We start from the raw sequence: 57,671 nt of genomic DNA, 5'->3' as shown, positions 1-57,671 counted from the left end.
GCTCGTTTTGCAAAACGCTCGCACCGGGTTTGCGAACCGGTTACATCATTGCCCCGCAAAACCTGATAGAAGAAATCGGACGTTTCAGACGAATCGTTGACAGACAAAGCGATATGTTAATGGAACAAGCACTGGGCGAGTTATTAACGGAAGGAGAAATTCATAGACACCTAAAAAAAGCGATTAAAGTTTACGAACAGCGTTGTACCCATCTGTCTACCTTATTAAAGAATGAACTGAGTGATTACACCTCCTTCAAATCTCCACCGGGGGGATTAGCATTATGGTCTTTGTGGAAAAAAGAATTGAATCTGATGCGAATTAGCAAAAACTGTGCAAAATACGGCCTTCATTTGCCGCAAACCTTACTTTACCAAAATGAATTGACAACGGCTATGCGATTAGGCTTTGGAGACCTCAACACGAATGAGCTCACAGAAGCAGTTCACATACTAAAGCAGTCGGTGACGGAATCGCTATGATAACAAAAGTCTGTTCATTTGTTCAAGCAGTTCGTTAATTAGGGCTTCGCTCTTAACCATATGATGGTGACCGGTCCCATCATAGGCTTTATGTTTGATATCGCCATGTTTTTGCAGAAATCCCTGCATAAAGCTAAATGGTGAGATTTCGTCAAGACGATCGTAAAAAAGCAAGTGGTTTTCACAGGCGTAATTGTAAAGGTTATTCAGGTTGAAATAACTAACCTCAATATCAAACGACTTTTTAAAATCGCGGAAAAATTGTCGCTGCACATCAATTGGCACATTAGCTGTTGTCATTTGGGTGATAAAGTAGCTTTCGAGATCAATTAACGGAGCTAGGCTGACCAACAATGTTGGTTTTACGACGAAATCTTTGTAAGCGATGATATTGGCCATTGCACCTAGAGAGTGACCAATTAAAACGCTTGGGATACCAAAATGCCTGGTTATTTTTCGAATACTTTCAACATATAATAAGAGATTAGTCAACCTTCCTTGCGAAGAACCATTACCAGGAGCATCAAATGCGATTACTGTAAAGCGTGAACTGGACAAAAGACGTTCAATTAGATAATAGAAATCAGCTGCTTTAGAAGCCCAACCATGCGTTAGTAGTACAAGTTGATCACCATTTCCCCAAGCAAATGCATTAACCAAAAGCTCCTGATGATCAAAATAGGAATCGAAAACCGAAAACTCGATTTGTCTGGAACGTGCCAATAGCTCCTGCTGACTTGAACGTAAGGGAAATTTCGGAGAATAAAACAAGTAATCAAACATATATTGACAAACTGCATCAAATACTTGCTCTTTCACCAATGCTTGTATTTCCGAGGTCATCTGTTTAACCTTCCTCATAGTGTGTTTATTAAACAAAGATAAACTTTAACGGTTAGCGTATGTAATATCTGTGTCAAACAAAAGGCGCATTACAGCAGTAAGATATCAAAGGCATTTTATATCTTTATTTTCAGAATTCAGTAAAATCAATATATGAAAACATTAATTACGCAACTGGGCTTAGGCATCATTTCAGTAAGCATCTTTTTAACCGCATGTAACCAGGCACCTGAAGGAAAAAAACATGCTAATTGGGCCGACAGCAGTTTTCGGAGCGATACAACGGTTGTAGATACAAGTCATAGACCGACAGAACTATGTTTCTTCCGGTTAGAAGGGACATCCTCAAAAGACTCAACGTTTATCAATCTGTCCATTTTAGGTAATAGGGTAACCGGAAAATACAGTTGGATTCCTTTTGAAAAAGACAGTAGAACGGGCACCCTCACCGGTATAAAACGTGGAGACACCGTAGATGTGGTCTGGCACTTTGCACAAGAAGGAATAAAGGACACGCTGCGTACGGTGTTTCTTTTGCAGGGTGAACAACTTAAACAGAAGCCATTTAGTGTAAACCAGCAAACAGGAAGGCAATTCACCGACGACAAGTCTGCTTTTTCAATTTCTTATCAGAAAACCGATTGCTCCCTGCAACGATAAATGGTCCCGATATTACCCTTTTGAGCAAATTTTTCATTGCCTATGCGTGAATGACAAGCATTTTATCTATGTTTGCGTTTTGTTATAAACTTAGATAAGTTACATTTAGACACAATTATTCCGAAGAATAAATGAATCCTATCACTAAAGATATGACGGTTCCGGACTTGCTCAGAAATGTAGTGGAGCATATTCATCCCGACACACAGACTTTTCTAATTCATCATGAAGACAATCAGTGGAAAGAAATCTCTTATCGAGCAGCTCTTGATCATATTCAGGCGGTATCAGCATACTTACTCTCTATCGGTCTTAAAAAGGGCGATCGGGCGGCTCTCTTACTTGAAAATGGTCCTGACTATGTCTATTTTGATCAAGGATTACAACAAATTGGTGTTGTCAACGTATCGATATACCCCACGCTTCCCGAATCGGACACAGAATATATTTTGAATGACTCCGGCGCGCGTACGATTATTGTAAATACACCCTTTCTACTGAGAAAGATACTTAAGATTGCGAACAACTGTGAGGCATTAATTCGCATTATACCCACATTCGATGGCTACGAAAAGTATACCGAAAACCTGACGCTCCAAGCAGGCGTAGTGCCTTTCGCCAAGATCCTTCACGACGGAGCACTTTTACGTACAGCTTATGAAAAAGATATTGCGAGTGCAAGAGAAGGTATTTTAATGTCGGACATCTCCACCTTGATTTATACCAGCGGCACCACGGGCACACCTAAAGGTGTGATGCTCACCCACTCAAACCTAACTAATAACGTGAGGGCTTGTTTGGATCAAATTTTGGAAGTAGACCAACATGATACATTTCTTTCTTTTCTTCCTTTATCTCATGTCTTTGAACGTACAGCTACCTATCACGTGTGTCTAGCACTTGGAGCAAAAATAGCGTATGCCCAAAGCATTGATCTGTTGGCCAAAAACATGTATGAAGTAAAGCCGACAGTAATATGCGCCGTACCGAGGCTCTTGGAAAAAATACATGACAAAGCGATGAAAAATGGCACCCAAAGCGGAGGTGCTAAAGCAGCCATCTTTAAATGGGCATTGGGTACAGGTAAGCAATATCGAGAAAAAAAAGAGTTAGGCAAAAAACCCGGACCGATTTTAACCACACAATATAATTTGGCCGAGCGGCTTGTCTTTAACAAAATAAAAGAAAAAACAGGCGGAAGGCTAAAATTCATGATTTCCGGCGGAGGTGCATTGCCCCAGAATGTGGGCGAGTTCTTCGGAAACATAGGAATTAAGATTCTAGAGGGATATGGTCTTACCGAAACCTCGCCGGTGGTAGCCGTCACGGAATTCCACAGGCAAGTTTACGGAACAGTTGGACGGGTACTGCCCGGAATAGAAATCGCCATTCAGGACATTGAAAGCCTAAAGATACATACCGTACAAAGTCACGCTAGCTTTGATCCGAATCTTGAGACCGAAGAAGGCGAAATCATTATTCGTGGTCATTGCATTATGAAAGGTTATTGGAATAAACCGGAAGAAACCAAACATGTTATCGATAGCGACGGATGGTTCCATACAGGTGATATTGGAAAATTCTATAAAGGAAATTTAAAAATCACTGATAGGCTCAAGAATATGATTGTTAATGCCTACGGAAAAAATGTATATCCCACCCCGGTAGAGAATACGTACCTGAAAAGTAAACGAATCGAGCAAATCTTTCTTATTGGTGACAACAGGGAATATTTAACCGCACTCATTGTTCCCAATCAAGAGTTATTGAAAGAGACCTTTAATCTTCGCGAAAGTTTTTTTAATCAAGAGGATCCATTCATTGAAGATATTGCTATTATCGATTGGATAGAACAGGATATCAAAAGACTATCCAATGAACTGGCCAAATTTGAGCGTATTCGGTCATTTAAAGTAAAGAGAAAGCCTTTTAGTATTGATGCCGGTGAGCTTACACCAACACTGAAAGCTAAGCGAAAGGTCATTGAAAAAATATACGCAAAAAGTATTAATGAGCTGTATCAGACGAGCTAAGTTATTAATCGATACGAAAATTTTCACCCCATTTTTTGTTAGTATTGGCTTTTCATTTAAAAAAAAGTAGTAATAGGCACCTATTACTACTTTTTTTTAAATGAATCTTACGATAAGCTGTTAAACAGCCGCCTTTTCTTTGTCATAACTTTCGTTATGTACGCTTGACACCGCCCTACCCGATGGATCGTTCAAGTTTTGGAATGAGGCATCCCAAGCCAACGCCTCCGGCGTACTACAAGCTACCGACTTCACCGATGGCACGCATGCGGCCGCCGAATCGGAAGGAAAATGCTCACTGAAAATACTTCTATAAAAATATTCTTCTTTAGACATCGGTGGGTTTATTGGAAAACGATATTTAGCATTCGCTAATTCTTCGTCAGACACCGCATTCATTGCTTGTTCTTTCAACGTATCAATCCAGCTATATCCCACCCCATCAGAGAATTGCTCTTTTTGGCGCCATGCAATACTTTCCGGCAAATAATCCTCGAAAGCTTTTCGCAATATCCATTTCTCCATCTTGCCATTTCCTGCCATTTTATCCGCTGGATTTAGGCGCATAGCAATGTCCATAAACTCTTTGTCAAGGAAAGGTACACGTCCTTCAATTCCCCATGCCGCTAGTGATTTATTGGCGCGAAGGCAATCGTATAAATGAAGTTTACCTAACTTACGGACTGTTTCCTCGTGAAATTCTTTTGCATTCGGTGCTTTATGAAAATACAAATAACCTCCAAAAAGCTCGTCAGATCCCTCTCCACTTAACACCATTTTAATGCCCATTGACTTGATCACCCGTGCCAATAAGTACATGGGAGTAGACGCCCTGATCGTGGTTACATCATAAGTTTCCAGATGATAGATAACGTCTCTTATGGCATCCAAGCCTTCTTGTATAGTAAAATGAATTTCGTGATGAATTGTACCGATATGCTCAGCCGCTTTTTGTGCAGCCGCTAGATCCGGAGAACCTTTTAATCCCACCGCAAAGGAATGCAACGAAGGATACCAGGCATTCTCCTTGTCGTCCGACTCAATTCGCTTGGACGCAAATTTTTTAGTGATAGCCGCTATAATGGATGAATCTAAACCGCCAGACAATAAGACGCCATAAGGTACGTCGGACATCATCTGCCGATGAACGGCATCTTCCAATCCTTTTCGCAACGCGGCGATATCCGATTCATTATTTGCAACGCTTTCATAACTTTCCCAATCCCTTCTATACCAACGTTGTAATTCTTGTCCCTGCGCACTGTAAATATAATGACCAGGTTTAAACTCCTGTATGCGGTTACAAATACCTTCTAAGGCCTTCAGCTCGGAAGACACGTAGAAATTGCCGCTTTTATCCCAACCCATATAAAACGGGATGATACCGATATGATCTCGTGCTATCAAATAGACGTCTTTCTCTGTATCATACAAAGCAAAGGCAAAAATACCATTTAGATCTTCTAAGAAATCAACACCCTTTTCTTTATAAAGCGCTAAGATAACTTCACAGTCAGAATTTGTGGAAAAATTGTAATTTGGAAGCTGATCGCGAAGTAAACGGTGATTATAGATTTCACCATTAACGGCAAGAACAACTGTTCCGTCTTCACTATACAAAGGCTGCGTTCCTGATTTTGGATCTACGATGGCTAATCGCTCATGGGCTAATATCGCTTTGTCTGAGCTGAATATGCCTGACCAATCAGGCCCCCTATGGCGAATCTTCTTCGACATCTCCAACACTTGGGCACGCAAGTCCTGAGACTTTACTTTTAGGTCAAATGCACCAATAATTCCACACATAAATTTATTTTTTAATAGCTAAAATTAACAATTATAAATGTTTACAAATTAAAGAAAAATTATTCAATATTTGCAACATTTTATACTTTTTTCGATAATTTTATCAACATATATTACATTTCATTGAAAAAACACACAAACCAAGCTGAAAAAATCCAAAAACAAAAGATACAAACACCTGTCGCTCAGCAACTAATAAAATCGTTTTAAGTACATTTAATACGGATAAGTTAAGATTTTGCAGGTATAAAAGCGGTTAGGCCTGCGGTCTTTTCGGTTAATAACAAAAGTTTTACAAAAGTGGAAGACCCCTTTTGAAGGCTTCACTTTAACAGACAGATCAAAAAAAAAGCCGCAAGTATATTTTACCTGCGGCTTTGTATATTTTAAAGCTAAAAGCGCAATGGCTTAAGCTTCTGCTTTAACTTCAGCTGGAATTACCGATACGTAAGATTTGTTATTTGCTTTTTTGGTAAAAACAACTTTACCATCTACTAAAGCAAATAAAGTGTGATCTTTACCCATTCCTACGTTCTTATCCGGATGGTGTTTGGTTCCTCTTTGACGAACAATAATATTTCCTGCGATCGCAGCTTGACCGCCAAAAATCTTTACACCTAATCTTTTGCTATGTGATTCGCGACCGTTCTTCGAACTACCCGCACCTTTTTTATGAGCCATATCTTATCTTTATTTATGACGGCCAAGCCGTCTATTTAAAAATCAATTAAAGAGTAATATCTGTTATCTGGATTTTCGTAAATTGCTGACGGTGTCCGTTTTTCTTCTTGTATCCTTTACGGCGTTTCTTTTTGAAGACAATCACTTTATCTCCTTTTAAATGCGACAAAATCTTAGCCGAAACTTTAGCACCAGCTACACTTGGAGTTCCAATTGTAAACTTGCCACCGTCTTCTGCTAACAATACATTGTCAAATTCAATACTAGCGCCTTCATCCCCTTGTAAACGGTTTACAAAAAGATGCTGGTCTTTTGCAACCTTGAATTGCTGTCCGGCTATATTTACTATTGCGTACATTGTTAATTGTTTAGATATTAATATTTGTTTTAAATTTTGAAGCGCAAAGATATGCTTTATATTTCAAACTCGCAAGAGATTGTTGGTTATTAGTTATTAGTTATTAGTTATTAGTTGTTAGTTGCTAGTTGTTAGTTGTTGGTTATTGGTTGTTGGTTATTGGTTGTGGGTTGCGAGCCGTATCGAGTATGAAGTATCAAGACACCTGCCTACCGGCAGGCAGGCAAGTGTCAAAACCTATGTCTTATGTCCTATGTCTTATATCCTATGTTCAACACTTTAAGCTTCCTGTCAACTTTCCACGCACAAAAAAAAATTATTCATCGCTCATCACTCCTGCCTATCGGCGGGCAGGCAACATTCATCACTAAAACTCTATTCAACAACCCGACTACCTATCCCCTCTCCTCTTGCTTTTTATCATACAATATTGTATAATTGTATAAGTACTTATACAAATCAATTATGGACTTTTACCGAACCCCTGGCTATCTCATATTTGGCAGCCGCTTACGAAGATTGAGTGAATATTATATCAGCGAATTAAACAGCGTTTATCAGCAGCTGGGAATTCCTTTTGACACAAGCTGGTTTTCTTTCTTTTATATTCTTTCGAAAACGGAAGACATTTCGTTGGTTGACCTCTCCAATCGTCTACAGATTTCGCATTCATCCGTTAGTCAGATGATCCACAATCTTCGCCGGAAAAAGTTGGTAAAAAGCGTACGTGACAAACAGGATGGGCGGAAACAGGTTGTCACTTTAACCAAACTCGGCCGGAAAATGTTAGACGACATAAAACCGGTCTGGAAAAGCATCGAATCTGTTATGTCGGCATTTGAAGCCGAAGAGGAAAGTCTTACCGGCTTTCTTGAACGCCTAAGCAAATTGGAAAACGCGTTGAAAGCGAAACCGCTTGGTGAATGCATACTGGCTGACATGCAACTTGCACATTAAATTTTATGTTTATGGTATTTAAGTATGGAATTGATCGACTAACCGTTGCAAAAGCGTTAGCACTGGCTAATGGTGATCTAAAAGGTATTCTTACAAACGAGGCTATATTCAATATTACGCAAAGCTGCTCCTATGTAGACGAAATCGTAGATAAGAATAAAGTAGTGTATGGCATTAACACCGGTTTCGGTCCTTTGTGCGACACGTTAATATCAGCCTCAGACACGGCCAAACTGCAACACAATCTATTGATGAGCCACGCTGTAGGTGTTGGCGAGTTCGTATCTACCGAAATTTCAAAGATCATGCTTATCATTAAATTACATGCGCTTTGTTTAGGCTATTCCGGTATCAGGTTGTCGACCATCGAACGGATACATTGGTTCATCGAAAAAGATATACTCCCTTGCGTACCCGCTCAGGGTTCTGTTGGCGCTTCCGGTGATCTGGCGCCACTTTCTCATTTATTTTTACCACTTATTGGTTTAGGTAACGTTTACTACAAGGGACGCATGAGCGATACAGGCGATGTATTAAGGCAAGAAAACATCGAACCGCTCCAGTTGGGCCCAAAGGAAGGTTTGGCACTTATCAATGGCACTCAATTTATTGCAGCCCATGCGGTTCATGCCTTAGCGCGTTTTCACAATGCCTTAGATGCCGCTGATCTTATCGGTGCTATGTCTTTAGAAGGGTTGATGGGTTCTTCGAAACCATTCGATCCGCGTCTTCATGAGCTCAGGCCCTTTCCGGGTAACCGGTTTGTCGCAAGTAGAATATGGGCTTTATTAGCGGAATCGGAAATTATTCAATCACATGTCAATTGTGACCGAATACAGGACCCTTATTCGCTCCGTTGTATCCCTCAGGTGCATGGGGCATCGCGTACTGCTTGGCTTCACTTAAAACAATTAACAGAAATCGAATTAAATTCAGTTACAGACAATCCGGTAATTTTAGGTTCGTTGGATACAATAAGTGGTGGAAATTTTCACGGACAGCCATTAGCAATTCCCTTAGATTATGCTACTGTAGCAGCAGCGGAATTGGGGAACATCTCGGATAGGAGAAGTTACCTGATTATCGAAGGTCGTTATGGACTGCCGAAGTTATTGATAAAGAATGCCGGGCTGAACTCAGGCTTCATGATTCCACAGTACACAACCGCTGCCCTGGTTTCCGAAAATAAAGGCTTGTGCTTTCCCGCCAGTGCCGACAGTATTCCCACTTCTTTAGGACAGGAAGACCATGTTTCAATGGGATCCATTAGCGGCAGAAAACTAAATAAGGTTATCGAGAATTTAGAATACATCTTGGCCATCGAACTGTTATATGCTACCCAAGCTTTGGATTTTAGGCATCCTATTCGCTCAACCTCCGTGTTGGAAGCATGTCATAGCTTCGTGCGATCGCAGGTTGCTTATGCGGAGGAAGACCGGATCTTCTCAACGGATATACAACACTTAAAAAACTTAATTGCCAGTGGCAAGTTTGTTGCTCGAGCGAACGAAGTGGCATTAAAATACCAAATAAACTTAAATGATAAAGACTATGAACAGTTCCAGCTTTCTTGAAAAATATGCACAACATCCCTTTTACAAGGCCCCTGTTGGAAATCAGCTGCATGCCAAAAATTGGCAAGCCGAGGCGGCCTTACGCATGTTGTTAAATAATCTAGACGCGGAAGTAGCCGAAAACCCTGAAGAACTCGTGGTATATGGAGGCATTGGACAAGCTGCCAGAAATAAAGAATCACTTCGCCAAATAATTACCCTTCTATTAGAGCTGGATGAACATCACTCGCTGCTTATTCAATCAGGCAAACCTGTTGGGGTCGTACGTACACATCCCGAAGCACCAAGAGTTTTAATTGCTAATAGCAATTTAGTTCCTGCTTGGGCGACCTGGGACCATTTCAATGAACTTCGGAGCCGGGGACTAATGATGTATGGTCAAATGACGGCGGGTAGTTGGATTTATATAGGTACACAGGGCATTCTACAGGGCACTTACGAAACCTTTGTTTCCTGTGCTGCGCAATATTTCAATGCCAACCTATCGGGAAAATTATTAGTAAGCGCAGGACTTGGCGGTATGGGTGGAGCCCAACCTTTAGCAGCCACCATGGCGGGGGCTGTTTTCCTAGGAGCTGATGTAGATCCTTCTCGGATTAAGAAAAGGATCGAGACCGGGTATATAGACCGAATGACGGATTCTTTTGAGGAGGCGGTTCATTGGACCCGAGCGGCTCAATCATCCAAAACACCGTTATCTGTAGGCTTAGTGAGTGACGCGGGAGATCTACTCCAACAACTATTGGATCACGGAATAATACCGGACATATTAACCGATCAAACCTCTGCCCACGATCCCATCAATGGCTATATTCCTCACAGCCTTTCACTTTCAGAAGCACTTAAATTAAGAAAGGCTAACCCATCACATTACAAGGAGTTGTCAATTAAAAGTATGGTCAGACATGTAAGACTTATGCTGGCCTTGAAGGCAAAGGGGGCGATCACGTTCGATTATGGAAATAATTTACGTGAATTTGCTAGACAAGGCGGGCTCACCAATGCGTTCGACTTCCCAGGCTTCACACCTGCTTTTATACGTCCTTTATTCTGTGAAGGCAAAGGCCCTTTCAGGTGGGTTGCCCTATCGGGAGATCCGGAGGATATTTATACCACAGACGACGCCCTGATAAAAACGTTTCCTGCAAATAAAGGTTTACGTAATTGGTTGTTGAAAGCCCGTGAAAAAGTAAAGTTTCAAGGTCTGCCTGCTCGTATTTGTTGGCTGGGAATGGGTGAACGCGAGAAAGCGGGCTTGCTGTTTAACGACTTGGTACGTAGTGGTAAAGTAAAGGGGCCGATTGTTATTGGCCGGGACCATTTAGACTGTGGTTCAGTGGCGTCGCCAAATCGTGAGACAGAGGCAATGCTCGACGGATCGGACGCCGTGTCTGATTGGCCTTTATTAAACCTTATGAGCAACACCGCCAGTGGGGCTACCTGGGTTTCCTTTCATCATGGAGGAGGTGTGGGAATGGGCTACTCACAGCACGCCGGTATGGTTGTTTTGGCGGACGGTACGGATCGGGCTGACGCTTGTTTAAGACGGGTATTGTTCAACGATCCGGCAATGGGCATATTCAGGCACGTAGACGCAGGCTATGAGCGAGCTGAATTGTGCAATAGGAAGTTTAACTTGAAAAATTGGTGAGACAAAATATATTCATGAAAATCATAGGTCCTTTCGCACAAATCGTAACAATGGCAGGTCTTCCAATTAAGGGTAGCTTAAAGGATGAACAACTGCAAATTCTGGAACAAGGAGGCGTTCTAATTAAAGGCGAATACATCGTTGCTGTTGACACCTTCAACAACCTTCGCCGCGCTTATCCCGATGTAGTGATAGAAGAAACGGATTCAGTGCTAACGCTTATACCGGGGTTCGTCGATTGTCACACCCATATCTGCTATGCAGGCAACAGGGCTCGCGACTATGCCATGCGCGTTGCAGGGAAAAGCTACCTTGAGATAGCGCAGGCAGGAGGTGGTATATGGGAAAGCGTCCAACATTGTCGATCATCTACCGAGCAGGTGCTGGTTGACGGTATAGTACGGCGATCGACGGAAGCTTTAAGCCGTGGAACAACAACCATGGAAGTCAAAAGCGGATACGGCCTGAATAATGAAAACGAACTGAAGATGTTGAGGGCCATCAAGCAAGCAGATAAACTTATTCCGGTAGATTTAATACCAACCTGTTTGGCAGCACATACCCTCCCCCTTGATTTTGATGGCAGTCGGGACGAATATCTCAACAATATAGTAACGCAACTCCTTCCAATCATTGAGCAAGAGAAACTTAGTGCGCGCTTCGATATTTTTATTGAGCAATCTGCCTTTTCCCCTTTGGAAGCAAAAGAGTTCTTAAAGAAAGTAAAAGCTAAAGGTTTTGAGATTACGATTCATGCGGACCAATTCACCCCCGGGGGGGTACCGATAGCCGTTATGCTCGGGGCTCGATCAGCTGATCACTTGGAGCACAGTGGTGAAAAGGAAATAAGTTTGCTTGCTCAGTCGAACACTGTTGCCGTCTGTTTACCGGGAGCCTCGTTAGGACTTGGGATTCCTTTTAGCCCTGCCCGCAAACTTTTGGATGAGGGGGCAGGTTTAGCGATCGCAAGCGACTGGAATCCCGGTTCAGCTCCGATGGGACAATTGCTGACGCAGGCCTCCATTTTAGGAACCTTTGAAAAGCTGACCATGGCAGAAACCCTAGCGGGGCTTACCTATCGCGCTGCTTATGCGCTGAACTTACTAAACCGGGGCAGGATTGCTGATCAACAGCTTGCCGATATGCAAGCTTATTCTACCTCAGATTATCGGGAGATATTGTATTATCAAGGAAGTATGAAATCGTCAAAAGTTTGGAAAAATGGAAAACTTATATTACAATAACACAATGTATGACGAACCGCAACACAACTGGTGGCATGGACGCGTAGATGGTCTCGGTCCTAATCATTTAAGATGGCACCAATGTGTGAGACTTCAATCGCTAAAGCAGGAAATACCCTTGACACCAAATGGTATCGCCCTGTTAGGTTTTGCTTGCGACGAAGGGGTAAGGAGGAACCGAGGCCGACAAGGTGCCGCTAAAGGCCCGGAGCATATAAGAAGGGCGCTTAGCAACCTGCCTTTGCAACCATCGATGCGCACTTTATATGATTTTGGTGACATAAAATGCCCGAATGGGGCACTGGAGACTACGCAAGATCTTTTAGCACACGCTGTCACCTCCCTTCTCGCATCCGGAAATTTTCCGATTCTTCTAGGTGGGGGGCATGAGCTGGCGCAACCACACTATCGTGGTATCAAAAAATTCGTGAACAACCCTTCCAAATCTATCGGAATTATCAATTTCGACGCACATTTTGATCTCCGAGAACCGGACGAAAATGGTGTAAGCTCCGGTACCGGATTTTGGGAGATCGCACAAACCAACCGGATCGAAAACCAACCATTCCACTACTTGGCATTAGGCATTCAGAAGACGAGTAATACTGTGCATCTATTCAATATAGCGGAGCGGTTGGGAGTCCGGTATATAGAAGCTTCCGATTTTCATTATATGAATTATGGTTTTCTACAAGAAATGCTGAACACGTTTATAGCGGAAAACGACTTCCTGTATTTAAGTATAGACATGGATGTGTTTGCTTCTGCATTTGCTCCAGGGGTGAGTGCGACTTCCTATAATGGGATATACCCCGACTTCGTCTTTTCATCCTGTGTACAGCAGATAATAAATAGCAAAAAAGTATTAAGCATAGGTATAGCAGAGACAAATCCGCTATACGATATAGATGATCGCACAGCCAAGCTGGCAGCCTCGATTCTCATGCAAGCTACAGAAACACTGAGCAACATTTAATTTCTGTCTTCTGCATCCGTTAGGATACGCCGCACTTCGCTGACCATAGTTTTGGCGGCCTCAGTAAGTTTAGGGTCCCCATCAAAATTAGAATCAAAAAGCATTTGCTTACTTTTCTCTTTGTAATTGAATTTCAGAAAAAATCGCACCACATTTTTGGTGGTATCCACACCTGCAGCTTTATTGGTCATGTCGTCCGGAAAGTTCCAAAAGCCATATTCCGTTGCCTTTCGATGTAAATAAAGTAAATCATCTTTTCGTAGTTTCAGCGTACTCTTAACTAAAGAATCCCTCCGATTCATATATTGATATTCTTGGGTTTTGGAGTTGTACTTGTTTAGCATATGATCAGGTGTCCCATAATTGAATTCAACAGACTCAAAATCGGAAAATCGGAACGGGGCGTTTTTTATCATATTACTATAATAGAAAATACAATAACCTAAAAAAGGCACAATAATACAGATATAAAGGAAGATTTTTTTAGAGCGTTCACTCATGGTATATAGTTTTTAAAAGTATTGTTTTGTTCCTGATGTATAAAATTGACTAGGGCTTTATTTCGTCGTGTGGTGAGATTTTGGTATCCATGATATCTTCATTTACGGCATTCGGATTAAATTCGTTTTCCCATTTAGCTACTACCACAGCTGCTAAACAATTTCCGAGCACGTTAACTGAAGTTCGGGCCATATCCATTAATTCATCGATGCCCAGAATAATAAAAATGGGCCAAACAGGTAAACCAAAAGAGGCGGCCGTTCCCATCAAAATCACTAAAGACGCGCGAGGAATACCCGCAACACCTTTGCTGGTGATCATCAAAGTAAAAACCATCAGCAATTGTTCTCCAAAGGATAAATGAATCCCGGCAGCCTGGGCGACGAAGACGCTAGCCAAGGAAAGGTATAACGTAGTACCATCTAGATTAAAACTATACCCCGTAGGCATTACAAAGGCCACTATCTTACGCGGTACACCGATGCTTTCCATAGCTTCCATGGCCCTTGGCAAGGCCGCCTCTGAACTGGTAGTAGCAAAGGCAATAGATACCGGTTCGCCAACGGCTTTGATAAAACGTTTAATTGGTAAACCGATTATTAAACCAATAGGCAATAATACCAACAAAATGAATGCGATAAGCGAAACATAGAGCGTGGCTAGTAATTGAAAAAGGTTGACCAGAACGCCAAGCCCCATGTGCCCCACCGTATAGGCCATAGCCGCCCCCACGCCGATGGGAGCAAAATACATGACAATATTGGTGAATTTGAACATGACTTCTGATAAACTTTCGGTAAAATTTACCATAGGCATCCTCTTTTTTTCGGGTACCATAATTAAGGCTAAACCAAAAATCACACTGAAAATTACCACTTGCAATACTTCACCTTCCGCTACTGATTTTGCAATATTTTCGGGAAAAATATGAAGAATAATATCGTTTACGGTTTGTGGCTTGACATCCGGCAACTCCTCATGCTGATTTGCGGGAGGAATAATTCCCATACCCGCTTTACTGATATTAATAGCAGCCAAGCCGATAAACAAAGCGATGGTGGTAACCAACTCAAAATACAACAAGGACTTCCAACCCATCCGACCAACTTGCTTTATGTCAGAGTGTCCTGCGATACCATAAACCAAAGTTGCGAAGATCAAAGGCGACACAATGGTTTTAATTAACTTAAGAAATGCTTTACTTGCCACTTGTAAAGCCATCCCTACCTGCGGCCAATCATGTCCGATACTTGCGCCAATGACCAATGAAATCAAAATCCATGTCGTTAGCGTTCTCTTCCTAAATCCGTATAGTATTAAACCGATTATAGCAAGCCATCTAAAAAAAAACAATACCTGAGGGGGAATTACGTTAAAAATAAAATCGACAGCATATAATAAAGCGGCAATACTTACAGTGATTAGGGTAAAAAATACGGCTGATTTTGACTTCATATAATACATTAAGCAGTTCGCAATTCCACAAAAATAACCATTTAGCTTAAGCTTCCAATAAATAGATGTAATTTTACCAACGATAAAAAATGATTGCCTAAAAAATCCAAGGTAAAAAAGACAAAAAATTGTAACACGGACTAATTCCATTAGTCTAAACCTTAGTTGCTAAGAAAATGACGCGAAAAGAGGCCCTATTTAAGGATATTTTTGACAAAAATAACAGAAAGGTGTATCACCTCTGTTATGGTTATACCGGAGATAGCGAGGCTGCAAATGATCTTATGCAAGAAACCTTTATCAAGGTTTGGCAAAATCTTGATAGATTTAGAAACCAATCTCAAATATCAACCTGGATTTATCGAATTGCCGTAAACACCTGCTTATCCTATCTGCGTGTTGAAAAGCGAAAAGCCACCGACGAAATTAACGAACGGATTATCGAAACCAAAGCCGATGATGTTTCCGATAAGCAAGAGCAGGTAAATCAACTATACAAGTGTATATCACAACTAGAAGAAAATGAGAGAATTATTATCACAATGGTTTTAGATGAAATACCTTATCAGGAAATCGCCGAAATATCAGGTATCTCGGAGGGAAATCTGCGGGTAAAAATACATCGGATTAAGAGCAAGCTAACAGAAATATATAATCGCCATGAAAGATTTTAATGAATTAAAACAGCTTTGGCACGTGCAGCAGGAACATGATGGTGTTAGCTACGATGCTATCCTAAATACAGTTAAACAGACGAAAAACAAGTATACTGCTAAACTTTTAAGCCATGTTATTAGCATTGCGGTCATCGTTCTGATAACAATCTATATTTTTATTTCTTTCCGGTTCCACACGTGGACGACTTTACTATCAATGTTCATTGTCATTACCTGTTTAGTATACTATATGTTAATCCAAATAAAGGATTATCGATCTATCAGCAGCAGCGAGAGTTTACTGAACAAGCCGGAAGCCTATATCGCTTATTTGCAAGCGTATAAACAGCACCGTTACCGATTGAACACCCGAAATTACACGATTTATACCATTAGTTTATCCATTGCATTGATTCTATACTTAATCGAAATGTCTTTTTACGTATCAACCTTTGCCCTCGTCTTATTTGTTATTGGTACCATTATCTGGTTTTTGATATGTTATTTTGTGCTAATGAAAGTTTACATAAAAAAGGAAAGTGAGCGGCTGGAAGAGCTGATCAACAAGCTTAAAAAACTAGAGGAGCAGTTCAGGGATTAATTCTTTGTTTTTTTGTTTGAACGCCATTTCTTCCGACGGCCAAACAAAACAGCGGTAAATTGCGTATCTTGATAAGCTTATTGCGATAAACAAGGACGCACATGTATAAGACAGCGTTAAACGAAGACGAACTCGTAAAATTACTAACCGGCGTTACTTATACTGCTTTAGCACGTCGCCTGCTAAAGAACTTTAAAAAGGCCGGTCTCCAAATTACCATAGAGCAATGGGCCATTTTAGATGTACTTTGGCGTGCTGATGGCTTAACGCAACAAGAACTAGCTTCTCAATCTTTCCGGGATAAACCAAGTATAACACGACTGATTGACAATTTAGAGAAGCTCAACCTAGTAGTTCGTATTCCTGATAAATTTGACAAGAGGGTTAACCGTATTTTTCTTACTCACAAAGGACAAATACTTCAAAATAAAACGAAGCAACAAGCGGAAAAAACCATGGACGAGGCACTGGTGAATATTACGCCTGACCAACTTGCCCTGTGCAATCAAGTATTAACGACTATTTTTAAGAACTTAGCTGAATGATATCCCCGATTCTATCCTTATCTTTGCCTCAATGATTGAAATATTTACGGATGGGGCTTCCAGTGGAAATCCGGGACCGGGAGGTTATGGGGTAATTCTCAGGGCCGGACAATACTATAAAGAATTATCTGAAGGATTTAGAAAGACCACGAACAACCGAATGGAATTGCTGGCGGTTATTGTTGGACTAGAAGCACTAAAGAAGCCGGGGCATCATGTCACCATTTATTCAGATTCAAAATACGTTATTGATGCTGTTGAAAAAAAATGGGTGTTTGGCTGGTTGAAAAAAGGCTTTGCGGGAAAAAAAAATATGGATTTGTGGTTACGGTTTCTACAGGTGTACAAACTTCATCAAATCAAATTCGTATGGGTAAAAGGACATGCCGGCCATCCCGAAAACGAACGCTGTGATCAATTGGCGGTGCAGGCAGGAAAAGACAAACAAAATCTTAAGATTGACCGCGTTTTCGAAATGGAAAACGGACCGAATTAATGTTCTAATCGATTAGGATGCGAAATGAAGCTTGCCAAAAAAGGCCGGTAGATGAAAGTTTGGCTTAGGATTATCAATGGGCGCCCAAGACAAGAAATGCGGAATAGGCAGATCATCTCCACATTTATAGAAATTCGCTAGGCATTCGCGTGCCTTTAATGAGTTAATGCTATCTTCCTTAAAAACACTAAAAGGAATATTCGCCACTAGATCCCATTGCACGCCATTAGGTGTTGCATGGATATTGGTGTCTCGATAAATACTACCAATGCGATCTTGAGAAGCCAGTTGTCTTTTTTCCATGATTTGACTACCGTATGCCGACAACATCGTGCCAATACAATTGAATTCGAAATTATAATAATTACTGCCATCAAAAGAAATAAAGAATTCGACACAGCTATCCCGATATACCGGTTCGTTATTATGGAGGTAGGCTGCACGGATATGTTTTTCGAACACTTCATAATATAATAAAATGCTTTCATCCGTATAGGCAATTTTGAAGCTTACCTTTGGTACATAGTAATATTCTTTCCAGTTTAGGGATGCAATGGCATGTGCTTCCATCATTGAAAATACGGAACGAATGGCCTTTCCTGTAGCGGTGCTATCCAATGAAGGTATATAGGGAACTTCTAGACTCATGGCAGTTTTTAATTTAGCTAAGGTAAACGTTTGCCTCTCTTTTCACAAGATCTCGCAACAATTCTTCATGCTTTTCGATCTCAATTACCAATCTCATCTGAGCCTTTGTCCGTTGCAAATTATGTGTAGGATGGCTTATTTTATAATAGGTATCTCCGTTAAGGTAATCCGTTAAAAACCGGATCATCTGCATATAAGGAAGCAATAACACACCATCCACCAAAGACTTAATTTCCATTGGATATAAAAAGTGGTGCGCTGTTTCCAGGTATCCCTTCGTATAAGCTTCAAACAAAGGAATGTTCAGTTTTATCCTATCAAGATCAGCCTCATCTTCCGCGGCTGAATTAATAATCGTTCGGATCGCGTCACCAAAGTCATACGCTACATAACCGGGCATAACGGTGTCCAAATCGATTACGCATTGTGCTTTGTCCTCTTTATTCAAAAGCACATTGTTAAATTTAGTATCATTATGGGTAATTCTAAGCGGAATTTGGGATTTTGCTGCCATATTTAAAATGGTATTCATCTTATTTTCCCGCTCCTGTATAAAATCGATTTCTGATCGAACTTCATCTACCCTACTAGCCATATTCTTGTTAATAGCGTCTCTAAAATCTCTTAACCTGCTGGCTATATTTAGAAAATTCGGTATAACCTCATGAACATCAAGCGGATTCAAATCAGACAACATTGCTTGAAAGTTCCCAAATGCACGTCCGCCTTCTCTCGCTTGCTGTATCGTTTCTACAATATCATACGATTTCGTGTTTTCTATAAGAATAAATATACGCCAGTAGTTATTCCTTTCATCTTTAAAAAAAAGATCGCCATTTTTTGTAGGAACAGGGGTAAGTACTTTTCCCTCGGCATCTTTCTCGTTTTGTCCGATCAATTTATGTTTGATATGATTACATACCAACGCTATGTTCTGCATCAGGTGTTCAACGTTTTTAAAAACATGATTATTAATACGCTGTAGCATATAATTAGGTCCCTCTTCCAAGTCTGTGCATATTCTATAAGTATCGTTAATATGGCCCGAACCGAAAGGTTCTATATCAACGGCTTTACCTTTAATCGCAAAAAAATTCACAATAGGCAAAAATTCAGCGGCCTTGTTGTTTGGCATGTCTATCATTAAGTGTATAAAAACTTGAAGTTGAAAATTAATATCGTCTTAAAACTAGTTTCTCTATAATTTGATGCAATATGCGAAAATGAAAAACAACTTCATACATAATTAAAAACACAACCGATTGCGCAATTTTTTTGAAAATAGAGCAATCGGTTGCATAGGATTTTATTAAAAATGTTTTTCTATGTTTGTTCAAGAGAGCGCATTCTAATTTATGAAGACGCCGAACAATATCCTAATAATCAAAAGAACACCTAATGGATAGAAGAAATTTCATAAAGTCAGGCTCCATTGCAGCGGCTGCAACAAGTATACTACCTGATACTCCGCTTTTTGCTCAAAATAATAAAAAAATACGCCTGGCCTTTATTGGCGTTGGATTAAGAGGAAGAAACCATGTGGCCCTGGCCTTAAGAAGGGAGGATATCGATGTAGTTGCCATCTGTGACATTCAAGAAGAATCACTGGCAAGTTGCAGAAAGCAATTCCAAAAGGCAAATAAAAAATTGCCGAAAGAATATACCGGTGGCGTGGATGCTTATAAAAAATTGCTTGAAAAAGAGAAATTAGATGCCGTTGTGATAGCCACCCCTTGGCAATTTCATAAAGATCAGGCAGTGGACTCGATGAAGGCTGGGCTTTATGTAGGTTGTGAGGTTATTGCCGGCCTAACTGTTGACGACCATTGGGAAGTTGTAAAAACGTCGGAACAGACCGGAAAGCCTTATATGACCTTGGAAAATGTTTGTTATCGACGAGATGTCATGGCGGTTCTTAATATGGTAAGGCAAAACCTTTTTGGTGAATTGATTCATTTAGAAGGTGGTTATCAGCATGACTTAAGGGAGGTCCTTTTTAACAATGGCAAGCAACCCTATGGTGGAGGTGTGGAATATGGGGCCAAGGCAATGAGTGAGGCGCAATGGCGTACACAATTCAACATTGATCAAGATGGGGATCTCTATCCAACACATGGCTTGGGTCCTCTGATGCACTACGTCAACATTAACCACGGAAATCGAATGACCAATATGGTTTCCTTTTCGAGCAAGGCAAGAGGATTAGCAAATTACGTACAAAAAACATCTCCCGGACATCCTAATGCAAAAATTCAATATAAAAATGGGGATGTAACGACAACGTTGATCAATTGTGCCAATGGCGAGACGCTGTTATTATCGCACGATGTTCATTTACCTCGCCCCTATTCAATTGGTTTTAGGGTTCAGGGTACGGAAGGTTTGTGGATGGATTTAAATAATGGCATATACATCGAAGGTAAATCGGCAAAGGGACATGCGTGGGATGCAGCCGACGAGTGGTTAAAGAAATATGATCACCCTTTATGGGCTAAATATGCAAATGATGCTGCCGGCGCGGGGCATGGTGGAATGGACTGGTTTGTTTTTAATGCTTTTATTGAGTCGGTAAAACAAAACAGACAAACACCAATTGATGTCTACGATTCTGTTAGCATGAGTGTTATTACACCATTATCGACATTATCCTTAGCCGAAGGGAACAAATCAGTCGAAATACCTGATTTTACGAATGGAAAATGGAAAGAACGCAAAGTGGTGTTCGCTCTTGATGATAGTGGCTTTTAAGCCATCGTGTTTGGATAATTGGTTGAGCTGTGGAGGGGACTCCACAGCTTTTTTATTTACAGTTGGGCGTTTATATTAAGGAACGTTTTTCTTATTCAACCTTTTTCATCACTTGTTAATTCTTAATGGCATTCAAAATTCCCTAGGGGAAGATTTCTTGATAAAATTTAGCAAACCAAAGAACATAGTGGCAAAAAACGTCCTTACAATGTGCTTTCCGTATAGATTACTAGGGGTTGACAAGCAACATGAAAAAAATAGTTACCTTTGCACCATTATGTCAAAACAGGTTCCAGCAGACGGTACGCTTCTTCCGCTCATGGAAGAATTTTATACGATTCAGGGCGAGGGTTATCACACAGGAAAGGCAGCTTATTTTATTCGTTTAGGGGGCTGTGATGTGGGTTGTCATTGGTGCGATGTCAAAGAAAGCTGGGATGCTGAACTACATCCTTTAACAAAAGCAGATGATATCATAAGAAACGCAGCGCGATATCCTGCCAAAACCGTGGTGATTACCGGGGGCGAACCGTTGATTTACAATTTGGACTACTTAACCAGGGGATTACAAGATGCGGGCATTAAAACCTTCATTGAAACCTCCGGTGCTTACCCATTAAGTGGTCATTGGGACTGGGTTTGTTTATCTCCCAAGAAATTTAAGGCACCACTCCCCGACGTTATTGAGGCTGCCGGCGAGCTAAAAGTAATCGTTTTTAACAAAAGTGATTTTGAATGGGCTGAACGATATGCTGCCCAAATTCCCGTCGGCAGGAAGTTATACCTACAGCCTGAGTGGTCTAAAGCGGCTCAGATGACGCCCCTTATTATTGACTATGTAAAGGAAAACCCCAAGTGGGAAATTTCTTTGCAAACCCATAAGTATCTTAATATCCCCTAGCAAAAAACAAAAAAGGCATAAAATATTATATCTTAGTGTAAGATTTGGAGCCTATGCTAAGATATCTTCACTGTATGCGCCTATTTTTTTTATTTTGCCTATTTTATAACAGCTTATCCTTTTTTTGCTCCAAACTGGGTGCCCAGCAGCTGAATCCTTCAACAAGCAAGTCAAAAAAACTTTTTGAAGAAGCCGCGAGATTTTTGAGCAGAAATGATTTTACCAATGCCACTATACGTTTGGAACAGCTTCTGAACGACGATAGTCTTTTCATTACTGCACGCCAGCAATTAGCGGATATATATCTGCGTCAAAAAGAGTTTGAACAAGCTGCCAAACATTATGAGATGGTTTCCAAACTAGCTTCGGATTTAACACCCTCCACTTGGTTTGGACTAGGCGAAAGTTTGCTGAACTTAGGCGCTTATGCGGCATCCAAACAAGCTTTGACAACTTACCTCAGCAAGGTATCAACACAGACTAATCAACGGAAGGCTATTGCGCAAAAATATTTAGCGGATTGCAATTTCAGTTTAAGCGAGCGCAAAAACACTCAGCTGCTAAATATTCACAACATGGGTGCTTCAATTAATTCAGCGGATGATGAATATTTTCCTATGCTGACGGCCGACCGCTCTTCTATTATTTTTACGCGTCAAAAAAAGGGCGGTTTAGAATATATTTATGTCAGTCAATATCAAGATAGCGCATGGAAACAGGCCCTTCCCATTCCGGGAAAAGTTAATACCGAGTCATACAGTGAAGGAGCGCATTGTATTTCTCCCGACGGACGGTATTTGTTTTTTACGGGCTGCAATAAACCCGACGGTAAGGGAAGTTGTGACATTTACATATCCCATTGGGAAGGCAGTGCCTGGGGCATCCCTCATAATTTAGGTTCACCAATTAATACCGGTTCTTGGGAGGCACAGCCAGCAATTAGTCCGGACGGAAACACACTGTATTTCGTTAGCAACCGCAAAGGAGGATTTGGAGGAAACGATATCTGGTATAGCACCCTTCAGCAAGATGGCTCTTGGGGAGTACCGCAAAACATGGGTGACAAGGTCAATACATCGTTTGACGAAAGCACACCCTTTATCCATGCTGATAACGAAACACTTTATTTTGCCTCTAACGGATGGCCGGGCTTCGGTAATAAAGACCTTTTTATCAGTAAGCTTGATCATGAAGGGAATAGACTATCTCCGGTCAATATGGGTACACCTATTAATGATCACCTGGAGCAACGTGCGCTCACTGTTAGTTTAGATGGCTCAACCGCTTACTTCGCAGCTGAAAGACCGGGTGGCAAAGGCGGACTTGACATATATACATGCCTCCTGACTGAGCATCTAAGACCTACTGCTGTTGCCTATGTTAAAGGACGCGTATTTGATAAAACAACCGGTAATGCCGTAAAAGCAGCGGTCAAGCTGACCGATTTAAAGAACAAGAAGCGAACATTCTATTCAGAAGTGGATTACCTCGATGGTACTTTTCTAGTACCGCTCCCGGTAGGAAGTGAATATGCGTTGCACGTATTGCATCCTGAATATCTATTTTACAGTCAACATTTCGCTTTAGCAGACACGCTCACAGAAAAAGACATTTATGCTGTCAAAGTCGGTCTAGAACGAATTAGTTCAGGACGATCCGCCATTTTAAATAATATTTTCTTTCCTACCAACGGTTATGAGCTTCTTCCTACATCAGAAAGCGACCTAATGGAGTTATTTCAGTTACTACAACATAACAAACATATACGGATAGAGATAACAGGTCATACCGATAATACAGGCTCCGCACAAGCCAATCAGGTACTTTCGGAAAAACGGGCGCTTGCTGTTTACGCTTATTTACTGAGTAAAGGTATAGACAAAACCCGGTTGGCGTATAAAGGCTACGGACAGAATAATCCGATTGCCGACAACACGACGGAAAAGGGTAAACAGCAAAACAGAAGAACAGAATTTAAGATTATCGCAACCGATTATGGCAAATGATCAAGCATTAAGAGAAAAGATGATGCATTTAGGATTGCTTGAACCCTCTTTAAGCTTATTTTGCAACGAGTTGGAAGAAGTAGATTATGAGAAAGGTTCGAGCATCATAAAAGCTGGCCGCACAGCACCGTATCTATATTTTATTTTGCAAGGGATAGCACGTGTATATATACAAACCGAAGAGAAAGAAACCGTGTTCTGCTTTTGCTTAGAAACCGATGTGCTGTTGTCTTATAACAGCTTTTTTAATGAAAGTCCGGGATACGAAACCATCGAGCTATTAGAAAACAGCACACTATTAAGAATAAGCCATCGTAAAGTAAAAACACTTTGCGAAAATAATTTAGATATCGCCAATTTTTTTAATCGGCTGATTGGCTCAGAACTGGTAAAAACGGAAGAGCGGCTGATAGGCACCCAATCGAAAACCGCAACCGAGCGCTATAATGAACTGATTACGTTATCTCCTTCTATTGTTCAACGGGTACAATTGGGCTATATTGCGTCTTACTTAGGCGTCAGTCAGGTTACATTGAGCAGAATCAGGCGTAAAATGAATCGGTAACTTTCGATTGAATTATTTTTTAACATATGTAAAAAAAGCGCTGTATCCTATTACGGATATTTGCCAACACAAAAAACAAAATACTATGGCTTGGTTTTATCTAATTATTGCGGGTCTATTTGAAGTAGGCTTTACTTCCTGTTTAAAGTTATCAAATAACTTTACCAACATTAAATGGTCCATCGGTTTTTTCATTTGTATCACGCTGAGCTTTCTTCTTCTTAACAAAGCGATTCAGGATATTCCGATTGGCACGGGTTATGCCGTATGGACGGGTATTGGAGCTGTAGGAACGGTTATTATGGGGATCATCCTATATAAAGAACCCTCTGATTTTTGGCGTCTATTTTTTATTTTCACCCTAATCGCTTCAATTATCGGTTTAAAAATGGTGTCTAAATAGAACAAAATATAGATATATGACAAAAGGCGCCTGAGCGCCTTTTGTCTATAGCAAAATAAACTTTATTAATCAGCAGTTTCTATAATGGCATGCTCTTTAGCTGCTAAATATCGCTCGGCTTCCAACGCAGCCATACAGCCACTACCTGCAGCCGTTACCGCTTGCCGATAGATATGGTCTTGAACATCACCTGCGGCAAAAACTCCCTCAACATTCGTTTGGGCACTATCAGCTTTTGTAATTAAATAACCCGATTCATCCATATCCAGCCATCCTTTGAAAATATCAGTGTTCGGTTTGTGGCCTATTGCTACGAAGAAACCTGTTATATCCAATACTTGATGTTCCTTTGTTTGATTATTGATGATTCGCAATCCATTAACAGTTTTACCGTCTCCCAAAATCTCTTCTGCCTCTGTATTATAATGTATCTCTATATTTGGCGTATTGAAAACGCGATGTTGCATTGCTTTAGAAGCCCGAAACTCGTCTCTTCTAACCAACATATGTACTTTTCTACACAATTTAGCAAGGTAAGTAGCCTCTTCTGCTGCCGTATCTCCTGCTCCGACAATAGCCACATCTTGACCTTTAAAGAAAAATCCGTCACATACCGCACAAGCTGAAACACCAAATCCGTTGTACTTTTGCTCGCTATCTAAACCTAACCATTTTGCCGTAGCACCGGTTGCTATAATTACCGTATCAGCCGTTATTGTTTTGATTTCATCAATGACAACTTTATGAACCGGCCCTGAAAAATCTACACCGGTAGCATAACCAAACCGTATATCGGTACCAAAACGTTCCGCTTGCTTTCTAAAATCTTCCATCATTTCCGGACCCATGATACCCGCCGGATAACCTGGAAAATTTTCAACATCCGTAGTTTGCGTTAGCTGTCCACCCGGAACAATACCTGTATACATAACGGGTTTTAAGTCAGCGCGCGCTGCATAAATAGCGGCCGTATATCCTGCTGGTCCCGAACCTATAATTAAGCACTTAACGTGTTCTATTTCTTCAGTCATGTAAATTCTATTTTTTCTCGACACAAAGATACTGATTACATCAAAGCAATCCGTTTTCCTTTTGTAAATTTCTTATCTGCTGTTATCCGTAGACGTTAAGCGTCATTGCTTACACCCTACACCTCAAACCTCAACCTTCCATCTCCCACCTAAACCCGATACCTCACACCTGCATAACCCCCACGTTAAAAGCTTTCGTAATTGGACTCTGATTAGCGGCCTCGATCCCCATCGATATAACTTTTCTTGTGTCTAGCGGATCAATAATCCCATCTATCCATAGACGCGCGGCTGCGTAGTAGGGAGTAGTCTGTCGATTATATCTAGCCGTAATTTCACCTAGGAGATCAGCCTCCGCTTGGTCACTTAAATTTTGCCCTTTTGCTTTCAGTGTTGCTTTTTGAATTTGCAACAAGGTTTTTGCTGCCTGCTCACCTCCCATCACAGCAATTTTTGCCGATGGCCAGGCGTATATTAAGCGGGGATCGTAAGCTTTACCACACATGGCGTAATTTCCGGCCCCATAGGAATTTCCAATCACAACGGTAAATTTTGGCACGACCGAATTTGCGACTGCATTCACCATTTTTGCTCCATCCTTAATGATTCCACCTTGTTCGGATTTACTGCCAACCATAAATCCGGTTACATCCTGTAAAAAAACAAGTGGTATTTTCTTCTGATTACAATTCATAATAAACCGTGCCGCTTTATCAGCCGCGTCTGAATAAATAACCCCTCCTATCTGCATTTCGCCCTTCTTATTTTTTATTACTTTCCGTTGATTGGCCACAATCCCTACTGCCCAGCCGTCAACCCTAGCCAAACCACATAAAATACTTTTTCCATATAAAGCCTTATATTCATCAAATTCCGAATTGTCTACCAAGCGCTGTATGATTTCGGCCATGTCATAAGGTTTTTCTCGCAAGTTCGGAAGTAAACCATAAATTTCTTTTGAATCAAGTGCAGGAAGTACGGGCTTTATCCGGTTAAATCCGCTATTTAAAGGAGCGCTTAGTTTTTCAATAATACGTCGGATACTGTCCAAACAGCTTTTATCGTCCGGATGCTTATAGTCCGTCACCCCGGATATTTCACAGTGTGTCGTTGCACCGCCAAGTGTTTCGTTGTCCACCTCTTCACCGATAGCCGATTTTACCAAATAGGATCCCGCAAGAAAAACGGAGCCGGTACCATCTACAATCATCGCTTCGTCGCTCATCACCGGCAAATAAGCTCCACCGGCTACGCAAGATCCCATAATAGCCGCTATTTGTACAATACCCTCGCTACTCATGCGCGCGTTGTTTCGAAAAATGCGTCCAAAGTGTTCTTTATCGGGAAATATTTCATCCTGCATGGGTAAGTAAACGCCCGCTGAGTCTACCAGGTAAATAATGGGCAATCGATTTTCCATAGCAATCTCCTGTGCGCGAAGATTTTTCTTGGCAGTTAAAGGGAACCAGGCACCAGCCTTGACGGTAGCATCGTTTGCTACCACGACACACTGCCTATTGGCAATATAACCCACCACTACCACTACACCGGCTGAGGGGCAGCCTCCCTGTTCCTCATAGAGGTTGTCTGCCGCCAGCGCCCCTATTTCCAACGAAGGTCGATCCTTATCGAGCAAATATTCAATCCGCTCTCTAGCCAACATTTTACCCTTTTCATGCTGCTTTTTGCTTGCCGTCTCTCCGCCACCTAAAAAAACTTTTTTTAATCGACTTTTCAGTTCGTAAACAGCCTGCTTGTTAACATCTTCGTTTATATTAAAATCGAGGTTCATAAGTTTAGCGTTTATGGTTAGCAATTAGCTATAGCTTTCTTTCATTCGAAGATAATTCATTCTCGAATATCAACGTTTTGGCTCTGATTATACAATAACCCGGAACGTAGCGCTATACATGCTGGTTTACCAGCTTTGATTCCAATACTATTTTCCGACCCTGTTTAATGCCTGAATCATCGGCGTTCTCTTCGGTATCTCTGTCTATCAATTCGAATAACATTTCAGCTGCAAGCGCTCCCTGTTTTCCCGGTAATTGCTCAATGGAAGCCATGGGTGGGTTTTCCATATATTTCCATATGGGGTAGTTCGCATAACTGATAAAAAATATATCTTGGTTAACCGTCAATCCTTTGCTACGCACCGCATTCATCGCATCCAAGGTAACATAGTCGTTAAACGAAACGACAGCGGAGGGTCTCTCACTTAAGTTAATCAATTGCAGTGTTGCATCGGTATTTCCCTTTTCCGACAAATCGGTATAAACAATATAATCGCGATTTAAGGGAATACCGTTATTAACCAACGCATCAATAAATGCCTCCTCTCTTTCTTTGCTTGCGGGTAAATGGGCCGGTCCATTGATAAAGGCGATCCCCCGATGCCCACAGGAGGCAAATGTATCAATGGCCTCCTTCATTCCTGTTTTCAGATTACTAACAATAGCGTTAATCTGCACCAAATCGGGTACGCAATCGAAAAAAACAACCGGAATGCCTGCATTTCTCAATATTTCAATATACTCAAATTCGCGTGTGTTTTTGGCGGAAGAAAGGATAATTCCGTCTACACGATGCACTTTCATGGTATTGATAATTTTCAGCTCTCTTTCGGGATCATCCAATGATTGGCCAAGAATGACTGTGTAATTGCGGCTATTCGCAAAATTCTCAATTTCACTTATGGCCGCAGAAAAGAAAGCTTCGGATAAACTTGGCAAAATAACGCCTATAGTGAATGTTTTTCGCTGTTTGAAAAATATTGCGGTTCTGTTCGGCTCGTAGTTCAATTCCTCAGCTAATTTCTTTACTCGCATCGTGGTAATTAACCCGATGCTGGGATGATCATTAAGCGCACGGGAAACAGTTGAGGTGGATATCTTTAACCGTTTGGCGATTTCCTTAATCGTTGGTTGTTTGCCTTTATTCATAAAATACCAGAATTAAAAGCCTTCTTGTAGGCGGATCAGTAATCGTTTAGACGATTACCTGAAATTAGCTGCAATGTACAAAATCTTTTGATCATTAGTGCCGGTCGGTCTTCAACAATGACTCGACCGGAAGATAATCAATTCCTGCTTTAAGAATCTCTTCAGTAGGCTCCCGGTTCCGACTAATGATAAGCACGTCCTCCAAACGAAGATGATTATCACGAAGAAGATGCTCAAGCGGATCGGTAACTCCCTGTAAGGCAAGCTCATCATAAAAGTACATCTTTATATAGCTACTTAAAGGGCCCCAATCAATTTGCTTTAATTTATTCAGTTGCATCAACGGATTTCCCTTCGTTAAAACAAAAATTCTCTTTTCGTCCTTCGTGATTTCCAATAGTAAATGTTTTACCTCTTCGAAGAGTAATAATTTTAGCGGCAATTGAGCATTTACGTGGATTCTTTTAAAATTTTCAAGATACTTTGCGTCGATTCCAAACACAGCTGCTGCCCGTTGAAAAATTTCTTCTTTCCCGTGATGCTCATATACTTTTTTCATGAAAGCAGTTAAATCGTTCGCCGGTGGCACTGTTTCCGTATATTCCAATAAATGAGCGAACAGATAATATACCTGCAAGAGATAATCCTTTTCCGGATAGAGCACATCATCTACCTCGAAAATAAAGGCCTTTTTGTTCTGATCTAGATCTTTATACGTAAGCATTTTTCAGTTACAGAATAAGCCATCCCTGGCTATGCCAAACAACAAAAAAAGAGTTCCTCCCCACCATCTGAGACTACGCATACGCCCGACTCGTTTTCCAAGCTTTCAATCGGTTCTCCTTGACCTGCTATTTTGCCTTTGAGTAAAACCGTTGTGTTCAGATCTTTGCCCGGGTTGACAATAAATTCAACGATCTCTAAAAGTCGGTGCGACGGTACTGCCAATTGTATTCCGTATTCTGCAAACAAATCTCTACATGCAGCAAGCTGTACGATTTCGTCCTTTCTCAAAGGAATTATAAGGTCTGATTCGTTGCTGATACCCACCTTTAATAGTTCGTGATTAAATGATGCGCTGCTGCCGGATGGTATTACTACATACCTTCCTCCTGCAATTAACAAATCAGGGATAGCTACATTATCACCGAATATCACCTTATCCTCCGCAGAAAATACACGTGCAAGTTTCTGTGCGAGCGCACTCATCCCTCCAGTAATCAAAATATTCATCAAAATCAGTTTAGCATAAATTTAAGGATACCTTCGTCCGTCTATAACTTTAAACAATCAAACCATCCTTCATGTGCACAGTACGATCCGAAATATCAGCCAGGTGTTCATTATGCGTTACTATAACGAAAGTTTGTTGCAATTCATTCCTCAATTGTACGAAAAGATGGTGCAAGGCCTCGGCGTTTTCCGAATCCAAATTGCCCGACGGCTCATCGGCTAAAATAATGGATGGATTATTCATCAGGGCGCGTGCTACGGATACGCGCTGTTGTTCGCCACCAGATAAAGCATTGGGTTTATGGTCTGCTCGGGCTCCTACCTGAAGAATATCTAACAATTGTTTTGCTCTTTTTTCACTCTCAGATTTTCCTTTCCCGGCAATGAATGCAGGTATGCAAATGTTCTCCAAGGCAGTAAACTCAGGAAGCAAATGATGAAATTGAAAAATAAAACCTATATGTTTATTCCGAAAGGCGCTTAATTTATTGGGAGAAAGTTTGGGCAACTCAGTTCCATTCAGCACCACCTCACCCCCATCCGGCATATCTAATGATCCAAGAATATGCAGGAAAGTACTCTTGCCCGCTCCGGAGGCTCCTACGATGCTAACAATCTCACCCTTTCTGACCTCCAGGTCAACGCCTTTTAAAATTTGGAGGTTACCGTATGCCTTTTTTATACCTCGAGCGCTCAACATAGGGCGAATATACAAGTTTTATTCAATCCTCATTAAACCATTCATATAAATCTTGCGGCTTTAACCGGTGTTTCTCCTCGTTCGACAAATCTCGCTTGATTCGACCATGCGATAGCTGTACCAAGCGATTGCCATAGCTAAGAGCTTCTCTCATGTTATGGGTTATAAATAGTACTGCAAGTTGATAATCTGCGATTAGCTTGCTCGCCAACTCCATAACGCGAGCGGCAGATCGTGGGTCGAGCGCAGCGGTGGGTTCATCCAAAAGCAGCAATTTAACATCGCTCATAACTGTCATCAGCAAAGTTAAAGCCTGCCGCTGCCCACCACTTAGTAAACCCATTGGTTGATGTATTTTGTTTTCCAAGCCCATATCGAGTAACCGCACCTGCTCCCTCACCCGCTCCTTAAAAGCGGTATTGACGCCAATAGTAAGTTTTTTCGCTTTTCCACGCAGGGAAGCCAATCTAAAATTGTCCAAGATGCTCAATTCCGGAGCAGTACCTTGCAATGGGTTCTGAAAAACCCGTGCTATCCATCGGCTCCGCCGGTAATCTGCCATTTGATTTAGCAATTCATCATTTAATCTAATTTCGCCATTGTCAGCCCAGATCGTACCGGCAATTAGATTTTGCAGCGTACTTTTACCAGATCCATTTGCGCCTACTACGGACACAAATTCCCCCGAGGACACGGTAAAAGACAAACGGTCCAGCGCACGGATCTCATTCGGCCGATTAGGGAAAAAAGTTTTACTTACATTATTGAGAACCAGCATAATCAACGTTTTAGCGAACCTTTCAGAAAATTACCTTGAGGCAAAGCAACAATTAGTAACACAAAACAAGAGGTAAACAGTTTGAGAAGAGAAGAATCTATACCCAGACTTAATGTAAAGGCTAGTACTAACTGAAAAATAACCACACCAATGACGACCATGCCGAGATTAATCCATACTTTATCTGTGGGCAGCAATTTGATAATAGTTTCCGCAATCATTACGGAACCTAAACCACTGATAACAATCCCAATGCCCATGTTGATGTCAGTAAAACCCTGAAACTGGGCAATCAAAGAACCGCTAAAAGCAACCAATGCATTCGTAATCGCCAAGCCAATCCATTTTATTTTGAAGGTGTTTACCCCCAGCGATCTCACCATGATTTCATTATTCCCTGTGGCTCGCATCGCAATGCCGAAGTCAGTCCGCAATAAATAGTTGAGTATAACGACTAGTATGACAACCACCGTACCGGCAATCAGGAACGTATTGGAATTAGTATCTTGCACCAGTGTGATGGAAAAAAGATTCTTGTAGCTTAAGAGCGGAATGTTGGAACGTCCCAACAGGGTAAGATTAACAGAATATAAAGCGGTCATTACCAAAATACCCGCCAATAAGGCATTAATTTTTAGCTTCGTATGAATAAGTGCCGTGCAACTACCCGCAATGGCACCTGCCAGTAGAATAAGCGGGACTAGTATAAAAAGGGATAGCTGATGGCTTATACCCAGCGCGCATATTACTGCGCCCAGCGTATAACTCCCATCGGTAGTGATATCAGGAAAATTGAAAATCTTCATCGTTAGATAGATCCCCAAACCCATGGGTACAAAACATAGACCTTGTAGTATAGCAGCGAAATAAAAATCCATGCAGTTGAAGAAAATTTATAGCTTTTCGAAATTTTCCGAGAATGTTAGTCCGAATCGAGTCGCTGCGGCTCCATTATATACCCTTCTTCTTATCTTGACTTTTTCAACCGTTAACTTATCTGTTTTCTTTGACTTCAGAAATTTAGCGGCTTCTTGCCCTGCCTGGTATCCCCATTGATAGATATCGGCACCATAAGCAGCTACAGCCCCTCTTTTTACCAGTCCGACTTCACTTGTAAAAACCGGAATTCCACGCTCATTACAATTATTTAAGATAGTTTCGAAAGCTGCGAAAACAGTATTGTCGGGGTTAGCGAAAAAAGCATCTATTTTTCTTTTCAAGAGTGCACGCACGACTAGCTGAGCATCAGCGGAAGTGTTTAGCGGTAAGGCGATTAGTTCAACCTGCTTTTGCTTGGCCAACTTATCCAGTCGGTTAAAGGCGTCAACTGACTGCTGTTCAGCTTGGTTATAGATCATACCAATGCGTAGATTATCCCTTTTTTTGGGTTTGACGACTTGTTGAATAATAGCAAAGGATGTGTCGATATAATTCAGATCTTCGCCGACACCAAAAAGATTATCAGGCCCTTTTTTCTTTTCATTTATCAGTCCCAATATTTGCGGCATAGCGGTAACGCACATGAATATCGGGATGTTTTTTATTCGCTGCACAGTAGCCAAGGTTGACATGGTTGTACTGGTTCCAATACAATCCACCTCTTCCGACTGCATATAGCTTACTATTTGGTTCATGGCTCCCATATCGCCCTGCGCGTTCTTTGCGATGATTTCTACTGTCTTATTTTGTTCGCTAAAACCACTTGCTGCCAGGGCTTCTATAAAACCTTTGCGGGCATCGCCAATAGTAGCATCTTCGAAGGCTTCGATAAATCCAACTCGGGGAACACCTCCTTGCTTTTTTGGATTATTACAAGAAATGAACCCGATGGCAAACAATAATAAGATCAAAAATCTGTTATATTTCATATGTAAATAATCTGTTTTTTATGGCCATATGGAATATCCACTTTATTTTTATTTGCATCCGTGTTTGAATAGCCTGTAATACATGGATATTTTATTCGTATATAAAATTTGTTCCTTTGTGTTACTACAACAATGAGCTTACACAGTTTCCGCCATAAACGTTACATGGCATACTTAGGACGTTGCAATTTACAAGAATATACTGTACACTTGACTTATTTTGTTGAGAAAATAGCGTTCTCGGATAAACAATGTCATCTTTAACCAGTAACAACTAATTTAAAAAAAAGTTAAACAAAACAAACAAACTTGAATCACATCCTTATGATCAACGTTCTATCTAAACTTCCTAACGTAAGCAATTCTATTTTCAGCACGATGACTGCCTTAGCCAATAAGCATGGAGCAATCAATCTCTCGCAGGGTTTTCCTGATTTTGACTGCTCCCCTAAGCTTATTGATTTAACCCAAACTTATATGAAAAAGGGACTGAATCAATACGCTCCTATGCCAGGGGTTTTGCAGCTACGTGAAAAAATAGCCGAGATGGTGGAAAAGCAACAGCATGCGATTTATCATCCAGACAAGGAAATCACCATTACAGCCGGCGCAACGCAAGCCATTTTTACTGCTATTGCCAGTATTATTCGACCGGATGACGAGGTGATTTGTTTTGATCCCTGTTACGATAGTTACGCGCCTGCAATCGATTTATGTGGAGGAATGGTAAAAACTGTTTCTTTATTGCCTAACAGCTTTAATATCAATTGGGACGATGTCAAGAAGGTCTTTTCACATAAGACAAAGCTTATTATTATCAATACACCGCATAATCCTACCTCGGCTACGCTAACTGACGCCGATATGAAACAATTGATAAAACTTACACAGGGAACGGATATATTTATCATTAGCGATGAAGTTTATGACAAGGTTGTATTTGATGGCAAGAAACATATTAGTGTAGCAAGTTATCCCGAACTCCGGGAACGCAGCTTCGTAATCTCTTCTTTTGGAAAAATGTTTCACATAACCGGCTGGAAAATTGGGTATTGTCTTGCTCCTGAAAAACTGACCGTTGAATTTCGGAAGGTTCACCAATATTTGGTATTCAGCGTAAATACCCCCGTTCAATATGCCTTGGCCGATTTCTTGATGGACGAAAGTGAATACCTCTTACTTAGCAAATTCTTCCAGGAGAAGAGGGACTTTTTCGTCAATGCGCTCCGTTCAACGCCTTTTGAGATACTTCCTGCATCGGGATCTTACTTTTTGTTAGCCAATTACGATAAAATAAGCGACAAAGGTGATCTTGACTTTACAAAGGAACTGACGGTCAACTATGGCGTCGCAACTATTCCATTATCCGTGTTTTACAAAAACCGATTGGACAGACACTATATAAGATTTTGTTTTGCAAAAAAACACGAAACCTTGGAAAAAGCCGTTGAAAATTTAGCACGAATTAAATAACACGCCTTTTTTGGCTTTGATGGCGTTTCAGTATCATACACTAAATAGTGAACAAAAAGATTAATTGAGAAATTAAGATATTTACAAACTTTCGTTAATTTAGTATACTACGGTGCATCGTTAGTACTAAAGACATCCGACTATCACTAACCTATTCATTAGACGATAAAGGATATCCTTAACGAAAAATGAATAATTACTTTAAATGAAACCATTAAAAATAACAATATTTCAGGCCTATCTTTTTTGGGAGAACACAGAGAAAAACCTATCCAATTTGGCATTACGTCTTTCCTCATTGAAGGAAAAAACCGACTTGATTATTTTGCCGGAGATGTTCAATACCGGATTCACCATGAATGTTGAGAAATGTGCGGAAAGAATGGACGGCCAAACAATCTATTGGATGTTAGAACAGGCAAAAAAGTACAATTGCGTTGTGGCAGGTAGCCTCATTATAGAAGACGGCGGCAAATATTATAATCGTTTTATTTGGATGAAGCCCGATGGTTCATTCCATAAATATGATAAAAGACATTTATTTTCGATGGCTGGTGAAGAAAAGGTTTTCACAGCGGGCAAAAAGCGCGTCATTGTAGAAATAAATGGTTGGCGTGTATGTTTGCAAACCTGTTATGATCTCCGTTTTCCGGCATTTAGCAGAAATCTTAACAACGTATATGATATCCTACTATATATAGCAAGTTGGCCGGACATGCGGATAGGACATTGGAGAGCCCTTATTCCTGCTCGTGCGATTGAAAACCAATGCTACGTAATTGGCGTAAATCGTGTAGGTTACGATGGAAATCAGGTTTATCATTCAGGAGCCTCTACCTGTGTTGCACCTGACGGTGGGGTTGTTTATTATAAACCGGAGGACGAGGACCTCTATACCTTCACGCTTTATCCGGACGATTTAAAACGGATTAGAGAGAAACTACCTTTTTTACAAGACGCTGATCAGTTTGTTTTAGTGGATCCATAGGTTTTTGAGTTGTAAGTTCTAAGAACTAAGTTTTAAGTTTTTAACTATCTTCATTAGAACAAAAACTTATTGCTGGCGCACGAAGATTTATTCGTGTGCCTTTAGTATGTCACTAATACCTCGGTCTATTCAAAATAGCGGATTTAATAACGGCATCCCTTAAATCGAAATCCCCATAGGGATTGGTTTCCTCGCTGCCGGCATCTATTTTATAAGGTTCCAAACGCTTGTATGCATGTTCGTGTTTCTTATGAATTTCTTTCGCCCTTTTCACTTCTTCTACCTCTAAAACCCCGGAGTAATCCTCAAAAGTGATGTGTTTTTCAGATTTGGGATGGATCAGCTCCGGCTCCGACAGTGGCTCACGTTGAAGTATTTCACGCTGCAATGGTTTATACGGTGTTTCATCTACTTGTGGACGATGCGACGGTTTTCGTTTTTTGGCCTTCTCCTGCTCTTTTTTGAAATTAGCATATATTTGATAGCCAAAAACAATTGCAGCGATGATAAAGGGTAGAATGGTTTCCATGGATTAAAGATAGAAAATAATTTTCGTCTACTTTCTTCACTTTGAAAGAAAGTAGACGAAAACACTTAAATAGACAGAAAAAATCGAAAGCGAATAGAAAAGATAGCAGAAAATTAGATAAATTGGTTCAATTCATTAAATTCGCAGCCTCAAATTTTGGACAAAATACATGCAACTTACGCGTTTAGAGATTAAAGGATTTAAAAGCTTTGGCGATAAAATCACTATCAATTTCAATGAAGGTGTTACGGCAATTGTCGGTCCGAACGGCTGTGGAAAATCCAATGTGGTTGATGCGATTCGTTGGGTACTGGGCGAACAACGCACCAAGAACCTCCGTTCTGAAAAAATGGAAAACATCATCTTCAATGGCACTAAAACGCGCAAAGCGGCTAATTTAGCTGAAGTTTCACTTTCTTTTGACAATACCAAAAACATCCTTCCAACAGAGTTCTCTCAGGTTACCATTACCCGTAAATTATATCGGACAGGCGAGAGTGAATATCGTTTAAATGATGTACAATGCCGATTAAAAGATATCACTGACTTGTTTTTGGATACCGGAATTGGAAACGACTCTTACTCCATCATTGAACTGAAAATGATCGATGAGATTATTAACAACAAAGAGAATTCCAGAAGGGCACTTTTTGAAGAGGCTTCCGGTATATCGAAATATAAGGTTAGGAAAAAACAAACACTTAATAAACTAAAGGACACCGAAGCAGATCTAAGTCGTGTAGAAGATCTCCTTTTTGAGATTGAAAAAAACTTAAAAACCTTAGAAAATCAGGCAAAAAAAGCAGAACGCTATTATAAACTCAAAGACCAATATAAAGAACTGAGCGTATCGTTGGCATCATTTAGGATCAGTAACTTTCGCGAAGCACTTGAGCGCCTAGATGAACAACACAGTGCTCAAGAAGACGAACGGAACCTTATTGTCACGCAATTGGACACACTTGAGGCCGAACTCCAAAAACTCAAACAGGAAAGCTTAGTGGAAGAGAAAAATCTTTCGGTTCAACAAAAAGCGGCCAATGAGTACACCTCCAAGATAAGAGCTTATGAAAGCGAAAAGAAGGTCAAAAATGAACAGCTAAAGAACTTAAACGATAAGGAGCAACGTTTGAGTAAAGAGTTGGCCAACGACAGACAGCAAATCAATCACGTTCTTTATAATATTAAGCGTTTAAACGAAGAGCAGCTACTTGAGCAACAAAAATTAGATGAAATCAAGATTTCACTTGATGAACAGAAACAGGAAGTGGACGAGCTGAGGGGGCAACAGCAAACCGCCAAGACTAAACTAGATGCTTTTGTACATGAAAACAATCAACTTCAGAACAACATCTATAAATTAGAAAAAGAAATTGCCGTTCTGCACATCCAAAAAGACGCGCTAAGCCAGGAAAGCGAACGAAATATCGTTGATACAGAAGCTAAAGAAAGTGAGCTAAACGAATTTTCTAAGGTAGTTGATGAACTAGAGGGACGTGTTGACGCTTTGCAGGAGGAATATGATGGTACATTAGCCTATGAAGAAGAGCTGCAACAGCAAATAGCTAATAAAGAAGTCCTTATCCAATCCTATAAAGAGGCCGTAATAAAGGATAACCGCACATTAGATGCGAAACAAAATGAGTACAACCTAACCAAATCACTAGTCGATAATTTGGAAGGTTTTCCGGAGTCTATCCGATTCTTAAGAAAGAATGCGGGCTGGGCAAAACCTTACCCACTCCTATCTGATGTGCTCTTCTGTAAAGAAGAATATCGAGTGGCTATTGAAAACTTTCTCGAACCTGTAATGAACCATTATGTGGTTAATGAACGTCAAGAGGCCGTTAAAGCTATTAAATTATTAGGGAGCGCATCACGCGGTCGTGCCGGCTTTTTCGTTTTGGAAGCTATTACACAGCCGGACATTCGCAATGGATTAGACCTCCTATCAGATGAACGGTTTATCCCTGCTTTATCTGTTGTTGATACAGAAGAGCGCTATCTTCCACTGATCAAGTTACTATTACACGATGTATATATTCTAAAAACGGAAGATGAAAGCGATTTAGAGACACCGTTACCCGATACGCAATTAACCATCCTGCACAAAACCGGTAAGTTTGCAAAATTTCGACTGGGGATGAGTGGTGGATCGGTAGGGTTGTTTGAGGGCAAGCGTATCGGTAGAGCGAAGAACCTCGATAACTTAAGTAAGGAAATCAAGCAGCTCACGACGCATCTCGAAAAAATCCAATTGGATATTGTTAATGAGACGGCTTTATTGAACGATCTGAAGGCAAACACCAAAAAAAGTCAGCTTGAAGAGACCAAGCTACAACTCAACCGCCTGAGCAATGAATTAATCTCTGTAAAAACGAAGCAAGAGCAGTACCTCTCTTTCATACAAAATAGCCAGAATAGAAAACAGGATATCGAAGAAAAAATCCGCACGATCCAAGCTGAACTTGCACAAGCAGAGCCGGCTTTGGCATCCTTAACAGCGAGCAAAATAGATAAGGCAAACGAGCTAACTGCATTTCAGGAAAATTTTAATGAAATTTCAGAACGACTTACCACCATATCGTCAGCCTATAATCAAGAAAATATACGCTACCATCAACAACAAAATAAAGTTGCCGGTATCAATAAAGATTTAGAATACCGAGAGAGCCAGCATGAAAATCTAGAAAAGCGTATTACCCAATATAGTACGGAATACGAAGCGGTAAAGGAGGCCATTAAAGATACTTTACAGCATGTGGATCATTCTGATGAGGATCTAATCGCCATGTATGCGCAGAAAGAGGCTTTGGAAAAGGGCTTACAAGAAGCGGAACAGCAGTACTATACCATGCGCGCCAATATCAATAAAAAAGAAGAAGAAATTGGGGGGTTCCGTAAACGGAAAGATCAAATAGAGCTGCTAACCAACGAATTAAAAGACAAGAAGAACAGTCTAAAGCTCGATTTGAACGCACTAAAGGAACGATTGGCCGTTGAATTTGAAATCGATATCAACGAGTTACTGGATAACGAGCTGCCCGATCATATTGAAAGCGAAGAAGAGTTGAGGAATCGGACCGAAAAACTGAAAAAACAGCTGGAAGAATTTGGCGCCATTAACTCGATGGCTATGGAAGCCTATCAAGAGATGAACGAGCGGTATACGTTTATTCAAAAAGAGCGTAAAGATCTCTTCGATGCTAAAACATCTTTATTGGATACCATTAAGGAAATAGATGATACCGCTCGTGATAAATTTATGGAGTCTTTCACTCAGGTGCGTGAACATTTTATTACCGTCTTCCGCTCCTTATTTAATGAAGAAGATTCCTGTGATTTAGTGTTGAGTAATCCTGATTTACCCCTTGAATCCGATATAGAAATTATGGCACGTCCAAAAGGGAAACGTCCTTTATCCATCAACCAGCTTTCAGGTGGTGAAAAAACGCTTACCTCGACGGCCCTTCTATTTTCCTTATATCTGCTCAAGCCAGCTCCTTTTTGCATTTTCGACGAGGTAGATGCTCCTTTGGATGACACGAACATCGATAAGTTCAATAATATTATCCGGAAATTCTCCAATCAGTCGCAGTTTATTATTGTATCACATAACAAGCGGACTATTGCCAGTACGGATATTATATATGGAGTAACCATGGTGGAACAAGGCGTATCCCGTGTGGTAGCAGTGGACATGCGAGAAGTGTGATAAGCACTAAGTTTAAGCGGCGATTTTATTATTCACTACTTCATTATTTTCAAAGGTGTTCATGAACTCCCTACGGTCGGCTCTTTGCTTCTTTTCTTTCGCGGAGAAAGAAGTTAAAATAAACCTTCCTTTTATACTTTGGGTGTCCCTTAAGAACTATTTCGTATGTTTGTAATAAAACATGCATCAATATGCTTACTATTCTTCATCGATTTTCCTTTTTGATACTATTTTTTTGTGTTAGCTGCTGTGCAAGTGTTAAAGAAAATGCAGAACGACAAGATTCACAAGTATTGAAAGACCTAAAAGTATTGTCGTCCGACGAATATGAGGGCAGAAAAACGGGGACAGCAGGTGCGGAAAAGGCGGCGGCTTTTATTGCCGACCGATTTAAAAGCCTAGATTTGGAACATTTCCCACAAGGTGAAGATTATATACAAACTTTTCAATTTGATGATAAAGAGGGGACGTCTTATAGCGGGAAAAATATAATAGGTTATATTCCAGGCAAACTGAAAGAGGTTCTTGTCATATCAGCACATTACGACCATTTGGGTAAAGTAGGTGATTCCATTTATAATGGCGCAGACGACAATGCATCGGGTATAGCCGCCTTATTACAGTTCGCTGCTTATTTCAGTGAAAATAAACCCAATTTTACGATTGTGTTTGCAGCCTTTGATGCAGAGGAAATGGGCTTACGCGGGGCCAAGGCTTTTGTTGAAAACCCACCTATTCGGTTAGATCAAATAAAGCTCAATATCAACATGGATATGATTTCGCATAATGATAAAAACGAGCTATATGTCTGCGGTACATACAAATATCCTCAATTGAGGAGATATGTAGAAGATATAAAGGATGAAGTAAAAGTAAAGCTTCTGCTAGGACATGACGATCCTAACACCGGGCACGACGATTGGACTAACCAAAGCGATCAAGGGGCTTTTAACGCCAAAGATATCCCTTTCTTATATTTCGGTGTAGAAGATCATAAAGATTATCATCAACCGAGCGATACGTATGAAAACATTAATCCGACATTTTATGTAGAGGCGGTAGATGCTATATTGAATGTGATACGAAATATTGATAATAAGTTCTCAAGCCAGATTCAGATAGATAAAAATAAAGTTATGTAAACGCCTATTTTATTTAGAACAAAGAGCTCCTCCAATTTTATCTCACACGCGTCTCTATCATACCTTTAAATTCTTTACTAGAACGTTTATTTTTCATCAGGTTCTGAGCGGTATTATTCGATTGTTTGGAGCGAATATTCATTAAAGGACCATTACTAGTCGTGCTTGCAGTTACTCCCAATTGATTTAGAGCCTCTGCCAGGTAAAGCTCTTTAGGATCCCCAAAGTCATACTCACTAAAGCTATCTAAATCCTGTCCAAGATTATCAAGCATTTCCTTTCCGGGTATATCGGTTCCTGGTTTGAAGCCATTATAATAATCCCCTTCCCCCTTTGCATTCTTTGAAGAAAAACTTGGCAGATATAGATCATACACACTCTCTAGCCGGACCGGGAAGAATCCTACAGGCTTTCCATAAGTTGTTGTTCCAACCAGCTTTATATTTAAAGAGCTTAAACCACGCAGCGAATTAATCAATAACTCACTGGCGGAAGCAGTATTGTTAGTAACAAGAAAAACAATATTTTTCACGTTACTAAGATTTCCCGCTTTTTTAAAGTTAACAGTGTTGCCCGTTGCTTCCGGCTTATAACTGTAACTAGCATAGGTATCTGTCCCTATTATTTCTCCATTAGAATTACGTACGCGTTGATTTTTGAGTATAGTCGCTTTCCCTTCTTGCATCAATTGATTATAATACTCAACAAACATAACCCCCGTTGTACCACTAGGGGCTATTAGATTAGCCAAATGTTCGGCAGTAGCAACATAACCGCCTCCGTTGTAACGTAAGTCGATGACTAAGTCTTCAACATTCTTTGTTGCAAAATCCGAAAAAACATTATCAAGAACATCAAAGGAATTTTCCTCATCCGAAAAGCGAGCATAAGCAACATAGCCTATGTTTTTATTGTTGATAGTGAGTACCGTGTCTTTATAGACGGGACTACTATTATAAGTCTGCTTACTCAATGAAATGGAATAAGAGCTACCGCCCAGTTTTTGTCCCTCTAAGCGAATAGAAAAAGGATCACCCAGTAACCGCGATATGTAACTATAATCACGATCCCAATCATCCCCGATTGTTTCTCCATCAATTTTAGTGATAGAAGCGCCTCTAGTCAAGCCACTTCTGGCGGCAGGAGATCCGGGATAAACAGCGCGGATGAACACTTTAAAATCCGTATCACTCCCATAGGCTGCAATATCATAAATACCGACATCGTTTCCTTGTCCTGTTAAATTAACACTATTGGTTAAGTTTCTCACACCAGCGGTGACGCCACTGTTACCTGATACATCTTCGATATAAGAGAATTTTGTATAGTCTGTATTGTTGACCGTAAGTATGTCGTATTTTGACGTGGAATATTGAGCTATTGACAACAAATTAGCTTCGTAATTTTTTAATTTATCAGCATTGGAAGTATATTGCCTTGGGTTAAAAACATCATAGGTTGGCAAATTTTGATTCCAATAATAAATTTCCTTCGCATACAGAAAAATAGAGTCGTTGGTTAGCGCGACGCGATCATCTGTGGGTGTCTGTGTAGAATTACCTTGATTTGTATCCGGATTATCCTTTTTGCAGGCGCTTATAAATAATGACAATCCGATAAAAAGCCCTAAAAATCTATGAAGTACGTGTGTGTCCATCTTCTACCGCCAATATTTGGTCGCAATATACGACAAGTCTCTCTCTTTTTTTTCGAAGAAGAAAATTTTAACACTAATTGACAATCTTACTGAGAAACTATGTGATAAAGGTAGGAATATAAAAAACACGGGTTAGCTAGCGTAGCGATATATAAGAAACAAACCGAAAGACCATTTGTTTCTTATATATATTTATTAACCGTACTAATAATCGAGGTCTAATAAGCTACTGAGTGGGATCATGATTCCGTTTTTCAATTGCAAATAACTATCAGTTAACATCCATACGGTAGTTTCTACTCTTTTTGGCCCACTAGTAGTATTAAAAGTAATGACCGATTTCGATTTAAATTCATTTCCTAATCTTACAGCACTTTGCAATTTATAACGCAATTCACTTACGTGGCTCTCGGGTGCATCGATTATTTTATAGTTCCGAATATCCTCCTTATTGATTAACTCTGCAATAACGGTACTCATAGCAATTTGTTTTAGTTTGGTTTGGTATAACAATATTAGTCAAATGGCTGCACAAGTTCAAAAAATGTGAGAAATAAAGACGTTACATTGACTTTTGTTACACTAAACTACCTAAAACGGATTAAAAATGGATTAAAGTAACATTAGAATAGCTAAATTACCTTTACTATTTGCGAAAATCGACTTAAGCTTTCATGTTTAGGATCCAAATCGGTCACTAAGTAATCGATGGCATTCACATTGCAGACTTTCATTTTCTGTACTGAATTCAATTTTTCAGCAATGCTTAGAATACCTGTTTTTTGTGAACAGCGGAGCATCGCTTTCTTGATTTGAACAACTTCCCAATCCGAATCCGTCACACCATCTTCAACCGATAGGCTGTTAGTTCCCAATAAACAAAGATCAACCCTGATTTCCGATAGCTGATTAATCACTTGAGAACCAATCGTTACATTGGTGCTTCTGGCTAGCTTACCTCCTATTAATATCACATCATCGCCGGACCGTTCTGCCAGCTCCAAAGCGACGAGGGGGCTGATCGTAAAAAAGGTGCATTGCATTTTTTCGGGTAATGTTCTCGCTAGTTCCAACATCGTAGTCCCCCCTCCCAGCAGTACGGCCATGCCATCCTGAATAAGGGTTATTGCTTTTTGAGCAATTGTCTTTTTTGACTCCCGCGCATAAACCTCGTTATCCTGAAACGGATACTGAAAGGACTTAGATAGGGCTCCGCCATATACTTTTAGTACTTTCCCATTTTCTGCCAATTCATTTAAGTCTCTTCTTATGGTATCCTCTGATACATTCAGTTGAACGCTGAGGTCGGATGATAGAACCTTATTGTGCAGGTTTACTTCGCGCATTATAAAAGCCTGTCTTTCTTCTTTTAGCATGTTGGTTAATTTTTTCCTTAAGACTTGTAAATATATATTTTTATCACAAAATAATAATGGAATGTTATTAATCGGCAGGGTTTCAATTTAAAACAGTAACCAACTATTTTGTAGTAAGATTCAGCTATCGGCAGCAAGCTATCGGTTTCGTTCCTGTTTCAGCGGTCAAAAAATTCGATCTCCGAAGGCTAATTTTCTGAGAGCGGGATATCTTTTTCCATTTAGTGTACCATTTTGCATCCTTATCAGTCGACAGACACCTTATTCCCAAAATATCCAAAAAGAACGCCTCCACATTTCATTGAGATAGAATGCCAATAACACTTCGATCTCAATGATGGCAATCGGGTACCTCTAAAGCCTGAATGCATGTTTATACATATAAATATTAAAAAAACGCAAAATATTGCATAACTATTTTTTTTTCTTATACTTGTATATCCAATAAGCTTAAATACAGCTAGTAACACCTAATAAACTGCGGGATAAAATTCAAGAACATAACTATGCAAGCAACAATCCCAATCAACCGATTCACAAACATTTAATGATTCATTTTATGACCAAATCAATCAAATTACTGTTTTTTATCTACCTTTTTTTCATCCAAGCCATTTATGCACAGCAATCCGTTATAGCTGGGCGTGTAGTGGATGAAGCAAGCCAGCAACCGTTAGCAGGGGTTTCTGTCAAAATCAGAAATTCAACTGTAGGAACTTCTACGGATGCGGAAGGTAAGTATTCTTTGAACGTTGACAATCTGAACGGTCAACAATCTATTGTTTTTAGTTATACAGGATACAAGAGTGAAACAAAGACAATAGCGTTAAAAACCGGCAAAAACCTGTTAAATTGCGGCTTATCTTCTGATCTTGTTGGGCTAGACGAAGTCATTATCACCGGTACCTCAGCGGGAACGACACGAAAACAATTGGGAAGTTACATCAGTTCCGTAAAAGGCGATGATCTTACGAAGGGCAGAAGCGGAAATGTCTTATCGTCGCTGCAGGGAAAAACGGCAGGCGCTCAGATTTCTCAGAACTCCGGCGACCCTGCAGGCGGAATCTCGGTACGACTAAGAGGAATCAGCTCTGTCAATTCCTCATCTGAACCACTTTATATTGTTGATGGTATTATTGTCAATAATAATACGACCCGTGTAACCAATACGCAAACCGGTTACGATGGCGGCAATTTTGTCGGAACGATCGGTCAAAATCGACTAGTAGATATTAACCCAGCCGATATTGAGCGAATCGAGGTACTGAACGGTGCTGCGGCTGCAGCAATCTATGGTTCGAGAGCGAATGCAGGCGTTGTACAAATCTTCACCAAAAGAGGTTCGCTAGGTAAGCCCGTGGTGACTTTTTCTTCCAGCTATTCCAACAGTAACTTACGAAAAAAAGTCCCTGTAAATCAGTCATCCGTCAAATTTGGCGGATCCGTCGATACGGAAACTCAAGACGTTCTGAATACCGCACTTATAACCACTTCTCCGGTTAACCGTTATGATTATCAGGACTACATTTTCAGAAATGCAAGCGGTACCGACAACAACCTTTCTGTAGCCGGTGGGAAAGACGACACGAAATATTATGTATCAGCCTCCTACTTTAATAACCAAGGCATTGTTAAGAACACAAACTTTAGACGGTTCAGTCTGCGAACTAACATCGATCAAAAGTTAGCCGATTGGATTTCCTTTAGTGCAGGATTAAACTATATAAATAGTGGAGCGGACGAAAAACCAGATGGAAATTCGTTTTACTCCCCTTTGAACTCTATCAACATTATTGCCAACTACCACGATCTATTCACAAGAGATGTTGATGGAAACTTAAAGTCGGTTGGAGAAAGAGGTCGAATAAATCCCGTTTCAGTTATTGAGGACATTAAGCAACGTCAGGAAGTGAACCGCATTTTAGGCAATTTAAACCTAAAACTTACGCCCGTCGAAGGTCTTTCGATCGACTACACCCTAGGCGTGGACCACACCGGACAAAATGGAAAAACATATATACCACCGTATACATACAACGTTAATCCCGATTATTGGGGAGGTGGAAGCAACTTGAACCCAACTCAGAACGGCTATGCCAGTGTCGCTAGCATTTCAGCTTTTTTGATCAATCAGGAACTTAATGCGACTTATAACGCCACGTTTTCTGATGTACTAACATCAACTTCTCAATTGGGCTTTTCTTATCAATATGAAAAATCCAACTATAACATGCTTAATGGGCGAGGTTTAGCACCGTTTATCGAAACGGTTAACGCCGCCAGCACAATTTTGCCCGGCATGGATATTAGAAGCGAATACTCCGTAAGCGGGGCTTACTTTCAACAAAATTTCAAATATAAAGATCATCTATTTTTAACCGGTGCCGTCCGCGTAGATGAATCTTCCGTGTTTGGTGAGGACAATCGCAGGCAAGTATACATAAAAGGTAGTGGCAGCTATGTGTTATCGTCTGCAGATTATTGGAAAAACACATCGCTAAGCAATTGGTGGAATTTATTCAAGTTGCGTGCGGCTTACGGCCAATCAGGAAATCTAACCGGCATTGGGGCCTACGACCGATACAATGCCTATTCCTCTCAAACTTTTTTAAGCAGGGTTTCCCTCTTTTCGAGCGCCACTCTCGCAAATGAGAACATTAAACCCGAGCGTCAGGCTGAATTGGAATTAGGTGCCGATCTATCCTTCTTTAACAATCGATTGGGTGCTAGCTTTAACTGGTACAACAAAAAGGTGACGGATTTATTAATATCCCGAGTGGAAGCTCCGACCACCGGATTTTCAAGTTTTCTCGATAATGTTGGTTCCTTACAAAATCGAGGGATCGAATTGGTACTGAATGGCGCGCCCATTAAAAACACCAACTTTGAATGGAATACTTCTGTCATTTACAACCGGAACCGAAACAAAGCACTGGATGTTGGCGGCCTACGGTTATTCAGCACTAACCCCGGAGCACCTGTAGCCATTATTGACGGTCAACCTATCGGTGTCTTTTACGGCACCTTTTTCGCTAGAAATCCTGATGGCAGTCTATTATTGAACGACAAAGGGATTCCGCTAATTGAACGAGGCATCCAAAATGGAACAGAATATACGCCCCAACGCGACGCGAACGGCTTACCTATGGGCACTCCTTTACGTAAAGTTATAGGTGATCCGAACCCGGATTATACACTTACTTTTGTAAACGATTTTACCTACAAGAAGCTATCCTTACATATGCAATTTGATGCCGTACAGGGTGTAGATGTCTGGAATGCTGATTGGCGAACCAGACAAGGTGTAGGCAGCGGCGAAATAGCAGAACAGGAACAAATGGGTGAGCTACCAAGAGGTTATATAGCCGGTGTTTATGCAGTCGAAGAATGGAGAATTGACAACGGTAATTACATCAAATTGAGAGAAATTTCACTAAGCTACAATTTGGGTAAAGTAAAGTTTTTTAAGGATTTTACTATTAGTGCGAGCGGTAGAAACTTGTTCTCTATTGACAAATACAAAGGTTATGATCCAGAGGTCAATGCCGGTGGGCAATCCACCATATTACGTGGTATCGATTTCGGAGCTATTCCGATCCCCCGAACGTTTACGTTAGGTGTACAGGTAAAATTATAAACTCCATCAATAGCAGTATTTAATCAGTATGAATATCGACATGAAAAAAAACAACAGCATATGCATGCGTCTTTTCTATTATGGATATGGATTAGCGCTAATTTTCACACTCTCATCGTGTACCAAAGATTATATCGATCCCTCGAGAGCATTAAACGAAGAAGCCCTATCGTCATCCCAAGCTTTAACAGATATCAGTATCGGCTTGCAACGTACTTACAGTTACCTAAGGACAAGCAATATCTATAATAAAGTAACAGCTAACGGCTTCGTTACAAACGAACTTTTACTTAGAAATGAAGGAAACATTCCTGAATTGCAGTTAAGCACCGGGGGTTCTACAGTAGATGGAACGAACACCGTGCTTGCAGGTCTATGGACAAGCAGTAATAAAATCATATATGATGCCAATCTCGTCATACAAAACGCGAGAAAGTTAGCTGATAAAAATCGAGCTAGTGGCATCATCGCTTACACAACGGTTTTGAAGGCCCTCTCATTAGGGGACTTGGCGATGAATTGGGAACAGGTACCGGCAACTGTGGGACGCAACGCTTCGTTTGTCGACCGAATGGAAGGTTATAGAATGGCAATTAGCAGTGTTGATAGCGCCTTGCTTTTCACAGAGACGGACTCGATCAGTAATGCATTTTTGCAGGACATTCCCGCAGCGAGTATCGATATAAAAAATACACTTTATGCACTAAAAGCTCGTTATTCATTGTATATAGGTGATTATGAAGAAGCATTGAGCGCGGCCAGTCAGGTGGACCTAAAAAAGGTGTCGGTATTTGCCTATGACAATGTTTCTCCGAACCCGATTTACACATTTGCTACGTCCACAAACAATGTCTTTCAACCAAAGGACGAACATTTAGGGCTACCGGAGGCTCTCTATCCAGATCCCAACGATCAGCGCGTATTATTTTATATTGAAAACGCCAATCCCGCACCGCCGGCTGTACGCATTAAAGGATTTTGGTTCACCAATGAATCACCAATACCGGTCTATTTACCGGGCGAAATGCTTTTGATTAAGGCCGAAGCCTATGCCCGGACTTCTAGGCTTGATTTAGCTTTGATAGAGCTAAACAAGGTGATCACAAAAAGGCCAAACGATGATGTTTATGGACTTGGCGCCGCGATGCCTGGCTTAACAGGCCCTTATAGTGAAGAAGAGCTCTTGACACTAATCTATAAGCATCGATGTATCGAGCTTTTTATATCAGGTTTAAAATTGGAAGATATGAGAAGGTTTAACCGTCCACAAACAGAAATGAAAAGAAACTTCTTTCCCTATCCGTTTGTTGAACGGGACAACAACGCTAATACCCCCGCAGACCCAGCATTTTAGAATAAAGTGCCCATGGTAATGGGCACCGTATTTTTTGTCACCTATTCCATACATCCCAACGCACTAAATACCGCTTTACTTTACAAAGTACTTATAAAGTAGTAGCTATTTGCAAACAACCGAATCATACATGCTCTTTTTTTGCGCTTTTATATAAGTAATAAAAAAAATAACGCATAAATTTGCATTACATAGAAATTCTCAATATTCTTGTACTGAAAACGGCTTTCATCCGCAACATTTATAAAACCAATAAACTGTAAGGGAATAATAGAGATATAGCGTGCAAGCTGGGACTTGCTTCGTAAGTGCACTATTTACCGGTAACTAGATTATTATTAATCCATATATCGACCACTAATTATCAAAACATGAAAAGAAAACTACTCCTCTTTATGCTGGGATTGTTTTTTGTTTCTGCCCACCTACTGGCGCAACAAAAAACCATTACCGGAAAGGTAACAGACTCTCAAGGGCAACCACTTCCAGGGGTTACTGTGAGCGTAAAAGGTACGAGCACGAGAACTCAAACGAATAGTGAAGGATTATATAGTATTGAAACAAGTTTGGGTCAAATTTTGCATTTCACTTATATCGGTTTCCAAGCACAGGAGACAGCAGTAGGCACAAGCAATGTAATCAGTGTATCGCTACAATCAACCAGTTCTGATCTTAATGAAGTGGTTGTGACGGCTATGGGAATCAAACGTGAAGTCCGAAGTTTAGGTTATGCCGCACAAGACATCAAATCCGAAGAGTTGCTTAAAAATAAAGATCCCAACATCATAAACTCACTCAACGGTAAAATTGCTGGTGTGAACATCACCAATTCAAGCGGAGCACCCGGAGCTTCCTCATCCATTGTATTAAGAGGCGGAACTTCGCTAGAACGGGATAATCAGCCATTATTTGTTATTGATGGAATGCCTATGGACAATTCGACAGGACAGGGAGACAATAGTGCATTTGATGGATCTGTAAATATCTCAACTACAAATAGTAATCGGGCAATGGACATCAATCCGGAAGATATTGAATCTATCTCTGTATTAAAAGGTCCGGCCGCAGCGGCACTGTATGGATTAAGAGCTGCGGCAGGCGCCATCATCATCACGACAAAAAAAGGACAAGAAGGTTCTACTACCGCTTCCGTCACTTCACGATTTATGACGAACTGGGTTAATCGTTTACCCGAGCAGCAAAAACTGTACAAACAGGGTTCGTATTATAGCGGTGAATTTTCAGACCAAACGGCCTTGTCTTGGGGCGATAAGTTTACAACCGGTGAAACAATCTATGATAATCTTGGCAATTTCTTCGAAACGGCTAGAGCGTATGATAACAGCTTTAATGTTTCCGGAGGCAGCGCTAAAGGAAATTTCTTTCTTTCCGCTTCTAATTTAGACCAATCAGGGGTTGTTCCAACTACCAACTTCAAGCGTTCTACCGTACGTTTTAATGGCGAACAAAAGTTAGGCATTTTCACTTTTGGTATTAACGCCTCTTACGCCGTAAGTAAGTCACAGAAAACGCTTACGGGGAGTGGTCTTTGGGGATCCAGTGGTGGTGGGTATATGGAAAGTGTGCTATCATGGCCATTAAATGCCAACATGAAAGACTGGATAAATCCGGATGGCTCTAATAAATTGCTTCTTCCTGACGTGAAGCTTGAAGATAACACGGACAACCCATATTGGATTATCAATAAGAATCCACAAAATGACCGTAACAACCGTCTTATTGCCACTGCCTATACACAGGTTAAAATCACTGACTGGTTCGACGCAACTTATCGATTGGGGATTGACAATTACACTACTAACTTTAGAAGCCTTATTGCTCCCGGATCTAGTGTAAAACTTGCTTGGCAAGACGGGATGCTGTCGGAAACAGATCGGGCTTATAATTACATCAACTCAAATTTAATGTTGAATTTTCATAGAACGTTTTTTGAGAATTGGGACGCGAGTTTGGTTTTAGGAACGACTACAGAAGACACCAAGCTTACCTCCAATTCAAGGAGAGCGGAACAATTCGAAATTCCAAGCTTCGTGGATATCAATAACGCTTCCAACGAAAACAAATATTATACTCAAAGTATCAATCGAAAGCGATTGGTTGGTGTTTATGGTGATTTCAGGCTGTCTTATAAGAATATGGTTTATTTGGGCTTCACAGGCAGGAACGATTGGTCATCAACTCTTCCTTTACAAAACAGATCATTCTTTTATCCTGCTATAAGTGGAAGCTTTGTTTTCACAGAGCTACTCCCACAAAATCGTTTTTTATCTTTTGGAAAAGTACGTGCTTCTTATGCACAAGTGGGCAAAGACGCTGCTGCTTATCAAACCGCAACGTATCTCTTCGGACCTGAATTAACAATAGGAGGTGGTTATAGAAATTATTGGTCTCGAGGAAACGATTTGTTAAAACCAGAAACAACCAAGTCGGTCGAATTTGGGACAGATTTACGATTTCTGGGCGATCGACTCGGCTTCGACTTCACGTATTATAAAAACAAAAGTGTTGATCAGATCTTAACGCCGCGTGTGAGTAATGCAACCGGGTATATCTTAAGTTCAGTGAATACCGGTATTTTAGAAAATAAGGGGATCGAAATCACGTTAAACGCTACACCAATAAAGCGAGAAAACTTCAAATGGGATGCTACCATTAACTTCTCACACAACAATGGTGTTGTAAAAGAACTACCCGGTTCGCTACCTATTTTATATGTAACTGATGTACAGGTAGGAAACGGCAAAGCGGCTTCTTTCGGAAATGGTGATTTCATGGGGATAAGTGGTTCTAAATGGCAAACAGACGCTAACGGCAACCTATTACTCGACTGGAACACAGGATATCCACTAACTAGTAATTCTACCACTACATATATCGGCAATCGTGAACCCGATTTTATTGGAGGTTTTAATAATAGTTTTACCTTCAGAAACTGGAGCTTCTCTTTCCTATTTGATTTCCGTAGAGGTGGGGACATTTACAATGCTACCGAGTACTTATTAACAGTAAACGGCATGAGCAAACTGACCGAAAATCGTGGTAATACGGTCACTTTTACCGGTCAATCGCTAAATCCGCAAACCGGGCAATATGAAGCCGTAACGCGCGAAGTTGTTGCAAACGAAAAATATTACCGCGACATTTATGCCAATAACGTACCCTTTTTCATAGAAAACGTGAACTGGCTTCGTCTCCGCTCTATTGCGCTGGCATATTCTTTACCTGCAACCCTTTTGAAAAAAGCATCATGGATAAAAGGTGCAACAATTACAGCTACAGGAACGAATCTCTTATTATTTACCAATTATTCAGGTATGGACCCGGAAACAAGCGCTGCAGGCGCAGGAGTGGTAGGCTCGGGCTCGGTAGGAATTGATTATGCCGGAGTTCCTGCCACCGCGGGATTTGCACTCGGTTTGAACGTAAGATTTTAAAATCAAAAAAAATGAAAAAGTCTGTATATATTCTGCTTTTGTCAATCGTTTTTACCTCCTGTAAGAAATGGTTGGATATAAATGAAAATCCAAGTAGCCCTAATTCCACCGTACCCGCTCCGGAACAACGGTTACCACCCATCATTGCACAATTCGCTGATGGTTACGAGAGCGCCGGTACACGGGTTGCATTTTTAGCACAGCAGATGGCTGTTACCTACGCAAACAACAATAACTGGAATCTGACGAGATGGTACTCGAACGTCTCCAGTGCTAATTGGCCTTGGCAATCGTGGTACGTAAACACAGCGGTAAATATACAACCGCTCATTGAAGCATCAGAGAAAGTAGGCGCTTATCATTATATAGGTGCCGCCAAAATCATGAAAGCTTGGGGCTTTGGATACTTAGCCGATTTTTACGGCATGTTACCCTATGATGAATTCGACATACCAGGCAATTTAACCCCGAGGTTTGATGATGGTGCCTATGTGCAAGGGAAAGTAATCGCTCTGCTAGACGAAGCGATAGCAGATCTTCAAAAATCGCAGGAAATTACGGCTCCTGATTTAGCCGAAGGAGATATATTAAATGGCGGCAAAGTGGAGAATTGGATTCGCTTAGCTTATGGCTTGAAAGCTCGCTTTTTAAACCACCTCACAAAAAAAGCGGACTACAATCCGCAAGCAGTTCTAGATGCTTTAGCCTCCGCTCCCCAGTCGGATGAGCAGAGTTCTATTATGCAGTATGTAGACGAAGAGGGTGTTGCAGACAATAGCAAAGCAGCTTTACAATATGTAAATATTGGTTCTACCGGCCGCATAACAAAGCTTTACTATGACTATCTTTCAAATAACTATACAGGAGCACCTACAGGCAACAATAACATGGAGGATCCGCGAATGGATCTGCTCATCCCTCGAATGGAAAATCGAGAAGGCCAATTAGTACGTACTCAATTCGTCGACATGTCATCTGATCTGCCAAAAGCCGGTCCTTCGAGCTATAATTACTCCGCATCAAGTGACAGGTTTTCCAACAAAGATTCAGTATACGTTCAACTTCGGATGGATCCTGCTAAGCCGCAGGCGGGACAACGTATACTGTCAACTGGTTCATGGTATACCCAACGAGGAGGTAAAGGGCTTCTTTTGACTAATGCTGAAATGCGTTTCATTGAAGCCGAAGTACGACTTCGGCTAGGCCAATCGACGGAAGCCCTTACGGCTTACAAAGCAGGTATTCGTTCCCACATGTCAATCATGGGAATTACGCCAACAGTTATTGAACAATTTTTAAGTAGTTCATCAGTTATCCAAAATGCCGGCGACCTTACCATGAGCCACATTATGATTCAAAAATATATTGCCTTATCTTACTCTCCGGAGGTATGGTGTGATTTGAGACGAATGAATTATTGTACAGATGCATCAGGAAGTTATAACGAAACAGTTGGTATCTATAAAGGCTTCAAAAGACCTTCCCATGTATTTATAGAAGCCTACCCTAGTCCTACCGACTGGCCGCGACGATTTGCCGTGCCAAGTTATGAGATCAACTTTAACATTGAGCAAGTAAGAAAAGCAAATCCAAATGCGGAAAGCCCCACTTATCTAAACGAACCGGTTTGGTGGGATCAACCATAGGTTGTTTCAAATAATGATAAAGGGCATGCAATAGCATGCCTTTTTTGTTGATATGCTTCCTGTCTTTCTATTATTGAAAAGCTTTTTGGAACCTCTCTATTCTGCCAATTCCAAAATAATGCACAAATCCGCAAATGTTAACACTTCAATAACCTTAAAGACACATAAACAAAATAAAAAAAGCTCATCATTGCATGAGACACGTATATAAATGCACTTTTATGTACAAATTATTAAAGAATACGCATAATGTTGCATATGTTATTTTTATTTTGTAATCTTGTAATGTTAACCAAAAGGGAGGACGAACTTATTACTCCTTAGCAGAACCAATTAAGCTGAATCGGAAGATTGAAATAATGTGTAAACCAAACCAGTATAGCTTGAAAAAACTCAAATAATCAACATAATTGACCATTAAAAACAACCAAAATGAAACGAAAACTACTTTTATTTTTCGTAGGGCTATTCTTTGTGCCAGCCCTCCTCTTGGCACAGGAAAAAACCATCACGGGTCGAGTTACAGCGGAGACCGACAAGTCGCCTCTGCCGGGAGTATCCGTCAAGATCAAAGAAACGAACCAAGGAGTGACTACAAATGATATCGGCTCCTACTCCATTAGCGCGCAAATAGGACAAACACTCGTTTTCTCTTATATTGGGTCGAATACGAAAGAGTTGATTGTTGGGCAAGAAAACGTTATCAATGTTCAGCTGGAATTAAACGAGACCACCTTGAATGAGGTAGTAGTAGTTGGTTTCGGAAAACAAAAGAGGGCGAATCTAACAGGAGCGGTTTCGACTGTAGATGTGCAAAAAACTTTTGAGACGCGTCCTATAACAGATCCCGTTAGAGCTTTACAAGGCACTGTCCCGGGATTAACGATCACAACTCCGAGTGGAGATTTAGGGACTAATCCAACCATTCGTTTACGAGGAGCCCGGGGATCAATTAATACCGGATCAACCGGAGCGCAACCGCTTATACTTGTAGATAACGTAGAAGTGCCCTCTCTTCAGATGATTAATCCAAACGATATTGCAAGTGTATCTGTTCTTAAAGACGCAGCCTCAACATCGATTTATGGAACTAGAGCGGCATGGGGAGTGATATTAATCACAACCAAATCAGGAAGTAGAGATACACCTAGCCGTATCACCTATACCAACAATATTGCCTTGCAGAAACCGACAAAAACTCCGAAAATTGCCGACGCAGCAGCTGGCGCTCGAATGGCTCTTGATGCGGCACTACGTAGAAATCCTTCGCAACCCTTCTATTCAAGTTTGGGAGTACGCTTCGATGAGTTGGCGATTCAAAAAATGCAAGAATGGGAAAATCAATATGGCGGACAAGATTTAGGGCCTGAAATGGTTGAAGGTCGCGATTTTGAGGTGAGGGACGGTGCCTTATTTTTTTATAGACCCTGGGATGCCCCCGGTATGTATATGAAAGATTTTACGCCCCAACAAAACCATAATTTAAGTATCAATGGTGGGAGCGACAAAATTAACTATAACATGGGATTCGGGTATTTAAACCAGGATGGAATACTTAAAGTCAATCCGGATCAATACGACCGATACAATTTGAATTTAGCAGTAAATGCCTCTGTGAACAAGTGGCTTGACGTTCGTACAAAAGTACTTTATTCAAACTCTACGTTAACAAAGCCTTATTCCTATAATGGAGACACCTACGATCCATGGTTCTATCTCTATCGATGGCCTAAAACATTTCCGTATGGCACCTATCAGGGGCAGCCATTTCGGAATGCCATAACCGATGTAGAGCAGGCAAATATGACAAGTACCAAGTCAAATATGACACGATTGACGATCGGTGGTACCGCAAAAATCCTTCCCGGATTAACAATGGATGCAGATTACACCTACACTAAATTAAATGATTTAGAACATATTGTCGGTGGCTCGGCAAAGGGATGGAACTATTGGAACGGAAATCCCATGACTCTCGAAACTTATACGACTCCAGCCCATGACCGGGTTAGAAAGAACTCAAGCTGGGAAGATCGACATGTTTTTAATGCGTATGGAAACTACGCTAAAGAGTATGGGGATCATGCATTTAAGGCCTTGCTGGGGACAAACTTGGAAGTATTTCAAAACGGAAACCATTTCTCCCAGCAAATGGGTTTAATGGATCCGTCGAAAGGAGAATTCGGATTGGCTACCGGTGCGCAAACCGTAGGCGGAAGGGTTAGACATTGGTCAACATTAGGTTATTTCGGACGCATCAATTATTCTTTTCAAAACAAATTCTTATTAGAACTAAATGGTAGATATGACGGTTCTTCCAGATTTCCGGTAAACGACAAATGGGCTTTCTTCTCTTCGTTATCTGCCGGATATATTCTATCTCAGGAGAAATTCATGGAATTTGCCAAACCTTATTTAAGTTTCTTAAAGATAAGAGGATCTTATGGAAGTGTTGGAAACCAAAATGTAGGAGAAAATGTCTTTTTACCGGTTATGCCCGCTTATTCAACCGGCGATCTTGCCGGCCAGTGGCTAATAGGTGATGCATTTATGCCAACTTTTCAGAATCCAAGAGCCGTCTCTGAAACCTTAACTTGGGAACGAGTTACTACAACGGATTTTGGGCTTGATGCCAATTTTTTCAATGATAAAGTTAATTTAAGCTTTGATTGGTATAACCGTACGGTTAGCGACATGTTAAGCGCAGGCCTTACCCTTCCTTCTTCTTTTGGAGCGACGGCACCGGTGCTAAACGCGGGAAAAATGCAAACCAAAGGTTGGGAACTCACAATCGGCTATAACCATACTTTCAGTAATGGACTGAATATAAGTGCTACGGGTCAACTGAGCGATTTTACAGAAAAAGTTACCGAATTTCCAGGCAACTCAACCAAAATTTTCACACAGACAATTGCCTCCTCACCGGTTTATAAAGGACAAGTAAGTGGTGAAATCTGGGGTTATGTTACTGACCGTTTCTTCACGAGAAACGATTTTCAGCAAGATGCAAATGGCAATTTATTAACAGATGAACGGGGCCGCTATATACTAATTGATGGCATCCCCTCTCAAAGGAGATTCGAAGGAACCAGTCCTTGGTTCTTCTATGGTCCGGGCGACATCAAATACAAAGATCTAAATGGTGATGGAGTTATCACTGATGGCGAAAACACAGTAGGCAATCCAGGCGATCAGAAAGTCATAGGAAATTCCACCCCGAGGTGGCAATATGGATATCGAATGGACTTTAGTTACAAAGGCTTTGATTTTGGATTTTTCTTACAAGGCGTAGGAAAAAGGGATCTTTGGGCCGCTGGCACAATGGGAATCCCTGGTTTTAGGGCAGCCGAAGGATGG

47 protein-coding genes (2 of these 47 cut by a window edge) are annotated in these 57,671 nt (G+C 40.8%); 26 read left to right on the top strand and 21 right to left on the bottom strand.

Going from position 1 to position 57,671, the window contains the following annotated elements:
* On the top strand, nt 1-482 hold the 3' portion of the coding sequence (locus ACH11B_RS18405; protein WP_404273981.1) for a PLP-dependent aminotransferase family protein. 967 nt of this gene lie to the left of the window's left edge; only the last 482 of its 1,449 coding nucleotides appear in the window; the start codon falls outside the window, past its left edge; its stop codon occupies nt 480-482.
* Here the strand turns inward: ACH11B_RS18405 and ACH11B_RS18400 are convergent.
* Nucleotides 477-1,343, bottom strand: coding sequence for an alpha/beta fold hydrolase (locus ACH11B_RS18400; RefSeq protein ID WP_130857819.1), 867 nt, complete (start codon nt 1,341-1,343; stop codon nt 477-479). The genes ACH11B_RS18405 and ACH11B_RS18400 overlap by 6 nt on opposite strands.
* A 135-nt stretch (nt 1,344-1,478) precedes the next feature.
* On the opposite strand from ACH11B_RS18400, the gene ACH11B_RS18395 reads away from it, so the two are divergent.
* Both ACH11B_RS18395 and ACH11B_RS18390 read left to right on the top strand, forming a co-directional pair.
* Nucleotides 1,479-1,985: a hypothetical protein gene (locus tag ACH11B_RS18395; RefSeq protein ID WP_013666570.1), complete on the top strand. Its 507-nt coding sequence runs from the start codon at nt 1,479-1,481 to the stop codon at nt 1,983-1,985.
* 131 nt (nt 1,986-2,116) lie between these two features.
* The gene (locus ACH11B_RS18390) at nt 2,117-4,018 is read left to right on the top strand and encodes an AMP-dependent synthetase/ligase (protein ID WP_377609109.1); all 1,902 of its coding nucleotides are present in this window, start codon (nt 2,117-2,119) and stop codon (nt 4,016-4,018) included.
* Nucleotides 4,019-4,138: 120 nt separating this feature from the next.
* On the opposite strand, the gene asnB is transcribed toward ACH11B_RS18390, so the two are convergent.
* The 3 genes from asnB to rplU all read right to left on the bottom strand — a co-directional run bounded on the left by asnB (nt 4,139) and on the right by rplU (nt 6,863).
* On the bottom strand, nt 4,139-5,824 hold the full coding sequence (gene asnB, locus ACH11B_RS18385) for an asparagine synthase B (RefSeq protein ID WP_013666568.1): 1,686 nt from the start codon (nt 5,822-5,824) through the stop codon (nt 4,139-4,141).
* 408 nt (nt 5,825-6,232) lie between these two features.
* A complete protein-coding gene (gene rpmA / locus ACH11B_RS18380) occupies nt 6,233-6,505 on the bottom strand; it encodes a 50S ribosomal protein L27 (RefSeq protein ID WP_013666567.1) in 273 nt (90 codons plus the stop codon).
* A gap of 46 nt (nt 6,506-6,551) precedes the next feature.
* Nucleotides 6,552-6,863 (bottom strand): 50S ribosomal protein L21, encoded by a 312-nt coding sequence (rplU, locus tag ACH11B_RS18375; protein WP_013666566.1) that lies wholly within the window; start codon nt 6,861-6,863, stop codon nt 6,552-6,554.
* 465 nt (nt 6,864-7,328) lie between these two features.
* Here rplU and ACH11B_RS18370 point away from each other — a divergent pair, with 465 nt between their 5' ends.
* The 5 genes from ACH11B_RS18370 to hutG are packed head-to-tail and all read left to right on the top strand — an operon-like array spanning nt 7,329 to nt 13,265.
* Nucleotides 7,329-7,820 (top strand): MarR family winged helix-turn-helix transcriptional regulator, encoded by a 492-nt coding sequence (locus tag ACH11B_RS18370; protein WP_377609111.1) that lies wholly within the window; start codon nt 7,329-7,331, stop codon nt 7,818-7,820.
* An 11-nt stretch (nt 7,821-7,831) separates the two neighbouring features.
* A complete protein-coding gene (hutH, locus tag ACH11B_RS18365; protein WP_377609113.1) occupies nt 7,832-9,394 on the top strand; it encodes a histidine ammonia-lyase in 1,563 nt (520 codons plus the stop codon).
* The gene (hutU, locus tag ACH11B_RS18360; protein WP_377609115.1) at nt 9,372-11,045 is read left to right on the top strand and encodes a urocanate hydratase; all 1,674 of its coding nucleotides are present in this window, start codon (nt 9,372-9,374) and stop codon (nt 11,043-11,045) included. The genes hutH and hutU overlap by 23 nt, the downstream gene beginning before the upstream one ends.
* A gap of 14 nt (nt 11,046-11,059) precedes the next feature.
* On the top strand, nt 11,060-12,289 hold the full coding sequence (gene hutI / locus ACH11B_RS18355; protein ID WP_130857823.1) for an imidazolonepropionase: 1,230 nt from the start codon (nt 11,060-11,062) through the stop codon (nt 12,287-12,289).
* Nucleotides 12,267-13,265, top strand: coding sequence for a formimidoylglutamase (gene hutG, locus ACH11B_RS18350; protein WP_377609117.1), 999 nt, complete (start codon nt 12,267-12,269; stop codon nt 13,263-13,265). The genes hutI and hutG overlap by 23 nt, the downstream gene beginning before the upstream one ends.
* Here hutG and ACH11B_RS18345 read toward each other — a convergent pair.
* Nucleotides 13,262-13,765, bottom strand: coding sequence for a hypothetical protein (locus ACH11B_RS18345; RefSeq protein ID WP_013666560.1), 504 nt, complete (start codon nt 13,763-13,765; stop codon nt 13,262-13,264). The two genes, hutG and ACH11B_RS18345, sit on opposite strands and share 4 nt — an antisense overlap.
* Nucleotides 13,766-13,814: 49 nt before the next feature.
* Complete coding sequence (locus ACH11B_RS18340; protein ID WP_013666559.1) at nt 13,815-15,221, bottom strand: dicarboxylate/amino acid:cation symporter; 1,407 nt, start codon at nt 15,219-15,221, stop codon at nt 13,815-13,817.
* Nucleotides 15,222-15,397: 176 nt separating this feature from the next.
* Between ACH11B_RS18340 and ACH11B_RS18335 the strand changes: the two genes are divergently transcribed.
* The 4 genes from ACH11B_RS18335 (at nt 15,398) to rnhA (ending at nt 17,519) form a co-directional block, all read left to right on the top strand.
* Entirely contained in the window at nt 15,398-15,895 is a 498-nt protein-coding gene (locus ACH11B_RS18335) for an RNA polymerase sigma factor (protein ID WP_377609119.1), read from the top strand.
* Entirely contained in the window at nt 15,882-16,478 is a 597-nt protein-coding gene (locus ACH11B_RS18330) for a hypothetical protein (protein ID WP_377609121.1), read from the top strand. The genes ACH11B_RS18335 and ACH11B_RS18330 overlap by 14 nt, the downstream gene beginning before the upstream one ends.
* A 101-nt stretch (nt 16,479-16,579) precedes the next feature.
* The gene (locus tag ACH11B_RS18325) at nt 16,580-17,023 is read left to right on the top strand and encodes a MarR family winged helix-turn-helix transcriptional regulator (RefSeq protein ID WP_013666556.1); all 444 of its coding nucleotides are present in this window, start codon (nt 16,580-16,582) and stop codon (nt 17,021-17,023) included.
* A gap of 31 nt (nt 17,024-17,054) precedes the next feature.
* On the top strand, nt 17,055-17,519 hold the full coding sequence (rnhA, locus tag ACH11B_RS18320; protein WP_377609123.1) for a ribonuclease HI: 465 nt from the start codon (nt 17,055-17,057) through the stop codon (nt 17,517-17,519).
* 12 nt (nt 17,520-17,531) lie between these two features.
* Here rnhA and ACH11B_RS18315 read toward each other — a convergent pair whose 3' ends face one another.
* Entirely contained in the window at nt 17,532-18,167 is a 636-nt protein-coding gene (locus ACH11B_RS18315) for a carbohydrate-binding family 9-like protein (protein ID WP_377609125.1), read from the bottom strand.
* A gap of 13 nt (nt 18,168-18,180) precedes the next feature.
* Nucleotides 18,181-19,302 carry a phosphotransferase enzyme family protein gene (locus ACH11B_RS18310; RefSeq protein ID WP_130857828.1) on the bottom strand — a complete coding sequence of 374 codons (1,122 nt, stop codon included), beginning with the start codon at nt 19,300-19,302 and terminating at the stop codon, nt 18,181-18,183.
* Between the two features lie 263 nt (nt 19,303-19,565).
* Here ACH11B_RS18310 and ACH11B_RS18305 point away from each other — a divergent pair, with 263 nt between their 5' ends.
* From ACH11B_RS18305 to ACH11B_RS18285, 5 genes are all read left to right on the top strand, one after another.
* A complete protein-coding gene (locus ACH11B_RS18305) occupies nt 19,566-20,915 on the top strand; it encodes a Gfo/Idh/MocA family protein (protein WP_130857829.1) in 1,350 nt (449 codons plus the stop codon).
* Nucleotides 20,916-21,192: 277 nt separating this feature from the next.
* A complete protein-coding gene (locus ACH11B_RS18300) occupies nt 21,193-21,816 on the top strand; it encodes a 7-carboxy-7-deazaguanine synthase QueE (protein ID WP_041387475.1) in 624 nt (207 codons plus the stop codon).
* A 203-nt stretch (nt 21,817-22,019) separates the two neighbouring features.
* On the top strand, nt 22,020-23,822 hold the full coding sequence (locus ACH11B_RS18295; protein WP_377609128.1) for an OmpA family protein: 1,803 nt from the start codon (nt 22,020-22,022) through the stop codon (nt 23,820-23,822).
* Nucleotides 23,812-24,387 carry a Crp/Fnr family transcriptional regulator gene (locus ACH11B_RS18290; RefSeq protein WP_149105673.1) on the top strand — a complete coding sequence of 192 codons (576 nt, stop codon included), beginning with the start codon at nt 23,812-23,814 and terminating at the stop codon, nt 24,385-24,387. The genes ACH11B_RS18295 and ACH11B_RS18290 overlap by 11 nt, the downstream gene beginning before the upstream one ends.
* Before the next feature lie 85 nt (nt 24,388-24,472).
* Entirely contained in the window at nt 24,473-24,790 is a 318-nt protein-coding gene (locus tag ACH11B_RS18285) for a multidrug efflux SMR transporter (protein WP_013666548.1), read from the top strand.
* A gap of 65 nt (nt 24,791-24,855) precedes the next feature.
* On the opposite strand, the gene trxB is transcribed toward ACH11B_RS18285, so the two are convergent.
* From trxB to ACH11B_RS18240, 9 genes are all read right to left on the bottom strand, one after another.
* The gene (gene trxB / locus ACH11B_RS18280; RefSeq protein WP_377609130.1) at nt 24,856-25,821 is read right to left on the bottom strand and encodes a thioredoxin-disulfide reductase; all 966 of its coding nucleotides are present in this window, start codon (nt 25,819-25,821) and stop codon (nt 24,856-24,858) included.
* 163 nt (nt 25,822-25,984) lie between these two features.
* Nucleotides 25,985-27,613 carry an acyl-CoA carboxylase subunit beta gene (locus ACH11B_RS18275; protein ID WP_377609132.1) on the bottom strand — a complete coding sequence of 543 codons (1,629 nt, stop codon included), beginning with the start codon at nt 27,611-27,613 and terminating at the stop codon, nt 25,985-25,987.
* A gap of 112 nt (nt 27,614-27,725) precedes the next feature.
* The gene (locus ACH11B_RS18270; protein WP_013666545.1) at nt 27,726-28,763 is read right to left on the bottom strand and encodes a LacI family DNA-binding transcriptional regulator; all 1,038 of its coding nucleotides are present in this window, start codon (nt 28,761-28,763) and stop codon (nt 27,726-27,728) included.
* Nucleotides 28,764-28,857: 94 nt separating this feature from the next.
* Nucleotides 28,858-29,487: a hypothetical protein gene (locus ACH11B_RS18265; protein WP_377609134.1), complete on the bottom strand. Its 630-nt coding sequence runs from the start codon at nt 29,485-29,487 to the stop codon at nt 28,858-28,860.
* 29 nt (nt 29,488-29,516) lie between these two features.
* Entirely contained in the window at nt 29,517-29,996 is a 480-nt protein-coding gene (locus ACH11B_RS18260; RefSeq protein ID WP_377609136.1) for a hypothetical protein, read from the bottom strand.
* A gap of 49 nt (nt 29,997-30,045) precedes the next feature.
* Entirely contained in the window at nt 30,046-30,696 is a 651-nt protein-coding gene (locus tag ACH11B_RS18255) for an ABC transporter ATP-binding protein (protein WP_013666542.1), read from the bottom strand.
* 22 nt (nt 30,697-30,718) lie between these two features.
* On the bottom strand, nt 30,719-31,474 hold the full coding sequence (locus ACH11B_RS18250; protein ID WP_013666541.1) for an ABC transporter ATP-binding protein: 756 nt from the start codon (nt 31,472-31,474) through the stop codon (nt 30,719-30,721).
* 2 nt (nt 31,475-31,476) lie between these two features.
* Complete coding sequence (locus ACH11B_RS18245) at nt 31,477-32,352, bottom strand: ABC transporter permease (protein WP_377609138.1); 876 nt, start codon at nt 32,350-32,352, stop codon at nt 31,477-31,479.
* A 15-nt stretch (nt 32,353-32,367) separates the two neighbouring features.
* Nucleotides 32,368-33,342 carry an ABC transporter substrate-binding protein gene (locus ACH11B_RS18240; protein ID WP_013666539.1) on the bottom strand — a complete coding sequence of 325 codons (975 nt, stop codon included), beginning with the start codon at nt 33,340-33,342 and terminating at the stop codon, nt 32,368-32,370.
* Between the two features lie 324 nt (nt 33,343-33,666).
* On the opposite strand from ACH11B_RS18240, the gene ACH11B_RS18235 reads away from it, so the two are divergent.
* Both ACH11B_RS18235 and ACH11B_RS18230 read left to right on the top strand, forming a co-directional pair.
* Nucleotides 33,667-34,815 carry a methionine aminotransferase gene (locus tag ACH11B_RS18235; protein ID WP_377609140.1) on the top strand — a complete coding sequence of 383 codons (1,149 nt, stop codon included), beginning with the start codon at nt 33,667-33,669 and terminating at the stop codon, nt 34,813-34,815.
* A 205-nt stretch (nt 34,816-35,020) separates the two neighbouring features.
* Complete coding sequence (locus ACH11B_RS18230; RefSeq protein ID WP_013666537.1) at nt 35,021-35,803, top strand: amidohydrolase; 783 nt, start codon at nt 35,021-35,023, stop codon at nt 35,801-35,803.
* A gap of 112 nt (nt 35,804-35,915) precedes the next feature.
* On the opposite strand, the gene ACH11B_RS18225 is transcribed toward ACH11B_RS18230, so the two are convergent.
* On the bottom strand, nt 35,916-36,332 hold the full coding sequence (locus ACH11B_RS18225) for a hypothetical protein (protein WP_130857837.1): 417 nt from the start codon (nt 36,330-36,332) through the stop codon (nt 35,916-35,918).
* Between the two features lie 169 nt (nt 36,333-36,501).
* Here ACH11B_RS18225 and smc point away from each other — a divergent pair, with 169 nt between their 5' ends.
* Together smc and ACH11B_RS18215 are read left to right on the top strand one after the other, a co-directional pair.
* On the top strand, nt 36,502-40,047 hold the full coding sequence (smc, locus tag ACH11B_RS18220; protein ID WP_130857838.1) for a chromosome segregation protein SMC: 3,546 nt from the start codon (nt 36,502-36,504) through the stop codon (nt 40,045-40,047).
* A gap of 191 nt (nt 40,048-40,238) precedes the next feature.
* Nucleotides 40,239-41,189 carry a M20/M25/M40 family metallo-hydrolase gene (locus ACH11B_RS18215; protein WP_377609142.1) on the top strand — a complete coding sequence of 317 codons (951 nt, stop codon included), beginning with the start codon at nt 40,239-40,241 and terminating at the stop codon, nt 41,187-41,189.
* 37 nt (nt 41,190-41,226) lie between these two features.
* Here ACH11B_RS18215 and ACH11B_RS18210 read toward each other — a convergent pair whose 3' ends face one another.
* The 3 genes from ACH11B_RS18210 to ACH11B_RS18200 form a co-directional block, all read right to left on the bottom strand.
* Nucleotides 41,227-42,846, bottom strand: a complete 1,620-nt coding sequence (locus ACH11B_RS18210) for a S41 family peptidase (protein ID WP_377609144.1) — start codon at nt 42,844-42,846, stop codon at nt 41,227-41,229.
* A gap of 204 nt (nt 42,847-43,050) precedes the next feature.
* Nucleotides 43,051-43,326: a hypothetical protein gene (locus ACH11B_RS18205; protein ID WP_013666531.1), complete on the bottom strand. Its 276-nt coding sequence runs from the start codon at nt 43,324-43,326 to the stop codon at nt 43,051-43,053.
* A 152-nt stretch (nt 43,327-43,478) separates the two neighbouring features.
* Nucleotides 43,479-44,222 carry a DeoR/GlpR family DNA-binding transcription regulator gene (locus ACH11B_RS18200; protein ID WP_130857841.1) on the bottom strand — a complete coding sequence of 248 codons (744 nt, stop codon included), beginning with the start codon at nt 44,220-44,222 and terminating at the stop codon, nt 43,479-43,481.
* A 559-nt stretch (nt 44,223-44,781) separates the two neighbouring features.
* Here ACH11B_RS18200 and ACH11B_RS18195 point away from each other — a divergent pair.
* The 5 genes from ACH11B_RS18195 to ACH11B_RS18175 all read left to right on the top strand — a co-directional run.
* Nucleotides 44,782-47,859 carry a SusC/RagA family TonB-linked outer membrane protein gene (locus ACH11B_RS18195; RefSeq protein WP_377609146.1) on the top strand — a complete coding sequence of 1,026 codons (3,078 nt, stop codon included), beginning with the start codon at nt 44,782-44,784 and terminating at the stop codon, nt 47,857-47,859.
* Nucleotides 47,860-47,887: 28 nt separating this feature from the next.
* Nucleotides 47,888-49,213: a RagB/SusD family nutrient uptake outer membrane protein gene (locus tag ACH11B_RS18190; protein ID WP_377609148.1), complete on the top strand. Its 1,326-nt coding sequence runs from the start codon at nt 47,888-47,890 to the stop codon at nt 49,211-49,213.
* Nucleotides 49,214-49,584: 371 nt separating this feature from the next.
* Nucleotides 49,585-52,668, top strand: a complete 3,084-nt coding sequence (locus tag ACH11B_RS18185) for a SusC/RagA family TonB-linked outer membrane protein (protein ID WP_130857844.1) — start codon at nt 49,585-49,587, stop codon at nt 52,666-52,668.
* Between the two features lie 11 nt (nt 52,669-52,679).
* A complete protein-coding gene (locus ACH11B_RS18180) occupies nt 52,680-54,314 on the top strand; it encodes a SusD/RagB family nutrient-binding outer membrane lipoprotein (RefSeq protein ID WP_377609150.1) in 1,635 nt (544 codons plus the stop codon).
* A gap of 432 nt (nt 54,315-54,746) precedes the next feature.
* Nucleotides 54,747-57,671: the 5' portion of a TonB-dependent receptor gene (locus ACH11B_RS18175; protein ID WP_149105666.1), read on the top strand. The gene runs 375 nt beyond the window's last position; the window shows 2,925 of its 3,300 coding nt (coding positions 1-2,925); its start codon is at nt 54,747-54,749; the stop codon falls past the right edge of the window.

This window comes from Olivibacter sp. EAT-5 (assembly GCF_044784325.1).
In the GTDB taxonomy this organism is placed as follows: domain Bacteria; phylum Bacteroidota; class Bacteroidia; order Sphingobacteriales; family Sphingobacteriaceae; genus Olivibacter; species Olivibacter oleidegradans.
The sequence above is the reverse complement of the archived record's forward strand: the minus strand, read 5'-3'. Positions and strand labels throughout refer to the sequence as shown.

What these genes read in the sequence shown, in the direction of transcription:
- ACH11B_RS18400 (WP_130857819.1), bottom strand. Translation starts at nt 1,343, where the DNA reads ATGAGGAAGGTTAAACAGATGACCTCGGAAATACAAGCATTGGTGAAA.
- ACH11B_RS18395 (WP_013666570.1), top strand. Translation starts at nt 1,479, where the DNA reads ATGAAAACATTAATTACGCAACTGGGCTTAGGCATCATTTCAGTAAGC.
- ACH11B_RS18390 (WP_377609109.1), top strand. Translation starts at nt 2,117, where the DNA reads ATGAATCCTATCACTAAAGATATGACGGTTCCGGACTTGCTCAGAAAT.
- asnB (WP_013666568.1), bottom strand. Translation starts at nt 5,824, where the DNA reads ATGTGTGGAATTATTGGTGCATTTGACCTAAAAGTAAAGTCTCAGGAC.
- rpmA (WP_013666567.1), bottom strand. Translation starts at nt 6,505, where the DNA reads ATGGCTCATAAAAAAGGTGCGGGTAGTTCGAAGAACGGTCGCGAATCA.
- rplU (WP_013666566.1), bottom strand. Translation starts at nt 6,863, where the DNA reads ATGTACGCAATAGTAAATATAGCCGGACAGCAATTCAAGGTTGCAAAA.
- ACH11B_RS18370 (WP_377609111.1), top strand. Translation starts at nt 7,329, where the DNA reads ATGGACTTTTACCGAACCCCTGGCTATCTCATATTTGGCAGCCGCTTA.
- hutH (WP_377609113.1), top strand. Translation starts at nt 7,832, where the DNA reads ATGGTATTTAAGTATGGAATTGATCGACTAACCGTTGCAAAAGCGTTA.
- hutU (WP_377609115.1), top strand. Translation starts at nt 9,372, where the DNA reads ATGAACAGTTCCAGCTTTCTTGAAAAATATGCACAACATCCCTTTTAC.
- hutI (WP_130857823.1), top strand. Translation starts at nt 11,060, where the DNA reads ATGAAAATCATAGGTCCTTTCGCACAAATCGTAACAATGGCAGGTCTT.
- hutG (WP_377609117.1), top strand. Translation starts at nt 12,267, where the DNA reads ATGGAAAACTTATATTACAATAACACAATGTATGACGAACCGCAACAC.
- ACH11B_RS18345 (WP_013666560.1), bottom strand. Translation starts at nt 13,765, where the DNA reads ATGAGTGAACGCTCTAAAAAAATCTTCCTTTATATCTGTATTATTGTG.
- ACH11B_RS18340 (WP_013666559.1), bottom strand. Translation starts at nt 15,221, where the DNA reads ATGAAGTCAAAATCAGCCGTATTTTTTACCCTAATCACTGTAAGTATT.
- ACH11B_RS18335 (WP_377609119.1), top strand. Translation starts at nt 15,398, where the DNA reads ATGACGCGAAAAGAGGCCCTATTTAAGGATATTTTTGACAAAAATAAC.
- ACH11B_RS18330 (WP_377609121.1), top strand. Translation starts at nt 15,882, where the DNA reads ATGAAAGATTTTAATGAATTAAAACAGCTTTGGCACGTGCAGCAGGAA.
- ACH11B_RS18325 (WP_013666556.1), top strand. Translation starts at nt 16,580, where the DNA reads ATGTATAAGACAGCGTTAAACGAAGACGAACTCGTAAAATTACTAACC.
- rnhA (WP_377609123.1), top strand. Translation starts at nt 17,055, where the DNA reads ATGATTGAAATATTTACGGATGGGGCTTCCAGTGGAAATCCGGGACCG.
- ACH11B_RS18315 (WP_377609125.1), bottom strand. Translation starts at nt 18,167, where the DNA reads ATGAGTCTAGAAGTTCCCTATATACCTTCATTGGATAGCACCGCTACA.
- ACH11B_RS18310 (WP_130857828.1), bottom strand. Translation starts at nt 19,302, where the DNA reads ATGCCAAACAACAAGGCCGCTGAATTTTTGCCTATTGTGAATTTTTTT.
- ACH11B_RS18305 (WP_130857829.1), top strand. Translation starts at nt 19,566, where the DNA reads ATGGATAGAAGAAATTTCATAAAGTCAGGCTCCATTGCAGCGGCTGCA.
- ACH11B_RS18300 (WP_041387475.1), top strand. Translation starts at nt 21,193, where the DNA reads ATGTCAAAACAGGTTCCAGCAGACGGTACGCTTCTTCCGCTCATGGAA.
- ACH11B_RS18290 (WP_149105673.1), top strand. Translation starts at nt 23,812, where the DNA reads ATGGCAAATGATCAAGCATTAAGAGAAAAGATGATGCATTTAGGATTG.
- ACH11B_RS18285 (WP_013666548.1), top strand. Translation starts at nt 24,473, where the DNA reads ATGGCTTGGTTTTATCTAATTATTGCGGGTCTATTTGAAGTAGGCTTT.
- trxB (WP_377609130.1), bottom strand. Translation starts at nt 25,821, where the DNA reads ATGACTGAAGAAATAGAACACGTTAAGTGCTTAATTATAGGTTCGGGA.
- ACH11B_RS18275 (WP_377609132.1), bottom strand. Translation starts at nt 27,613, where the DNA reads ATGAACCTCGATTTTAATATAAACGAAGATGTTAACAAGCAGGCTGTT.
- ACH11B_RS18270 (WP_013666545.1), bottom strand. Translation starts at nt 28,763, where the DNA reads ATGAATAAAGGCAAACAACCAACGATTAAGGAAATCGCCAAACGGTTA.
- ACH11B_RS18265 (WP_377609134.1), bottom strand. Translation starts at nt 29,487, where the DNA reads ATGCTTACGTATAAAGATCTAGATCAGAACAAAAAGGCCTTTATTTTC.
- ACH11B_RS18260 (WP_377609136.1), bottom strand. Translation starts at nt 29,996, where the DNA reads ATGAATATTTTGATTACTGGAGGGATGAGTGCGCTCGCACAGAAACTT.
- ACH11B_RS18255 (WP_013666542.1), bottom strand. Translation starts at nt 30,696, where the DNA reads ATGTTGAGCGCTCGAGGTATAAAAAAGGCATACGGTAACCTCCAAATT.
- ACH11B_RS18250 (WP_013666541.1), bottom strand. Translation starts at nt 31,474, where the DNA reads ATGCTGGTTCTCAATAATGTAAGTAAAACTTTTTTCCCTAATCGGCCG.
- ACH11B_RS18245 (WP_377609138.1), bottom strand. Translation starts at nt 32,352, where the DNA reads ATGGATTTTTATTTCGCTGCTATACTACAAGGTCTATGTTTTGTACCC.
- ACH11B_RS18240 (WP_013666539.1), bottom strand. Translation starts at nt 33,342, where the DNA reads ATGAAATATAACAGATTTTTGATCTTATTATTGTTTGCCATCGGGTTC.
- ACH11B_RS18235 (WP_377609140.1), top strand. Translation starts at nt 33,667, where the DNA reads ATGATCAACGTTCTATCTAAACTTCCTAACGTAAGCAATTCTATTTTC.
- ACH11B_RS18230 (WP_013666537.1), top strand. Translation starts at nt 35,021, where the DNA reads ATGAAACCATTAAAAATAACAATATTTCAGGCCTATCTTTTTTGGGAG.
- ACH11B_RS18225 (WP_130857837.1), bottom strand. Translation starts at nt 36,332, where the DNA reads ATGGAAACCATTCTACCCTTTATCATCGCTGCAATTGTTTTTGGCTAT.
- smc (WP_130857838.1), top strand. Translation starts at nt 36,502, where the DNA reads ATGCAACTTACGCGTTTAGAGATTAAAGGATTTAAAAGCTTTGGCGAT.
- ACH11B_RS18215 (WP_377609142.1), top strand. Translation starts at nt 40,239, where the DNA reads ATGCTTACTATTCTTCATCGATTTTCCTTTTTGATACTATTTTTTTGT.
- ACH11B_RS18210 (WP_377609144.1), bottom strand. Translation starts at nt 42,846, where the DNA reads ATGGACACACACGTACTTCATAGATTTTTAGGGCTTTTTATCGGATTG.
- ACH11B_RS18205 (WP_013666531.1), bottom strand. Translation starts at nt 43,326, where the DNA reads ATGAGTACCGTTATTGCAGAGTTAATCAATAAGGAGGATATTCGGAAC.
- ACH11B_RS18200 (WP_130857841.1), bottom strand. Translation starts at nt 44,222, where the DNA reads ATGCTAAAAGAAGAAAGACAGGCTTTTATAATGCGCGAAGTAAACCTG.
- ACH11B_RS18195 (WP_377609146.1), top strand. Translation starts at nt 44,782, where the DNA reads ATGACCAAATCAATCAAATTACTGTTTTTTATCTACCTTTTTTTCATC.
- ACH11B_RS18190 (WP_377609148.1), top strand. Translation starts at nt 47,888, where the DNA reads ATGAATATCGACATGAAAAAAAACAACAGCATATGCATGCGTCTTTTC.
- ACH11B_RS18185 (WP_130857844.1), top strand. Translation starts at nt 49,585, where the DNA reads ATGAAAAGAAAACTACTCCTCTTTATGCTGGGATTGTTTTTTGTTTCT.
- ACH11B_RS18180 (WP_377609150.1), top strand. Translation starts at nt 52,680, where the DNA reads ATGAAAAAGTCTGTATATATTCTGCTTTTGTCAATCGTTTTTACCTCC.